This window comes from Streptomyces sp. NPDC090088 (assembly GCF_044747345.1).
Taxonomy (GTDB): Bacteria; Actinomycetota; Actinomycetes; order Streptomycetales; family Streptomycetaceae; genus Streptomyces.
This window is the reverse complement of record NZ_JBIVDZ010000011.1, coordinates 56345-112960: the sequence shown is the minus strand read 5'-3', so window position 1 is coordinate 112960 and position 56616 is coordinate 56345. Positions and strand designations below refer to the sequence as shown.

Here is a 56616-nt window from a genome sequence, read left to right as displayed (position 1 = left end):
ATGCAGGACGTCGCCAAGGAGGCCCGGGTCGCCCTCGGCACGCTGTACCGCTACTTCCCTTCCAAACCCTATTTGTTCAGCGCGGTCTTCGAGTGGCACATCGAGACGATCCTCCAGGGCCACGGCGAGGACGGCCCTCCCCAGGCGACCGCGGACCGGGCGGCCCAGGTGGGCGACACCCTGGTGGCACTGAGTCTCAAACTTCTGGACACCCCACTGCTGGCCTCGGCCGCCGCCCTGTCCGCCTTCGCCGAGTACTCGGGCACACTCCCGGGCCGCTTCGACGTCGTCGAGACCGGCCTAGGCCAGACGCTGCTACGGCTCCTGGCCGTGTCCGATCCCAGTGAACAGGACCGCAGCGTGGTGCGGCTGCTCATCTACAGCTGGTGGGGACTGTTCGTGGCCATGCTCACCGAGGAGATCACGGCCCGGCAGGCCGAGTCGGACCTGCGGCTGGCAGCACGGCTGATCGCCGCGCCGTGCAGCGCAGGCCGACACGGGTAACCGCACTGCCCGTCGAATCCCGGCAGTGAGCATGATGAGGCGTCACATCACTTACGCAAAGCGGAAGTCGGCGGATTCGTCTGTGCACACCTCTTGGTCGGCGACCGCGACAGCGGTACCTTGGCCTCGTTTCAAACTGGAATATATTCTAGTTTTAACAGAGAGGTGCCGACGATGACGTCCGCCCTTGACCTCGGCCCACGTCTCGACGTGGAACGGCCCGCACTGCCTCCGTCGATGATGGAACGCGTGACGTTGATCATGGATCTCTTCGAGCATCCGCGGACGTGCCTGATGCTGGAAACGGTCTCCCACCGGACGAGACTTCCGCGCTCGACCGCCCACCGGATACTGGATCAACTGGTCCGCCTGCACTGGCTCCAGCACATGGAGATCGGATACATGCTGGGCCCGCGGGCCCTGGGCCTCGGGGGACGGGAGATCGGACACGGTGCCCTGCGCACCGCCGCGGCCCCCCAGTTGCTGGAGCTGGCGGTGCGCAGCCGCATGGCCGTCCATCTGGCGGTACTTGACGGGCCCGAGATCTACTACCTCGACAAGATCGGGGGCCGCGCGGCGGTCGACGTCCCGTCGCAGGTCGGTGGCAGAGAGGTCGCCCACTGCACCAGCCTCGGCAAGGCGATGCTCGCCTGGCTGACCCCGGAGGAGGTCGACGCGCTGTACGGGCCCGAGATGAAGCGCCGCACCGCTCGCAGTATCGACCAGGTCGATGTCCTGCACCGGGAACTCGGAGTCGTACGCCGTCGCAACGGGCTCGCCCTCGACGAGGGGGAGTGCTTCGCGGGCATCGCCTGCCTCGGACTCGCCATCCGCGGGCCCGCCGGTCCGGTCGGCGCGATCTCCGTCGTCGGCGACGCACGCGCCACGGTGGAACGCGTCGCACCGCTGATGGTGAACGTGGTCCGCGCCGTGTCCGAGCGGTACTTCTCCGCTCAGCGCGCGTTTCACCCCACGTCCTGACGGCATCCGGCCGCCATGGAACATGCCGTTCTTCGCGGTCCTCGGCGTCGTCGTCGGCGACGATCCGACGCAGGCCGCCCGCGCACCCCGGAGCACAGCATGCCCTTGGCGCGCGTCGCCACCGCCGTGGACTGAAGCGGGCGACCCTCACTGGCACCCTGGTCGTCGTGTCCAACTCCTACGCGCAGCCCATCTTGAGAACGGCGGACCTTTCGGAGGGATTGCGCATCGTCCAGAGGCTGTCGAGGGTGCTGGCCCTGCTGCCGGATGCCGAGTGGTGGGCGCAAGGAGAGAGGGACGGCGCCTCGGGCACAGGGAATGACCCGAAGGCCTGCCGGCCCGTCTGGCTACGCCGCTGGGCCGGGACGCCCGAGACCGTGGAGCCGTTCCTCACGGCCGTGGGCGACGACCCGGCCACGGTGCGCTGGGACTTCAACGCCTGGCCCGAGGCTCCGGAGGTAGGCCTGGGGGTCGGAGGCACCCGCGGCGCGTTCGTCACCCTGTGCGCGCATGCCCGCGACCTCGATCTGGAAGAAACTGCGGCCGACCACACGGTGTTCGTCCACGTCGAGCAAGGTGAGGCCGAGCGAGCGCCATGGCTTGCGGCCCAAGTCGGGCTGCGAGTGATCGGCGACTTGGTGATGGCACCGTACTGAGGATCCGTGACACAGATACCTGCTCACGACTTCACGACCGTCACCGAAGGCCCCTGGGTCATGCAAACAACAGGTTGGAAAAGGGTCAGTGACCGAGAAGGGCGCCTGACGGGAGATCTCCCAGTTCAGGCGCCCCTTTCACGTGCCTCTAGAAGAAGCCCAGCTTCTTCGGGGAGTACGACACGAGCAGGTTCTTGGTCTGCTGGTAGTGCTCCAGCATCATCTTGTGGTTCTCGCGGCCGATCCCGGACTGCTTGTAGCCGCCGAAGGCCGCGTGCGCCGGGTAGGCGTGGTAGCAGTTGGTCCAGACGCGGCCCGCCTGGATGGCGCGGCCCGCGCGGTACGCGGTGTTGATGTCGCGGGTCCAGACGCCGGCGCCGAGGCCGTACAGCGTGTCGTTGGCGATTTTGATCGCGTCGTCGAAGTCGTCGAAGGACGTCACCGAGACGACGGGGCCGAAGATCTCCTCCTGGAAGATCCGCATGCGGTTGCCGCCCTCGAAGATGGTCGGCTGGACGTAGTAGCCGCCCTTCAACTCGCCGTCATGCTCGATACGTTCGCCGCCGATGAGGACCTTCGCGCCCTCCTGCCGGCCGATGTCCAGGTAGGAGAGGATCTTCTCCAGCTGGTCGTTGGAGGCCTGCGCGCCGATCATCGTCTCGGTGTCGAGGGGGTGGCCCGGCTTGATCTGGCGGGTGCGGTCGACCGCCGCCGCCATGAACTCGGCGTAGTTGCCGCGCTGGACGAGGGCCCGGGACGGGCAGGTGCAGACCTCGCCCTGGTTGAGCGCGAACATCGTGAAGCCTTCGAGGGCCTTGTCGCGGAAGTCGTCGTCGTGCGCCCAGACGTCGTCGAAGAAGATGTTCGGGGACTTGCCGCCCAGTTCGAGGGTGACCGGCTTGATGTTCTCCGAGGCGTACTGCATGATCAGCCGCCCGGTGGTGGTCTCGCCCGTGAAGGCGACCTTCGCCACGCGCGGACTGGACGCCAGCGGTTTGCCCGCCTCCACGCCGAAGCCGTTGACGATGTTCACCACGCCCGGGGGCAGGAGGTCGGCGATCAGGCTCATCCAGTAGTGGATGGAGGCCGGGGTCTGCTCGGCGGGCTTGATGACGACCGCGTTCCCGGCGGCGAGGGCCGGCGCGAGCTTCCAGGTGGCCATCAGGATGGGGAAGTTCCAGGGGATGATCTGGGCCACGACGCCGAGCGGCTCATGGAAGTGGTACGCCACCGTGTCGTCGTCGACCTCGCCCAGCGAACCCTCCTGCGCGCGGATCGCCCCCGCGAAGTAGCGGAAGTGGTCGATCGCCAGGGGGATGTCGGCGGCCAGCGTCTCGCGCACCGGCTTGCCGTTCTCCCAGCTCTCGGCGACCGCGAGCGGTTCGAGATAGGCCTCCATCCGGTCGGCGATCTTGAGGAGGATGTCGGAGCGCTCCGACACCGACGTACGGCCCCAGCCCGGCGCGGCCGCGTGCGCCGCGTCCAGCGCCCGCTCCACGTCCTCGGCGGTGCCCCGCGCGACCTCGGTGAACGGCTGCCCGTTCACCGGCGACGGGTTCTCGAAGTACTGCCCCCGGGCCGGCGGCACGTACTCGCCGCCGATGAAGTGGTCGTAGCGCGCCTGGTAGGAGACGATCGCGCCCTCGGTGCCGGGCGCCGCGTAACGAGTCATGCTGGCCTGCCTCCTTGCAGATGCGCTGCCCGCCGTTGGGCAGCTCCCGCAGCGGAGGCTACGGACGGGGACGTTGCGCGTACGTTGCGCCGCAGGTCAGCGCCCCGGTGCCGCCAACTCGGACTCCAACGCGGCCAACCGGCTGCGCACCACCGCCGTCGGCCGCAGCGCCGCGAGCGCCCGCCACACCTCGATGTCGTCCTCGCCCCAGGGCGCGTGCGCCCAGTCCGCCAGCAGGTCGGGGTCGTGGCCCGCGATCAGCGCGGCCCGCAGCCCGTCCGCCAGCCGCTGCCTGAGCCGTACGACTGCGGGCGCCTGCGAGCCGGGCAACAGCGGCCCGGTGTAGGCGCCGAGGGCCGCCGTCACCGCCCCGGTCTCCAGCCGCCGCTCCACCACGGCCGCGTCGGACTCCACCGGAGCGGTCAGCCGGTACGGCCGGGAGGCGAGCAGCCCCGGGCCCAGCAGCCGCCGCAGCCGGGCCAGTTCGGCGCGCAGCGTCACCGGCGTCACCGACTCGTCCTCGTACAGCGCGCACAGCAGCTCGTCGCCGGTCAGCCCCTCCGGGTGGCGGGACAGCAGCACCAGCAGCTCGCTGTGCCGGCGGCCGAGCCGGATCCGGCGCCCGTCCAGCCGGAGTTCGGCCTCGTCACGGCCGAGCGCCGTCAGCGCGGGCGCCTCGTCCGCGGGCGTCGGCGGATCCAGTAGCGCCAACTGCGATTCGGCGGCCCGTGCCACCGCCTGGACGAAGCCCAGGCTGTGCGGATGCGCCAGCCGGTCGCCGCCGGTGATGTCGACGGCACCCAGCACCCGCCCGGTGCGCGGATCGTGCACCGGCGCCGCCGCGCACGTCCACGGCTGCACCCGGCGGATGAAGTGCTCCGCCGCGAACACCTGCACCGGCCGGTCCACGGCCACCGCGGTCCCCGGCGCGTTGGTGCCGACCGCGGTCTCCGACCAGCGCGCGCCCGGTACGAAGTTCATCCGGTCCGCCCGCCGTCGGGTCGCCGGATGCCCCTCCACCCACAGCAGCCTGCCGTTCGCGTCGCACACCGCCAGCAGATGCTCGCCGTCCGCCGCGAACGTGCCCATCAGTTCCCGGAACAGCGGCATCACCCGGGCCAGCGGATGCTCCGCCCGGTAGGTCCCGAGGTCGTCGTCCGTAAGCTCCACGCGCGCCGTACCGTCCGGACCCACCCCGGCCCGCGCCGAACGCCGCCAGGAATCGGCCACCACCGACCGCACCGGTCGCGGCACGGTCCCCACCGTGGTGAACGTCTCGTACGCCCGGCGCAGCACCCGGACGCGCTCGGCAGGGTCGGCCCCCGGCTCCAGGGCCACCCACTGATCGGTCAACTCGGCCTCCCCGGACGGCGATGCGGCTGGGGACATCGTCACTCGGGGTGTTCGCGCCGACAACCGTTTCGACCACCCTCACTCCGACGTCCCCCTCCGACGTCCTCACTCCCAGGTCCCTACTTCGAGGAGGACAGGCCGACCAGGCTCATGTAGCGGACCCAGTCCCAGTGCTTTCCCGGATCGGTGTGATCGGTCCCCGGCACCTCGACATGGCCGATGATGTGGTCCCGGTCCTTGGGGATGCCGTATCTGTCGCAGATCGACGCCGTCAGCCGCGCCGACTCCTGGTACAGGGCGTCGGTGAAATACTCCGGCTTGTCCACCCAGCCCTCGTGCTCGATGCCGACGCTGCGCGTGTTGTAGTCCCAGTTTCCCGCGTGCCAGGCGATGTCCGACTCCCGCACGCACTGCGCGACATGACCGTCGGCCGAGCGCACGAGATAGTGCGCGGACACCCGCTTCTTGGGGTTCTGGAAGATGGACAGCGTGCCCGCGTACGACTGCTGGGTGACATGGATGATCACCCGGTCGATGGCGTACTCGTCGGGGCGCTGGGCCGGCGTGCGGTTGTCGGTGCTCGCCGCCTGCCACTCGGCCTGCGGATAGTCGACCACCCCGGTCTGCGCGCCGGCGCGGCTCTCCGGGAGCAGCGCGTACGGGACGGCGGCGAGGGCCGCGCCCTTCAGCAGCAGTCGCCTGGTGGGGAGCGGTCGTGCCCGGTCCATGGAGGGGATGCCTTTCGGAAGCGTGCTCGAAGCACAGGGGAGTCACGAGGAGTCGAGAGGGAGTGGCGAGGGGCGGTCAGCGGCGCAGGGCCGCCGCCGTCTCGCGCAGCCGCGCATGCGATCCGCGGTAGGTCTCGCGCGCGGGCAGCCACTCCTTGCGGAGCTTGGCCACACAGGTGTAGTTGGTGTCGCACACGTTGGCCAACGGCGATTCGACCGTCTGCGTCGCGTACTGGTACGCGTCCAGCTCGCCGAACCCGTAGTCGCGCACCAGCCACCGCACCAGGTCGAGCTGCGATATCCGGAAGGCGTCCTCCAGAGGGCGCGCCGACCCCGTCGAGATGATGTGCGTGTCCGACTCCAGCCGGGGCCACGGCGTGGCGATCCCCTTCAGCAGCTCGACGATCACCACGGTGTGCATCGCGCACTCGACGGCGACCCCGCAGGTCTCGCCCTCGCCCTGCCGGGCGTGCCCGTCGCCGAGGCTGAGCAGCGCTCCCTCGACGTTGACCCCGAGGTAGCAGGTGACACCGGCCCGCATCTCGGGCGTGTCCATGTTCCCGCCGTGCGCGTCGGGCACCAGGGCGGAGCGGACCTCCAGGTTGGCGGGGGCCACTCCGACCGTGCCGTGCATCGGGTCCATCGGCAGCTCCAGCTCGAGGTCGCCCTCGTGCGCCCGGAACAGGGCCGTGCGCCGGGTCCGGTCCAGCTGCCAGATCCAGACCGTCTCCGGCAGCGGCGGCTGGAGGGTGGCCGTGGTGTGCGTCGAGGTGAGTGCGCCGAACAGGGGGACCGTCGTCGACGCCGCCCAGTCGCGGGCCGGTTCGATCGACACGAAGTGCACGGCGACCGTGTCGCCCGGCTCCGCGCCCTCGATGTGGAACGGCCCGGTCTGCGGGTTGAGGAACGGGAACTCGCACACCTCGGAAACCAGGTCCTTCTCGGACCGCACCCGTCCGGCGAAGCAGTCCTCCGTGTACAGGTCGAGCACCGTGCCGGGTGCGATCCGCGCCACCGGCGGCGCACCGCCGAACGTCCACGCGTACTCGCCCGGTCCGGGCCGGACGGTGAGGACACGGGGGTCGGTCATCGTGGAAGGTCTCCGCTCTTCAGGTCGGGGACGGCAGGGCCGTCCTCGTCGAGGTGGACACGCGCGGTCTCGGCTATGCGCTCGGGGTGACGGCGTATCAGTACCAGGAGCACGACCGCTCCGGCCGCCATCCAGACGCCGACCACCGGTCCGGCGTACGACACCGGCGCGGTCAGCTTCGTCACGAAGTCGAAGACGGGCAGGCCGGCCGCGGTGAGCAGGGCGGGCACGAAGGCCACGATGCCCAGCAGCGGGAGGACCAGGTGGCGTACCGGACGCAGAGAAGCACGGCCGCGGCGCAGGAAGTAACCGACGCAGGCGAGGTTGACCACGATGTAGACGCCCACGACGACCGTGACGATCACCGTGGCCAGCAGCAGGAACCCGGTCACCGGGTCGTAGCCGAAGCCCAGCCCCAGCACGGCGCCGACGGCCACCACCGTCTGGACCGCGATCCCGGCGACGGGGGAGCGGTACCGGGGGTGGAGCGTGGCGAGGACCTCCGGCAGGACCCGGATCCGGGCCAGTGCGAACGCCGTCCGCGTGGACACGTTGGCGCAGGCGTTGGCGTTGGCGATCGTCGAGTTGACCACCGCGAGGAACACGAGGACCCAGAAGAGACCGAAGGAGGCCCGGGCGACCCCCTCCCAGGACGCGTCGCCCGCCGCTCCGAAGGAGGCGAACCGGTCCGGACCGAAGTACACGGCCATCGCGTAGGTCGTCACCACGTAGAACAGACCGATGCCCAGAGCCGCGCCGAGCACCGCGCGGTGCATCGTGCGGCGCGGGTCGCGGGTCTCCTCGGCGAGCGGCGCGGCCGCCTCGAAGCCGGCGAAGGCCAGCACGGTGTACACGGAGCCGGCGAAGATCCCGCTCACCCCGCCGTGCCCCGGTGCCGTATGCGAGGTACCGAACACGGAGAGGGTGTTGTGGTCACCGGCCTTCCCGATCAGCCACCCGGCGAAGACCAGGAAGACCGCGATCTCGAAGATCCCGAGGACGGTTCCGAAACGGGCCGAGGCGCGCACCCCCAGATACCCGGCGACGGCGATGACGGCGGCGCCGGCCAGCGACCAGGGCCACCACAGGTCCGCCGGGTAGGAGGCCCACTCGTCGTGCAGGGTTCCCGCCGTGGTGAACCCGAGTTGGAGCAGCAGCAAAGGGGGGACCAGTGCCTCCACGAACACATAGCCCCAGCCGACGAGGAACCCCACGGCCGGGTGCAGCCCCCGCGCCGCATACGTGGCCACGGAGCCCGCCGCGGGTAACTCCCGTGCCAGCTCGGCGACGCACGAAGCGGTGAACAGACAGGCCACCAGGGCGATCAGCACCGACAGCGGCAGACTGCCCCCGGCGAAGGCCGCCCCCGACGGAATGGACGCGGCGACGGCGGCGGCCGGCGCCATCGCGGTGATGCTCTGGAACAGCACCTCCCGCAGACCGACCGCGTCCCGCCGCAGCCCCGCGGCCATCTCTCCGGCCATACACACCCCCCGACGTGCGTGAATCCGACGATCCCACGGACCGCTTCGCGTGAATCACGGTACGGCGCCGACGGGTCGGGCAGAAGAGCGCCGAGTGGTTCCGTGGACGGGACGGGAGTTGTGGAAAACCACGCCACTCGGACGGGTGAAGTGCGGCCGAGTGCGTTTCACCCGGGGCCGCAGGACACCGTCGTGTCCGGACGTGCGGCCGGTCCGGCGTCAGACCCGTTCCGCCACCGTCGCCGGATCGTCCAGCACGGCGCGGACCACCGAGTGGGCCGCGCCCAGGAGCGGGCCCTCGGGGCCCAGCCGGGAGACGGCGACCGGGCAGGCCGGGCCCGTCGTGCGGTCGGCCAGTTCGGCTTCCAGGGACGGGAGCAGCCAGGGGGCGAGGCCGGCCAGGGCGCCGCCCAGGACCACGGACTCGGGGTCGAGGAGGTTGACGGCGCCGGTCAGGGCGATACCCAGCGCCGTACCGGCGTCGTGCAGGGCGCGTCGTACACCCTCGTGGTCCGCGCCCGCCCGCTGTGCGAGCAGGCCCACCGCGTCCTCGCGGGACTCGAGGCCGGCCGCACGCAGCACCGCCTCCTCACCGGCGTACTGCTCCAGGCACCCGCGTCCGCCGCAGGCGCAGCGCGGCCCGTCGGGACGGACCGGCACATGGCCGAGCTCGCCCGCGAAGCCGCGGTTCCCGCGCAGCAGCTGTCCGTCCACGACGACCGCGGCGCCGATGCCGATCTCCGCGGACACATGCAGGAAGTCGCGGGGGGTGGCGTCCCCGAGCCACAGCTCGGCCAGGGCACCGAAGTTCGCCTCGTTGTCCACCGTCAGCGGGAGGCCGGCCGGTAGCAGCGCGCCGAGGTCGGTGTCGTGCCAGTCGAGGTTCGGGGCGTGCACGACCGTGTGTCCGTCGCGGGCGACCAGGCCGGGGACGGCGACCGCGAGACCGGCCGGCCACAGGCCCTCGCCCTCGGCCTCCGTCACGACCCGGCGGACCAGCGCGGTCAGCGCCTCGATCACCGGCCGTGGATCACGGCCCCGGTTGGCGCCGTGCCGCACGGCACGCGCGCGTACCTCCCCGCGCAGGTCCACCGCGCACACGGCGAGATGGTCGACCCCGACCTCCGCCCCGATTCCGGCCGGGCCGCGCCCGCTCACCGCGAGCGCCGAGCCCGGCCGCCCGACCCGGCTCGGTCGCTCGGGGCCGAGTTCCTCCAGGAGCCCCCAGCGGATCAGCTCGTCGACCAGGGTCGACACCGCCGCCCTGGTCAGGCCGATGCGCGAGGCGACCGCGGCCCGCGACAGCGAGCCCTCGGCGCTGACCGCGTGCAGCACGCGCGCGAGGTTGCGCCGGCGCATGCCCTGCTGGGTGTCGGGCAGGGCACGGCCGTTCGCCGTCGGGCGGGCCTCGTGCAGCGGTGCGGTCATGCCTCCATCAATCCTCTGAACCTCCGGACGGTCTTCCGCCGGTCTTCCGCCGGTCAGTCGCCGGCGGCCGATGGTCAGCGGTCTTCGGGCGCCCGCTCCAGCAGCGGGGCCGCGTCGGAGAGTACCCCGGAGATCCTGGCCAGCGTCGCGTCGTCCCGCTCCACCGCGTCCAGCACCGGCCCGGCGGCCGTGTTCCAGCGCCGCGCCACCGAGGCCGGGTCCTCCCCGGTGAGCAGCCCGGCCGCCTGCGCCGCGGCCCCCAGCGCGACCAGCTCCTTCGCCTCGGGCACCTGCACCGGACGCCCGGAAAGCCGCCGCACCGTCTCCTGCCAGGCGCGGCCCCGGGCGCCGCCGCCGATCAGCAGCAGCGGGGTGGTCCGGTCCGCGTCCTGGTCCAGCACCAGGTTCAGGGCGCCCAGCAGGGCGTGCACGGCACCGTCGTAGGCGGCCTGGAGGAGCTGGCCGCCGGTGGTGTCGTGGCGCAGACCGTGCAGCAGCCCGGAGGCGTGCGGCAGGTTCGGGGTGCGCTCGCCGTCCAGGTACGGCAGCAGGGTGACCGAGGTGCCGGACTCGACGGCCTCGCGGTCCCGGCCGAGGAGGGCGGCGACCCTGTCGACCGCGAGGGTGCAGTTCAGCGTGCAGGCCAGCGGCAGCCAGTCGCCGTGCGCGTCGGCGAAGCCCGCGACGGTGCCGGTCGGGTCGGCCGGGCGGTGCTTCGAGACCGCGTACACCGTGCCCGAGGTGCCGAGGCTCAGCACCGGGGTGCCGGGGCGCAGCCCGAGGCCCAGCGCGGCGGCCGCGTTGTCGCCGGTTCCGGGGGCGACCAGGGTGCCCTTGGAGAAGGGCAGCTCGTGACTGTCCCGGACGGTGCCCGCGACCTCGCCGGGGCGGACCACCCGCGGCAGGAACGCCGGGTCCAGACCCACATGCGCCAGCGTCTCCTCGTCGTACGCCTCGGTCGCCGACGCCCACCAACCGGTGCCCGAGGCATCACCGCGGTCGGTGGTGCCCACTCCGGTCAGGCGCTCGGTGAGGTAGTCGTGGGGGAGTCGTACGGCCCTGGTCGCGCGTACCGCCTCCGGCTCGTGCTCCGCGAGCCAGGCCCACTTCGTCACCGTGAAGGACGCGCCCGGCACGCTGCCGGTGCGCTCCGCCCAGGCCTTCGGGCCGCCCAGCTCCTCGATCAGCCGCTGGGCCTGGGGCGCCGACCGGACGTCGTTCCACAGCAGCGCGGGCCGCACCGGCTCGCCCCGCTCGTCCAGCGTGACCAGACCGTGCTGCTGCCCGCCGATCGACACGGCGGCCGCCTCGTGCGCGGCGTCACCGCACTGGCGCAGCGCCTCGCACAGCGCGTCCCACCACTGGCGCGGATCGCTCTCCCGTCCCGCCCCGGAGGACACGGTGTGCGGCGCCTGGCCGCTCGCCACGACCTGTCCGGTGGACGCGTCGACCACCAGTGCCTTGGTGGACTGGGTGGACGTGTCCACGCCGACGACGAGCGGACCCTCGGCTGCTGACATCGGGCTCTCCCTTTTTCCGCGGCTCGCGGTTGATCTGACCTGCAGTTTTTCCGGTTCGTCGGGGTGTCGCGACCCGGTTTTCGTCCTTCGGGGACAGGGTGACCCTTCCCAGGGACGCGTCGGCATACTAATTTGTAAACCGCCATGACGAAATAGTCGGCACGACAGTCGTCCGGCACAGACTTCGAGCAGAACCCCCGAGCAAGGAGCCGCGGCATGAGCTTCCAGCCCACCCCCGAGGACAGGTTCACCTTCGGCCTGTGGACCGTCGGCTGGCAGGGAAGGGACCCGTTCGGCGACGCCACCCGGCGCGCCCTCGACCCGGTCGAGACGGTGCAGCGCCTGTCCGAACTGGGCGCCTACGGTGTGACGTTCCACGACGACGACCTGATCCCCTTCGGGTCCTCGGACACCGAGCGCGAATCGCACATCAAGCGCTTCCGCCAGGCCCTCGACGCGACCGGCATGACCGTCCCGATGGCCACCACCAACCTCTTCACCCACCCGGTCTTCAAGGACGGCGCGTTCACCGCGAACGACCGCGAGGTGCGCCGGTACGCGCTGCGCAAGACCATCCGCAACATCGACCTGGCCGCCGAGCTGGGCGCGAAGACATATGTCGCCTGGGGCGGCCGTGAGGGCGCCGAGTCCGGCGCCGCCAAGGACGTGCGGGTCGCCCTCGACCGCATGAAGGAGGCCTTCGACCTCCTCGGCGAGTACGTCACCGCCCAGGGCTACGACCTGCGCTTCGCCATCGAGCCCAAGCCGAACGAGCCGCGCGGCGACATCCTGCTCCCCACCGTCGGCCACGCGCTCGCGTTCATCGAGCGCCTGGAGCGCCCCGAGCTGTACGGCGTGAACCCCGAGGTGGGCCACGAGCAGATGGCCGGCCTGAACTTCCCGCACGGCATCGCCCAGGCGCTGTGGGCGGGCAAGCTCTTCCACATCGACCTCAACGGCCAGTCCGGCATCAAGTACGACCAGGACCTGCGCTTCGGCGCCGGCGACCTGCGTGCCGCCTTCTGGCTGGTCGACCTCCTGGAGAGCGCCGGCTACGAGGGCCCGAAGCACTTCGACTTCAAGCCGCCGCGGACCGAGGACTTCGACGGGGTGTGGGCGTCGGCCGCCGGCTGCATGCGCAACTACCTGATCCTCAAGGAGCGCGCCGCCGCCTTCCGCGCGGACCCGGAGGTCCAGGAGGCCCTGCGCGCCTCCCGCCTGGACCAGCTGGCCCAGCCGACCGCCGCCGACGGCCTCCAGTCGCTCCTCGCGGACCGCGCGGCCTTCGAGGAGTTCGACGCGGACGCGGTCGCCGCGCGCGGGATGGCCTTCGAGCAGCTCGACCAGCTGGCGATGGACCACCTGCTCGGCGCCCGGGGCTGACCACGCACGCGCGCGTGCGGGCCGCTCCCGGAGCGGACGCCCCCACGCGCGCGTGTCGCAATCCGCGCCCGCACGGCCGGTTCGTGCGGGAATTGCTCCGGAATCATGCGATCCATGGCATCAGTCCGTATCAACTCCCGCGCGGGGCTTACGCGATGACCGGTACGCGGTGACTCTTGGCGGTATGGCCATGCCGCCCGTACCGCCACGACCGCCCGGCCCGCCGAACGGCACCCCGCCCCCGGACGGGGGCTACGACCCGCCCGCGTACGGAGGTTTCGGACCACCGCCGGGCGGCGGCTTCGGGCCGCCCGCCGGGCCGCCCGCCGGGCCGCCTGCGAGGCCTCCCGTGGGGCCGCCTGCCGGGGGCGGTGACCCGCCCACCGCCGTGGGCTGGACGCCACCGCCTCCCGAGCGGCCCCGCCGGCGCAGGGGACCGCTGTTCGCCGTCCTGGTCGTGCTGGTGGCCGCCGTGGCCGTCGCCGCCGTCGTCCTGATGGCGTCCGGTGGCGACGGCTCACCCGGCAAGAAGCCCACCACGAGCGGCCCGAGCACCTCCGGCTCGCCCCGCCCCTCGATCAGCCTCCCGACCCAGCTGCCCAGCGGCCTGCCGTCGCGGCTGCCGAGCGAACTCCCCTCGGAGTGGCCCTCGGGGCTCCCCAGCGAGCTGCGGAGCGGACTGGAGTCGGTCCTGCCGTCCCTGCTGGGGTGACCTCCGCCTGGTTCGCTACAGGCCCTTGGGCAGCCGGACGTACACCAGGGTCGTCTCGATGCCGCTGTCGACCAGGCGGCCCTGCGCGTCGAACGCGCCCGTTCCGTCCGTCATCCCGAAGTCGTTGTCGTTGATCAGGGCGAGTGTGTCGTGGTCCACGCGCGCGATGCCCTCGATCTTCAGCGGCACCCCGGCCACGGTGTTCAGGTCGACGACGAGGCGCTTGTCGAGCACCGGGACACCGGCCGCCGCCGGGTCGTCCAGCTGCTCCAGCGACGGAGACGTGGTGTCGTCGTCGTACGCACCGCCGAGGATGTTCGACCTGCGGTCCAGCTTGACCAGTTCGAGGCGCGCCGCCTTGTCGGTGCGCTCCTCGACGAGCAGCCGGTCGCCGCCCACGGCCACAATCGACGAGATCTTCAGCTCGGAGGTGTCGTCCTCGCTCGGGTCCACGACGTTCACCGGGTCGAAGCGGTAGGCGTACTCGGCCGTGACCGCCTTCTTGCGGGGCGAGAACCGCAGCAGACGGGTGTTGAGCGAGGCATCCCCGGCGTCCCCGTCGGGCAGCGACAGCGGGCTCTGCAGCGCCATCACGAGGTCGCCGCCGGGCAGCAGGGCCAGGCCCTCGAAGCCGCGGTTGATCTTCCGGTGCAGCAGCACGGAGGGCAGCGCCTCCACCACCGGGTAATCGGCATCGGCGAGGTTCAGCCCCTTGGGCACGTACCGCGTGAGCACCTGCCCGCGCGCGGAGACGTGGACCAGCGACGGGCCGTACTCGTCGACCAGCCAGAAGGTGCCGTCCGCCGCGCGGACGATGCCCTCGGTGTCCAGACCGTTCGGGTTGTACGACAGCGGCGTCTTGGCGTCGTAGGAGTACGGCGCCTCGTCCCGGCCCGCCTGGTCGGACAGCCCGGTGACGGCCTTGCCGGAGGACGTGGTGATCGGCAGGGCGTCGATCACCTTGATGCTGTCGCCGGAGACGCGGATCTTCACGATCGCCGGGTCGAAACCGGGCACGGGGAAGGTCCGGCGCTTCTTGCCGTCCACCTTGATCTGGCCGTTGGGCCCCCGGTCGGTGACCGTCCAGTATTCGCCCTTGCGGCCGGCCGGGTAGATGTCGCTGCCGATGCCGCCGAGGTCGATACCCCGGTCGTTGTCCACGGTGCCCGGGAGCAGCGTGTTGCTGAACGTGCCGAGCGGGATGTCGCCGAGGACGGCGGTGCGGGTGACGTGCGCCGCGCCGGACGACGAGGCGTCGGCCGTGCCCGCCGCCACGAGGGCGGCGGCCAGGGCCAGGGGCAGACCCGTCGCGACGGAACGGTGGACGCGGCGGCTGCCGGTGGCGTGCGGGGACATCGGGCCTCCTGAAAACAAGTTCGTTGGCAGCGGCCAGAGTTGGGCCTCACAAGGAACGCCGTTCGACCACTCGGTGAACACCGGGCGACCGCCACTCGGCGATCACCGGTTTTTCGGCCCGCGAGCAGCGGATTCCCGGATTCCGCGGCTCGCCCGTGCTCGGCTACCCCAGAGACCTGAACCACCGCACCACGGCGGCGGTTCCCGCCTGCTGGGAGCCCAGGTGGCGGGAACCGCCGTAGTCCGGGCTGCCGAGGTCGACCAGCGGGGCGTCGACGCCGTGGGCGCGCAGCGCGGCCCGGCAGTGGGTCGTGTTCGCGTTGACGGCCTGCTCGTCCCCGTCGGCGTAGTAGAGCCGGATCGGAGCCTCGGGTGTCCAGTCGGAGCACACGCCGTCGGTGATCCGCAGGGCCGCCGCCAGCCGCCCGTCGGGGTGCGCCAGCATCGCCCGGCCGTGGGCGGTGAGCAGCCCGTCCAGGGAGTCCGGGGTGCCGGCCACGACCTCCTGGCCGGTGTGCGTGCCGTCCAGCAGGCCTTCGATCGTGCGGTCGTACGGCGCCCGGAACACCTCGGCCGGCGTGTCGTACAGGTGGTGCAGGCGGTTGAACGACACCAGGGCCAGCGCCGTGTAGATCACGCTCGCCTTCGGTTCCGTCCGCCCGGCGAGCAGCGCGGGCAGCTCCGCGGCCCGGAACGCGTAGGCACCGCTGACCGGTGCCACCGCGCGGAGCCGGAACCAGCCGTCGTCCCCCTCCCGCAGCGACCGGGCCAGTCCCAGCGCCGCCGAGGCACCCTGGGAGAAGCCGGTGGCGAGCACCCCGCGCCGCAGCTCCCGCCCCCTCTGGGCCGCGGCGGTGCGGGAGGCGCGCAGCATGTCCAGGGCGGCCGTCGTCTCCGAGGGCACGTCCATCCAGGGGTGCGGGCCGGGGCCCAGACCCAGACCGAGGTAGTCGGGGAGCACCGCGGCGAATCCGGCGGAGGCGTACGTCAGCGCGGGCGCCTGGCCCCAGACGTCGGCCGAGACCGAGGCGACATCGCCCTTGAACAGCTCGGTGCCGTGGGTGAACGACACGGTCCGCAGCCGTCGATCGCCGCCGCGCGGCAGGGCCAGCAGCCCGCTGGCCGTGGTGGGACGGCCGTACGGATCCACCGTGCGGTACACGATCCGGAAGGTGTCCAGTCCGTGGCGGACGGCGCCGGTGTCCCAGGCCCCGCCCTCGTCCCCCGTCAGCTCGGCCGCGACCTGCCGCGCGGTGAGCGTCCTCAGATGTTCGACGGACACGAGCGTGCCGCGTGACACGTCCGCCGCCTCCCGCGCGGCAGCGGCGGGCCGAGGCCCGGCCGCTTCCCGCGCGACCACGGCCGTCGCGGTGCTCGCCGTCAGCGCGACCGACACCGCCGAGATCACCAGTAACCTGCTCATTCGCTTCATACCGGGACCGTACGAATCCCCGGCATCACCGACCATCCGGCCAACGGGCGTGTGGAGGTGGGGTTTTCCGCAGGATCCTGGGGGGAGTGGGCGGGGGAGGGGCCAAGAAGCGGCCGGGTCGGCGCGTGGGAGGAATCGCTACGCTGGGAGCAGGACTGCTTCACAATCTGTTCGACTCGGCCCTCGGGGGCCAGTAGGGGTCGCTCGTCAGGGATGTCTCAGGGTCGCGGTCAGGAACCGCGGGAAGCGCGGGCCCGTTTTCAGATCAGAGAGCGGCAACGGCCGCGGAGGAGGCGACGCTGATGTCGAAGAACGCGAAGATCGCCGCAGGAGGTGTGGCGGTCGGGCTCATCCTGCTGATATGGCTGCCCTGGTGGGTGTCGTTCCTCATCGTGGTGGGCGTCCCGGTGGCCGCGTACCTCGCCCTCGACCCCTCGCAGCGGCGCAGGCTGCGCAGGGTCACGCGCAAGGAGATCGGCCGCTGAGCGACCCTCACCGGGCCGCGCCCCCCTTCCGGCGGGGTGCGGCCCAGGAGGGTTCACAGGGGCCGTACGGCCATCTTGTCGAGGGCTTCCAGAAGGCCGGGGAGCTCGGGGCCCCGGCCCACGGGCAGGACCTCGCCGGGCTCCTCGTCGAGGAGCACGAAGGCGATGTCGTCGGTGCGGGCCACCATCGACCAGCCGGGCCCGTCGGCGCGCAGCGTACGGGCGTCGCCGGGGGCGAACGACGAACGGACCCGGCCGAGCGGCGGCGGCGCGTCCAGGTAGGCCCATGCTTCGGCCAGGACCCGCCGGATCCCGGCGTGCCCCTTCGCGGCCGCGTTGGAGGCTTCCGGGGCCGCCTCGGCGTCCTCCGGGGCCTGTGCAGGGCCCTCCTCGGGGCCTTCCGAGGCGTCGGCCGGGGCCGGTGGCACCGAGAAGTGGTCGTCGCCGATCTGCTCCCGCCACACCGCCCACTGCAGGGCGATCTCGTCCGCGCCCAGCCGCCGCTGCGCCGGGCCCCAGGTGCTGGTGTCCGGCGGGGTCAGCGGGGCGCGGTCGGCCACCTCCGGTTCGGGGTCGTGCGGCGCGGGCACGTTCGGCGCCGCCACGGCGACCGCGAGCGGCCAGCCGGGCAGGGCGGCGACCACCGTCCGCTCGTCCGGCGACAGGTCGTACTCCATGCCGCAGTCCCAGGACGCGATCGCGACGGCGACCAGCGAGACGTCGTCGATCACGACCGTCCAGCGGGCCCCCTCGCCGTCCTGGCCGAGCACCAGGCCGTACCCGTCGGCGCGCGGCGCCAGCTCCAGCGCCGCACAGGCCTCCGGATAGTCGTCGCCCAGCACGCTCGGAAACTGCGCCGGCGTCAGCAGCACCGCCGTGAGCACGTACAGCGCCTCATCCGCGGCGACGGCCTCCTCGTCCGTCCCGGCCATCCCTGCCTCCCACTCGTTCGTCCAACGGCGCGCACCCTAGTGCGACGGGAAGCCCCTTGTCACGACCGGCCACCACACGCGGAGCTGCGGCGTTCCGCCAGGACGGGACGAAACGACCGAGACGGCGGCCGATCGGTCAGGCGACCGGCAGCCCGAGGAGGTCGCGCGCCACCGTCCGCGGCGACTCGTCGCGCTCCCGGGCCAGCGCGAGGACGGCCCGGCACGCCAGCTCGCTCACCCCGAACGACAACGCCTCCGGCGAGACCCAGCCCGCCGCCTCATCGATGCGGTCCTGGTCGTCCTCCGCATGGGCCGCGACATAGTCGGCCGCGGCCTCGAACAAGTTGTGCGCGCGCCTCTCGGGCCGCTTCGGCACCTCGGCGCCGCCGGCACCTCCGGCGCCACGGAATCTGCCTGTGTACTTACGGATCCGGTCGAACACGCGAGCCACCTTCTCCCTGCCGGTTGTTGCCTTCGAACAATCGTCATCCCCTACCGAACGTAGAGTTGAAGTTCCGGCAACAGAAGGGGGCGCCCCCCGGAATGCCTCCATCGGCACCGGCTCCGGGCTAGCCGCCGCGGACCGCCAGTGCGAGGAACCGGGCGTCCTCGTCGACGTACGACGTCATGCGCCAGCCCGAACCGGCCAGCAGGGGGCGGAGGTTGCCCTCCGCGCGCAGGTCGCCCGGCGTGATCTGCCGTCCCTGGCGCGCCGCCAGCGCGGCCCGGCCGATCGGGTGGAACAGCGCGAGCGTGCCGCCGGGGCGGACCGCGCGCGCCAACTCCCGCAGATTCTCGGCGGGTCGAGGCAGATGGGCGATCAGGCCCGCGGCGAACACGGCGTCGAGGGACTCAGAACGCACCGGGAGCGCCGCGACGTCGGCGAGCAGCAGCCGGCCCGCGCGGTCCCGCCCGGCCCGCACCGCGGCCTGGAGCATCGCCGGGGTCAGGTCCATTCCGAGCACCGCGCCCGAGGGGCCCACGGCCGCCCGCAGCGGCGGCAGGGCGCGCCCCGTGCCGCAGCCCGCGTCGAGCACCCGGTCACCCGCGCGCAGTCCCAGCTCGCCGACGGCGGCGGCGTACGCGGGACCGTCGTCGGGGAACCTCCCGTCCCAGCCGGCCGCCCGCGCGGTGAAGAACTCCCGGACGTGTGTGTGGTCTTCGCTCATGTCCCGCATGATCCCTCACCGTCACGGAGGACGCCCCTGTGCGCACGTTCGAACGGGATGCGATCGTTCCGGCACATCTCTGAGTCATATTGCGGCACCTTTCGAAATGCGCCCCCTTTGTGCTCCCATGCCCCCTAGCGTCCCTGGGCCATGGGACACCTGGACCACGCCACCTTCGGCTGGCTGACCCCCGTGCTGTCGTACGTGATGGCCTGCATAGGCGCCGCACTGGGGCTGCGCTGTACCGTCCGCGCGCTCGGCAGCACCGGCCGCGCGCGCCGCAACTGGCTCCTCACCGCCGCCTCCGCGATCGGCACCGGCATCTGGACCATGCACTTCGTGGCCATGCTCGGCTTCAGCGTGAGCGGCACCGACATCCGCTACGACGTACCGCTGACCATCCTCAGCCTGCTCGTCGCCGTGGTGGTGGTGAGCGCCGGTGTCTTCGCCGTCGGCTACAGCCGCGACCGCGGCCGGGCGCTCCTGCTGGGCGGGCTCACCACCGGACTGGGCGTCGCCAGCATGCACTACCTCGGCATGGCGGCGGTCCGGCTGCACGGCGATGTGCGCTACGACCCGATGCTCGTCGGACTCTCCGTCCTCATCGCCGTGGTCGCCGCGACCGCGGCCCTGTGGGCGGCCCTCAACATCAGGTCGCCCGTGGCCGTCACCGTCGCCTCCCTGGTCATGGGCGCGGCCGTCAGCAGCATGCACTACACCGGGATGTTCGCGGTCAGCGTGCGCGTCACCCCCTCCGGCACCCCGCTGCCCGGGGCCACGGCCATGCAGTTCATCTTCCCCCTGGCCGTCGGTCTCGGGTCCTATCTGTTCCTCACCTCGGCCTTCGTCGCGCTCTCGCCCACGGCCGGGGAGCGCGAGGCCTCCGCCTCCGCCCAGCGGCCCGTCACCGGCGTCGCGCGCTGACCCGGCCCGAACCAGTTCCCCAGACGAGCGAGGAGGCCATGCGTACGCCCCGTAGGACCCCCACCACAGGCCCGGAGACACCGTCCCCGCGACCTCCGCGCGGCCGTCGCGCGCACGCCGGACCACCCGCCGACGAACCGGTCGACGACCTCGTCGAGGCGGGTGACAGCGCGCCACCGCGCGGGAGCGGCTGGCGGATCCGGCCCCGGACCGTCCGGGCCAAGGTCGTCTGCCTGCTCATGGTTCCGGTCATGTCCCTGCTCGCCCTGTGGGCGTACGCCACGGTCACCACGGCCCAGGACGTCTCCCGGCTGCGCCAGTCCCAGCGCGTCGACACGGCGTTGCGGACCCCGGTGGCCACCGCCGTCGCCGCGCTCCAGGCCGAGCGCGCCGCGGTCGTCCGGTACGCGACCGATCCCGGCGCCGAACAGACCGGGGATCTCAGGAGACTCGGCGCCCGCACCGACCGGGCCGTGGCCGCCCTGCGGCTCGGCAAGGGCAGCACCGTCGCCGACAGCGAGGAGCTGCCCTCCGGTGTCGCCCGGCGCCTGGAGACCTTCGTCTCCGGCGCCGAGCAGCTGCGCACGCTGCGGTCGGCGGTGCAGAACCGCGGCACCGGCTGGGACGAGGCCTACGGGCGGTACACGCGCGCCATCTCCTCGGCCTTCGCCGTGGACGGCGCCCTCACCGGCATCCAGGCCGACGACATGGGCTCCGACGCGCGCGTGCTGCTCGAATTCTCCCGCGCGGGCGAGGCACTGGCCCAGGAGGACGCGGTCCTCGCCGGCGCACGGCTCGCCGGCGGCCTCGACGGCGAGCGACTGCGGCTGTTCACCGGAGCCGTCGACACCCGCCGTGCGCTCACCGACGCGGCCGTCGCCGACCTGCCCGGTGCCCAGCGCACCGCCTGGCGCCGGCTCACCGGCGGCGACGACTACACCGCGCTGGGCGCCGCCGAGGACCGGATCCTGGCGAGTCCCCCCGGCGCCAAGGCCCTCCACGCCGCTCCGGAATCCGCCTGGGACACCGCCCACGCGCGCGTGCAGGACGGCATGCGCACCATCCAGACCGACACGGCACGCGCGGTCGCGGGCCGGGCCGACCCGTTCGCGCGCGGACTGCTCACCCCGGCCGGTGCCGCCGTCCTCTTCGGACTGCTTGCCGTGGCCGCCTCGCTCGTCATCTCCGTCCGTATCGGACGCGGCCTCGTGGTGGAGCTGGTGAGCCTGCGCAACAGCGCCCTGGAGATCGCCCGCCGCAAACTCCCCGAGGCCATGCACAGACTGCGGGCCGGCGAGGAGATCGACATCCGCGCGGAGGCGCCCCCGGGACCGGCCGCGGAGGACGAGACGGGGCAGGTCGCCGAGGCCCTCGGCACCGTGCACCGCGCCGCCCTGCGCGCGGCCATGGAACGCGCCGAACTCGCCAGCGGCATCTCGGGCGTGTTCGTCAACCTCGCCCGGCGCAGCCAGATCCTCGTCCACCGCCAGCTGAGCCTGCTGGACAGCATGGAACGCCGCTCCGACGACCCCAACGAACTGAGCGACCTCTTCCGTCTCGATCACCTCACCACCCGGATGCGGCGCCACGCGGAGAGCCTGATCATCCTCTCCGGGGCAGCCCCCGGCCGGGCCTGGCGCATGCCGGTGTCCCTCACCGACGTCGTACGGGCCGCCGTCTCGGAGGTCGAGGACTACGCGCGCGTGGAGGTACGCCAGCTCCCCGACGCGGCCGTCGTCGGCGCGGCCGTCGCCGACCTCACCCATCTGCTCGCCGAGGTCGTGGAGAACGCCGCCCAGTTCTCACCGCCGCACACGCGCGTGCGCATCACCGGGGAACCCGTCGGCAACGGCTACGCCCTGGAGGTCGAGGACCGCGGCCTCGGCATGGGCCAGGAGACCCTCGCCGAGGCCAACCGGCGCATCGAACAGTCCGAGGCCCTCGACCTGTTCGACAGCGACCGGCTCGGCCTCTTCGTGGTCAGCAGGCTCGCGGCCCGCCACGGCATCAAGGTGCATCTGCGCACCTCCCCCTACGGCGGCACCACCGCGGTGGTACTGCTGCCGAAGGTCCTGCTGCACGGTGGTCCGGCGGAACGTTCCGGCCGTCCGGCGGCCGACACCGAACCGGCACCGGAGCGCGCGTACGCGCGCGTGCCCGACGCCGCCCTCCCGCAGGCCGTCCCCGCCGACCGGCCCGCCCTGGCCGTCACCGCCCGCCCGTCCCCGCGGCCGGCGGCGCCCGATCCGCCACCTCCCGGAGTCACCACCTTGAGGCCGCACCGCCCACCGCACGACTCCGAGCCCCAGGACGACGACCTGCCACGCCGGGTACGCCAGGCGAACCTCGCCCCCCAACTCCGCGATCCCCGCGCCGAGGAGCCCGCGCCCGCCCGCCGGGGCGGTGAGCGCACCCCCGAACTCGTCCGTGACCGCATGACGGCGTACCGCGACGGCTGGACGCGCGGCGGCGGCAGGAAACCCGGCCGCGGAGCCGCCCCGGAACCCGCCGGGAGCACCGACAGCACCGAAGGAGACCGCGCATGATCCAGGACCCGAGCACAAGGGCGGACCGGCGCTCCGGCGAACTCGACTGGCTGCTGGACGACCTGGTGCTGCGCGTCACGGAGGTACGGCATGCCGTCGTGCTGTCCAACGACGGCCTCGCCGTGGGCGCCTCGACCGGCCTCAAGCGCGAGGACGCCGAGCACCTCGCCGCCGTGGCCTCCGGCTTCAACAGCCTCGCCAAGGGCGCCGGACGGCACTTCGGGGCGGGCGGGGTGCGCCAGACGATGGTCGAGATGGACGACGCCTTCCTCTTCGTGGCCGCCGCCGGAGACGGCTCCTGCCTCGCCCTGCTCACCGACGTCACCGCCGACATCGGCCTGGTCGCCTACGAGATGGCCCGCCTGGTCAAGCGCGTCGGCGAGCACCTCTACACCGCGCCGCGCGTCGGCGCGCGGCCGCCCGCCGCCGGATGAACCGGAAGACCGCCCCCGATGACCGAGTACGCGAGCGGCACCCCGCACGAGCCGGGCAGCCAGTGGTACGACAACGAGGCAGGGCCGCTGGTCCGTCCCTACGCCATGACCGGCGGCCGCACCAAGCCGGGCCCCACCGGGGTGCGGTTCGACCTGATCGCCCTGGTCACCCTCGACCCAGGCGCACCCGGCGTGGACGACGACACCCCGCTCGGCCCCGAACACCGGGCACTGATCGACCTGTGCCGGGTGGAGACGCAGTCCGTCGCCGAACTCGCCGCCGGAGCCGACCTGCCCGTGGGGGTGGTCCGGGTGCTCCTGGGTGATCTGCTGGAACTGGGCTGCGTCACCGTGAGCCGCCCGGTGCCACCCGCGCAGCTCCCCGACGAACGGATTCTGCGCGAGGTCATCGAGGGATTGCGGGCACTGTAGATGACCATCCGGAACCATCGCGGAACCAACCGGGCGCGAGCCGGTCAGCACCGACGCGTTCCGGTCCAACCGTCCGTGGCCGAGCGGCAGTTGTCATGATGCTGGCTTCGCGTCCTGACCACCCGCAATGTGCCGAACCCCCAGACGTCGACCGAAGCCGGCCCTCCCGAGAGAAGTGATCATGGTCTCCGAGCACTCCGAGCCCGCCGCCGACGACGACACGGCGGCCATGGCGCTCAAGATATTGGTCGCCGGCGGCTTCGGCGTCGGCAAGACGACCCTGGTCGGTGCCGTCAGCGAGATCCGGCCGCTGCGCACCGAGGAAATGCTCAGCGAGGCGGGCCAGTCGGTGGACGACACCGACGGCGTGGACCAGAAGGTCACCACGACCGTCGCCATGGACTTCGGGCGCATCACCATCCGCTCCGGGCTCTCCCTGTACCTCTTCGGCACCCCGGGCCAGGACCGGTTCTGGTTTCTCTGGGACGAGCTGTCGCAAGGGGCCCTCGGTGCCGTCGTCCTCGCCGACACCCGCCGTCTGGAGGACTGCTTCCCCGCGGTCGACTACTTCGAGCACCGGCACATCCCGTTCGTCGTCGCCGTCAACTGCTTCACCGGCGCCCGGACCTACGGCGCCCACGACGTCTGCCGGGCCCTCGACCTGGACCAGGGCACACCGGTGGTCCTGTGCGACGCCCGCGACCGGGACTCCGGCAAGGAGGTGCTGATCCGGCTCGTCGAGTACGCCGGGCGGATGCACACCGCCCGGCTCCTCGACTCGGTGGGCTGAACCTCAGTCGGCGAGGTCCTTGAGCGCCACCACCTTCTCCACGGCGACCCTGACCACCAGCTCGCCCGGGACGCCGTTGCGGGCGCCGAACTCCTCGGCCCGCTCCTGTCCCATGTACCGAGCGGAGATCCGGGTGGCCCAATCACGTACCTCGTCCAGCTCCTCCGACAGCCGGGCGCGCCCGCTCAGCACCACGAAATGGAAGGGGGGCCGGTCGTCGTCCACGCACAGGGCGACCCGCCCGTCGCGGGTGAGATTGCGCCCCTTCACGGTCTCCTTGCCGGTGTTGAAGACCAGGTCGTCTCCCTCCAGCAGGAACCAGATGGGCGCCACATGCGGGCTGCCGTCGGCGTTGACGGTGGACAGCTTGCCGGTGCGGGTGCCGTGCGAGACGAACGCCCGCCATTCCTCGTCGGTCATCTTCTGTGCCATGTCCCCATCCTCCTTGCCCCGACGCCGGTGGTGGGGAAGGCTGGCGGGGAGATCCTCCAGCCAGGGGGAGAGAGGGCACACGGGGAGACGCGGGACATGGCGCAGAACCAGGGACTCGGCTGGCTGCTCGACGACCTGACCGAGCGTGTGGAGCACGTACGGCACGCGCTGGTCCTGTCGAACGACGGGCTGGTCACGGGCGCGAGCACGGGCCTTCGCCGGGAGGACGCGGAGCATCTGGCCGCCGTCGCCTCCGGGCTGCACAGCCTTGCCAAGGGCTCCGGACGCCACTTCGGCGCGGGGCAGGTCCGCCAGACGATGATCGAGTACGACGACGCGGTCCTGTTCGTCACCGCCGCCGGAACCGGCAGTTGTCTGTGCGTGCTCAGCGGCGCCGAGGCCGACATCGGCCTGATCGCCTACGAGATGACCCTGCTGGTGAACCGCGTCGGCGAACACCTCGGCGTGGACGCCCGGCATCCGGAGCGTTCCTCCGTGATGGACCTCTGACCTGCGGATTCACCGTGAATCGCAGGGTTTTCCACAGGCCTGCCACGAGATTCGCCGCAGCGGCTACGGTCTTTTCCACGGCGAGCGCACCCGGCGCGAGCCACCCGCTCCACGGGGGAGAACGACCATGCCCGGCACTGACGCCGTCACCCAGCCCCGCCCGCTCACCTGCGCGTCCAGCCGCGCGGCCCGGGAACTGGGCCTGAAGCGCGGCGAGTTCGACCTCGCGGTGCATCTTGGCCGGATCCGCACGCTGCCCGACGAGGGCGGGGGTGGCGGCCGCCGCGTCCCACGCACCGAGATCGACCGGCTCCTGGCCCGAACCGAACCCCTCCGCGAGAGCGTGCGGGTCGTGGGGACGGCCGAGGGCGCGGCCCTGATGAAGATCCCGGCAAGCAGGTTCACCCGCTTCGCCAGACTCGGCCTGACGACCCCCGTGAAGTGGTACCCGAACCGCTACCGGGCCGTGGTCTGGCTCTATCTGGCCGAGGAGCTACGGCGGTTCGCGGCCGACGAGAAGAACGCGCGGCTGCTCACCGGCCGTACCCCCGAAGACCTGCGCGACCGGCTGAACGCGGGCGCCGACCAGCGGGCCCGGAACTGGCGGGGCCGCCACTGCGGGTTCCTGCTGAGGCAGGCGGACGGGCCCTGGGAGCGGGCCGGAGCGGTGGCGGGCTTCCTGGATCCGGAAGAGATCGACGAGGTTCTGACGGACCCTCACGAGCGCCTGTACGTCAGGTCCCTCCGGTCGGCCCCGCCCGCCCATGGTGCGCCGGGCTCGCCGGCCGCACAGCTCGCCGAGGAACTCATGACGGCGGACGACCCGGACGAGATCGGCTGGTTCCGGAGCGACCTCGCACGGGAGGTGGCCCAAGCCCGCACGCTCCGGCCGGCGCCCCGCCCAGCCGCCCCGCCCCAACACCTCGCCGCACCGACTCAAGGCCCAGCCGCGCCGCCCCGACACCCGGCGCCGCCGCGGCCCGCGCGCGGCCTGCGCGCATGGCTGCGCCGCAGAAGCCCGCGCCTCGCCCACTGAACCGGGCACTCCGAGCCCGAACTACAGGGCCCGGAACAGACCTTCCTGGACGACCGACACCAGCAGCCGCCCCTCCAGGTCGTAGACCCGCCCGCGAGCCAGGCCCAGTCCGCCCGTGGCGATGGGGGACTCCTGCTCGTACAGGAACCACTCGTCCGCGCGGAACGGCCGGTGGAACCACATCGCGTGATCCAGCGAGGCGATGTCGAAGCTCCGCGGCCCCCACAGCGGTTCGACCGGGACGCGCACCGCGTCCAGCAGGGTCATGTCGCTGGCGTAGGTCAGCGCGCAGGTGTGCACCAGCGGGTCGTCGCCCAGCGGGCCGACCGCGCGCATCCACACCGCGCTGCGGGGCTCGGCGCCCGCTATCTCCTCGGGGTGCCAGCGCAGCCGGTCCACATAGCGGATGTCGAAGGGCTGCCGACGCGCCATCCGCTCCAACCGCTCCGGCAGCTCGCCCAGATGCTTGCTGATCTCCTCCGCGAGCGTGGGCAGCGACTCCGGGTGCGGCACCTCGCGGAACGGCGGCAACTGGTGCTCGAAGGCTCCCACCTCAGGCTTGTGGAAGGAGGCGGTCAGATTGAAGATCGTGCGTCCCTGCTGCACGGCGGTGACCCGGCGCGTCGTGAACGACCGCCCGTCCCTGACCCGTTCGACCTGGTACACGATCGGCACCCCCGGCCGGCCGGGGCGCAGGAAGTACGCGTGCAGCGAGTGCACCGGGCGGTCGTTCTCCACGGTGCGGCTGGCGGCGACCAGCGCCTGCCCGGCCACCTGCCCGCCGAAGACCCGCTGGAGGGACTCGTTGGGGCTGCGGCCGCGGAAGATGTTGACCTCGATCTGCTCCAGGTCGAGCAGGTCGACCAGTCTCTCGGCCGGGTTCGTCATGGGTGGGGTTCTCCTGGGGTCGGGGCAGGCCGGGGCAGGGCCGGTCGGATCAGAGCTGGCCGACATCGGTGACACGGACGATCGCGCGGCCCTCGGCGTCGGAGGCCGTCAGGTCGATCTCCGCGCTGATGCCCCAGTCGTGGTCGCTGTTCGGGTCGTCGAAGATCTGGCGGACCCGCCACAGCGCGTTCTGCGGCTCCTCGTGGATGACGAGCAGTTTGGGGCCGCGGGCGTCGGGGCCGGTGCCCAGGTCCTCGTACTCGTCCCAGTACTTGTCCATGGCCTCGCCCCAGGCGTCGGCGTCCCAGCCGGACTCCGCGTCCATCTCGCCCAGTTCCTCGACCTGGTCGAGGGCGGCGAGCTCCACACGCCGGAACATCGCGTTGCGGACCAGGACCCGGAAGGCGCGCGCGTTGGCGGTGACCGGCTTGACCTCGTCGGCCTTCTCCTGGGCCTCCTCGGCGGTCATCTCCTCCGGGTTGGCGAGCTGCTCCCACTCGTCCAGCAGGCTGGAGTCGACCTGGCGGACCATCTCGCCCAGCCACTCGATCAGGTCCTGCAGGTCCTCGGACTTGAGGTCGTCGGGGATGTTGTGGTCGAGGGCCTTGTAGGCGCTCGCCAGGTAGCGCAGCACGATGCCCTCGGTGCGGGCGAGCTCGTAGACCGACACCAACTCCGTGAAGGTCAGCGCCCGTTCGTACATGTCCCGGATGACGGACTTCGGCGACAGCGGGTGGTCGCCGACCCAGGGGTGGCTCTTGCGGTACGTGTTGTACGCGTGGAAGAGCAGCTCCTCCAGCGGCTTCGGGTAGGTGACGTCCTGGAGGCGCTCCATGCGCTCCTCGTACTCGACGCCGTCCGCCTTCATCGCGGCGACGGCCTCGCCCTTCGCCTTGTTCATCTGGGCGGCCAGGATCTGGCGCGGGTCGTCCAGGGTGGACTCGACGACGGACACCATGTCGAGGGCGTAGGACGGCGATTCGGGGTCGAGGAGTTCGAACGCGGCCAGGGCGAAGGTCGACAGCGGCTGGTTGAGCGCGAAGTCCTGCTGCAGGTCGACCGTGAGCCGGACGATGCGGCCGGTGGCGTCGGGCTCGTCGAGCTTCTCGACGATGCCGCCGTCGAGCAGCGAGCGGTAGATGGCGATCGCCCGGCGGATGTGCCGCAGCTGCTGCTTGCGCGGCTCGTGGTTGTCCTCCAGCAGATGGCGCATCGCGTCGAAGGCGTTGCCCGGGCGGGCGATCACCGACAGCAGCATCGTGTGCGTCACCCGGAAACGCGACGTCAGCGGCTCCGGCTCGGAGGCGATCAGCTTCTCGAAGGTGTTCTCCGTCCAGGCGACGAAGCCCTCCGGCGCCTTCTTGCGCACCACCTTGCGCCGCTTCTTCGGGTCGTCGCCCGCCTTCGCCAGCGCCTTCTCGTTCTCGATGACGTGCTCGGGGGCCTGCGCGACCACAAGGCCCGCCGTGTCGAACCCCGCGCGCCCCGCGCGGCCGGCGATCTGGTGGAACTCGCGGGCGCGCAGGGTGCGCACCCGGTTCCCGTCGTACTTGGTGAGGGCGGTGAACAGCACCGTGCGGATGGGCACGTTGACACCCACGCCCAGGGTGTCGGTACCGCAGATGACCTTCAGCAGACCGGCCTGGGCGAGCTTCTCCACCAGGCGCCGGTACTTGGGGAGCATCCCCGCGTGGTGCACACCGATGCCGTGCCGGACGTACCGGGAGAGGTTCTGGCCGAACTTGGTGGTGAACCGGAAATTGCCGATCAGCTCGGCGATCTGCTCCTTCTCCGCCTTCGAGGACATGTTGATGCTCATCAGCGCCTGTGCCCGCTCCACCGCCTGTGCCTGCGTGAAGTGCACGATGTACACCGGAGCCTGCCGGCTCTCCAGGAGCTCGGTGAGCGTCTCGGTCATCGGGGTGAACTGGTACTCGTAGGAGAGCGGCACCGGGCGGGTCGCCGAGCGGACCACCGCGGTGGTCCGGCCGGTGCGGCGGGTCAGGTCCTTCTCGAAGAAGGAGACGTCGCCGAGGGTGGCCGACATCAGGATGAACTGCGCCTGGGGCAGTTCGAGCAGCGGGATCTGCCAGGCCCAGCCGCGGTCGCCCTCCGCGTAGAAGTGGAACTCGTCCATGACGACCTGGCCGACGTCCGCCTGCCTGCCGTCGCGCAGGGCGATGGAGGCGAGCACCTCGGCGGTGCAGCAGATGACGGGCGCGTCGGAGTTCACGGAGGCGTCGCCGGTGAGCATGCCGACGTTCTCGGTGCCGAAGATCTTGCACAGCTCGAAGAACTTCTCCGACACCAGCGCCTTGATCGGAGCCGTGTAGAAGGTGACCTCGTCACGGGCGAGCGCGGCGAAGTGCGCGCCCGCGGCGATCATGCTCTTGCCGGAGCCGGTCGGCGTCGACACGATCACGTTCGCCCCGGAGACCGCCTCGATCAGCGCCTCCTCCTGGTGCGGGTAGAGCGTGAGGCCACGCTCCTCGGCCCAGGACTCGAAGGCTTCGTAGAGGGCGTCGGGGTCGGCGGTCGGCGGCAGTCGATCGATGAGGGTCACGGACCCATCTTGCCTGGCCTTGGTGGTGAGAGGGGAATCGGCTGCGAGCACGAAGATCACGGCCGCTACGCTGTGTCGCCGACGGAGCGTCATCGCACCCGGTCAACTGGACAGCGGTATACGAGGAATGGGGCGGGCAACGGCCATGATGGGACCAGCACACTCACTGTCGGGGGCCGCCGCCTGGCTCGGCGTAGGAGCCGCGGCGGCAGCGGCCGGGCACGCGATGCCCTGGCCGGTACTGCTGGTCGGGGCGCTGATCTGCGCCGGCGCCGCGCTCGCCCCGGATCTCGACCACAAGGCCGCCACCATCTCGCGCGCCTTCGGACCGCTCTCGCGCTGGCTCTGCGAGATCGTCGACAAGCTCTCCTACGCCGTCTACAAGGCGACCCGCAAGCCCGGCGACCCGCGCCGCAACGGCGGGCACCGCACCCTGACCCACACCTGGGTGTGGGCGGCGATGATCGGCGGGGGCTGCTCGGCCGCGGCGATCCTGGGCGGCCGGTGGGCGGTACTGGCGATCCTCTTCGCTCACATGGTGCTGGCGATCGAGGGGCTGCTGTGGCGGGCCGCCCGCGGCTCCAGCAGCGACGTGCTGGTGTGGCTGCTGGCGGCGACCAGCGCCTGGATCCTGGCGGAAGTCCTGGACAAGCCGGGCAACGGCGCGGACTGGCTGTTCACCCAGCCCGGCCAGGAGTACCTGTGGCTGGGGCTGCCGGTGGTGCTGGGAGCGCTGGTGCACGACATCGGGGACGCGCTGACGGTCTCCGGCTGCCCGATCCTGTGGCCCATCCCGATCGGCCGCAAGCGCTGGTACCCGCTGGGCCCGCCGAAGATGATGCGGTTCCGCGCGGGCAGCTGGGTCGAGCTGAAGGTGCTGATGCCCGTGTTCATGGTGCTGGGCGGCATAGGCTGCGCCGCCGCCCTCAACGTGATCTGACCCCGAGGAGGCCCCGAGGGCCAGGGTCAGCCGGCCTTCCCCGAGCCGTTCCCGTAGCGGCGCTCGAAGGCGGCGACGCGGCCCTCGGTGTCCACCGTGCGGGCCTTGCCCGTGTAGAAGGGGTGGCTCTCGGAGGAGATCTCCACGTCGACCACGGGGTAGGTCTGGCCGTCGTCCCACTCGATGGTCTGCTCGCTGGTCGCGGTCGACCGGGTCAGGAACGCGTAACCGGCGGCCCGGTCGCGGAAGACCACGGGGTGGTAGTCGGGCTGCTTGTCCTGCTGCATGGCGGCTCCTCGGACAGGGCGGTCGGGGCGGTCGGGCGCGGACGGCACGGCTCAGCCGTAGGCGGTGTCCTCGTCGACGATGTGCATCGCGGCCTCCTCGGCGGAGGCCCCGGCGCCGTCGATGCCGATGTCGGTGGCGACCAGGCCGTTCTCGTCGTCCTCGTGCGCCCCCTCGTTCGGGGCCACCAGGCGGCCGGAGCGCAGATCGCCGACCTCGTTGTCCAGGAGCTCGCCGTCGCTGCCCTGGCAGTCGCCGATGCCGTCGTCGTCCGGGACACCCGGCTCGGGCAGCTCCTCGGCGAGCCGCTGGTCCAGGGTCTCGCCCCGGTGGCGTTCCGCCGCGGTCACCCCGGTGTGCTCCACGGCCCACGGCCGCTCGGGCGGGGACCAGCCGCGGTCCAGGGGATCGCTGACGCCGTCGGACTCCAGCGTGTCCTCCACGTCGAGCAGTCCCGTGTCCTCCCGGATCTCGGATCCGTCGGGCTGGTAGACGTCGTCCCCCCATCCGTCGGCGGTGGTCACGGCTACCTCCAGGGAGTGAGGACGCGGTCCGCGGGGCGGGCCGCCGGCACGCTCGGCACGGGTCTCACACGGCGCGAACCCTGCGGTTCCCGGTCGATTCCCGCACCGGTGCCGCTCTCCAGCCTTCCACCCCTGCTCGCACCCGCGCAACGGCACGGGGCGCGACCTGCGGCGCGCACCCCGTGCCACGGCCCGTCACCCGTGCCACGACCGCCACAGCGCCGCGTAGGGCCCGTCGGCGGTCACCAGCTCGTCATGGCTGCCGAGCTCGCTGATCCGGCCGTTCTCGACCACGGCGATGACATCCGCGTCATGGGCGGTGTGCAGCCGGTGCGCGATGGCGACCACGGTGCGGCCGTCCAGGACCCGGGCCAGGGACCGCTCCAGATGGCGGGCCGCCCGCGGGTCCAGGAGCGAGGTCGCCTCGTCCAGGACCAGGGTGTGCGGGTCGGCCAGCACCAGCCGGGCCAGCGCGATCTGCTGGGCCTGCGCCGGGGTCAGCGCGAGGCCGCCCGAGCCGACCTCGGTGTCCAGGCCCTCCTCCAGGGCCCGCGCCCAGCCGTCCGCGTCGACCGCCCCCAGGGCCGCCCACAGCTCGGCGTCCTCGGCGTCGGTCCGGGCGAGCAGCAGGTTGTCGCGCAGGGAGCCCACGAAGACGTGGTGCTCCTGGTTGACGAGGGCCACGTGCGAGCGGACCCGTTCGGCGGTCATCCGGGACAGCTCCGCGCCGCCCAGCGTGATCCGGCCGTCCCGGGGCGCGTAGATCCCGGCGAGCAGCCGGCCCAGGGTGGACTTGCCCGCGCCCGAGGGGCCGACCAGGGCCAGCCGGGTGCCGGGCGCGACCTCCAGGGATACCTGGCGCAGCACGTCGACGCCCTGCAGGTAGCCGAAGCGGACCCGGTCCGCGTGGACCTCCCGGCCGGAGGGGGCCAGCGCGGCGTCCCCGGCGTCGGGCTCGATGTCCCGCACGCCGACCAGCCGGGCCAGCGACACCTGGGCGACCTGGACCTCGTCGTACCAGCGCAGGATCAGGTTGATCGGCTCGACGAGCATCTGGGCGATGAGCGCGCCCGTGGTCAGCTGGCCGACGTCGATCCAGCCGTGCAGGACGAACACCCCGCCGATCACGAGCACCGAGCCGAGCACCACGGTGTGCGTGGTGTTCAGCGCCGGGAAGAGCACCGAGCGCAGCCACAGCGTGTAGCGTTCCCAGGCCGTCCACTCCTTGATCCGGCGGTCGGACAGGGCGATGCGCCGGGCGCCGAGGCGGTGTGCCTCGATGGTGTGACCGGCGTCCACGGACTCCGCGAGGGCGGCGGCCACGGCCGCGTACCCGGCGGCCTCGGAGCGGTAGGCGGCGGGCGCCCGCCTGAAGTACCAGCGGCAGACGGCGATCAGGATCGGCAGGGCGAGCAGCACGGTGGCGGCCAGCGGCGGTGCCGTGACGACGAGCCCGCCGAGCAGCAGCGCCACCCACACCACGCCGATCGACAGCTGCGGCACGGCCTCGCGCATCGCGTTGCCGAGCCGGTCGATGTCGGTGGTGATCCGGGACAGCAGATCGCCGGTGCCGGCCCGCTCCAGCACGCCCGGCGGCAGCCCGACCGAGCGGATGAGGAAGTCCTCGCGCAGGTCGGCCAGCATCCGTTCGCCGAGCACCGCGCCGCGCTGCCGCACCTCGCGCACGAAGACGGCCTGGACGGCGAGGGCGAGCGCGAACAGGCCGATGGTCAGGCCCAGATGGAGCTCACGGGTACCGTCCGAGACCCGTTCCACGAGCCCGCCGAGCAGGTACGGGCCGACCATGGAGGCGACCACGGCCACCGCGTTGACGGCGATCAGGAGGAAGAAGGCCCGGCGGTGCCGGTGGAACAGTTCGGCCACGTAGGCGCGGACGGTCGCGGTGGCGCCGACGGGCAGGGTGGTGGCCGTGGTCGGGGCCGCCGGGTCGTAGTCCGGTGGCGCGACGCCGATCATGCGCTCTCCTCGATCTCTTCCAGTGCGCCGCCGCGCAGCGCGGCCTCGTCGTCCGCGGGGTTCCGGCGGGCGGTTTCCTCCGCGGTCTCCCGGGTCACCACCGCCCGGTACCGGGGCTCGGTGCGCACCATCTCGCGGTGCACGCCGACCGTCACGACCTCGCCCTCGTGGACGAGGACGACCCGTTCGGCCCGGTCGAGCAGCAGTGGCGAGGAGGTGAACACCACGGTCGTACGCCCGGACCGCAGCTCCCGGAGGCCCTCCGCGATCCGTGCCTCCGTGTGGGAGTCGACGGCGGAGGTGGGTTCGTCCAGGACGAGCACCTCCGGGTCGGTGATCAGCGAGCGGGCCAGGGCGAGCCGCTGGCGCTGCCCGCCGGACAGCGAGCGGCCCCGCTCGGTGATCCGGGCGTCCATCGGGTCGGTGACGTCCAACGAGCCCTGGACCAGGGCCTCCAGGACGTCCGCGCACTGGGCGGCGGCCAGCGCGTCCGCCGCGCGTACCGCCCCTGAGGCCGGCACGTCGAGCAGCTCGCGGAGCGAACCGGAGAGCAGCACCGGGTCCTTGTCCTGGACGAGGACGGCGGTCCGGGCGGCCTCCAGGGGCAGTTCGTCCAGCGGTACGCCGCCGAGCAGCACGGAGGTGCCGGCCTCGGCGGGGTGGCCGCCCAGCCGTGCGGCGAGGAGACCGGCCGCGTCGGGGTCGCCGCAGACCACCGCGGTCAGCCGGCCCGCGGGCGCCAGCAGGCCGGTGGCCGGGTCGTACAGGTCGCCGTCCGGCACCGTGTCCGCGCGTGAGCCGCCGGTGTCCGTGGCCCGCTCCAGGGAGAGCACCCGCGCGGCCCGCTTCGCCGAGGGACGGGAGAAGGAGTAGGCCATGGCGATCTCGGTGAAGTGCTGCAGCGGGTAGTTGAGCATCATGACCGCGCTGTAGACGGTGACCAGCTCGCCGACGGTGACACGGCCCTCGCGGGCGAGCTGGACACCGCGCCAGACGACCGCGATCAGCAGCAGCCCGGGCACCAGCACCTGGATCGCGGAGATCAGCGACCACATCCGGGCGCTGCGCACCGCCGCACGCCGCACCTCCTGGGAGGCGCGCCGGTAGCGGTCGAGGAAGAGGTCCTCGCCGCCGATGCCGCGCAGCACCCGCAGCCCCGCCACGGTGTCCGAGGCCAGCTCGGTGGCCCGGCCGGCCTTGGTGCGCTGGAAGTCGGCGCGCCGGGTCGCCCGGGGCAGCAGCGGCAGCACCGCCAGCGCCACCAGGGGCAGACCGGCGGCGACCATCCAGCCGAGCGCGGGCTGGTAGAGGAGCAGGGCGACGGCGACCACGACCACGGTCACCGCGGCCGCGGTGAAGCGGGAGACCGCCTCGACGAACCAGCCGATCTTCTCGACGTCGCCGGTGGAGACCGCGACCACCTCGCCGGCCGCGACCCGGCGGGTCAGCGCCGAGCCCAGCAGGGCGGCCTTGCGGGCGAGCAGCTGCTGGACGCGGGCGGCGGCGGTGATCCAGTTGGTGACGGCGGTGCGGTGCAGGAAGGTGTCGCCGACGGCGATCGCCGTGCCGCACACCACCAGCAGAACGCCCGTCAGGGCCAGCCGGGTGCCGGACCGGTCGACGACGGCCTGGACGGCGAGGCCCACACAGAACGGGAGCGCGCAGACGGACACGAAGTGCAACAGGCCCCAGGCCAGCGACTTGAACTGGCCGCCCAGCTGGTTCCGCCCGAGCCACCACAGGAATCGGGGACCCGAACGTGCGTCGGGCACGCCCGGATCGGAGTACGGAAGATCTTGAATCTGCATGACGTCCCAGCGGCTTGTGTCGGGGGCGGGGGAGGTGGCGACAAGCCGTGAAAGGTTCGCGTCGTGGCGTGGTCGAAATCAAACGGTTTTCCCGGGCGGCCGTCGAAATCCGCTGCCTTCCGGACAGGGCCCGCCGCCCACCGTGCGAGGAACGGTCGGTGGTTCACGGCCTGGTCGAGCCGTTCTGCTGCCCGGGTCCACCGGCCGCGCCGGCGGGGGCGGTCACCAGGTCCACGTCGTCCGCGCGGACGTAGGCGAGCCGGTGACCCAGCTGGATCTCGTAGTACTTCTCGTGGCCCAGCACCACGGGCTGCGGTGTGGCGGAGAAGAACGACCTGTCGACGTAGGAACTGCCGACGGCGGCCTGGGTCACATACCGCTGACCCGCCCGGATGGTGTAGGGGAGCGGCGACTCCGACTCCTCCTCCACGCCCTCCGGGTAGGCCTCCTCCTCCGGGAGGGCCCGGCCGAACGCCGGGATCTCGTCCAGTCCCGCCTTCGGCGTGATCATGCGGCCGCTCGCGCCGACGGCCGTCGGGTGGTCCTTGGGGTTCCTGAACCAGGCCTTGTTGCCCTGGAACCAGATCGCCGTCCACTCGCCGCTGCGGTCGGCGACGGCGAAGACCTGGCCGGTGGAGACGCGCGAACCGAGGTCGCTGACGTCCTCGGTGGAGTCGTCGCCGTCCGGCCTGCGGCCCGGGTCCTGGATCAGCGGGGCGTTCTCGTCCGGTTCGGTGTGCAGGCGGACGGCGCTGGAGCCGTGCGGCTTGCACTTCTTGCCGTCACCGTCGCACCCCGTGTACCGCGGCTGGTAGGTGGCGTAGTCGGGCAGGATCATCACCATGTCGCTGTCCGGTCCCGCCGTGGCCTTCAGCGGTGCGCCGAGCAGCTCGAAGTAGTGCCGCCAGTCCCAGTACGGGCCGGGGTCCTCGTGCATCTCGGGGATGCTGTCGGCGGTCGGGGAGGGCACGTTGTCATGGCCGAAGATGTGCTGCCGGTCCATCGGGACGTCGTACTTCTTCGCCAGGTAGCGCACCAGGCGCGCCGAGGACCGGTACATCTGCTCCGTGTACCAGGTCCCGGGGTGGGCGAGGAAGCCCTCGTGCTCGATGCCGATCGAGCGGGCGTTGACGAACTTGCTGCCGGAGTGCCAGGCCTCGTCCTTGGTCCTGACGTGCTGGGTGACATGGCCGTCGGTGGAACGGATCGAGTAGTGCCAGGACGCCTCCGTCGGATCCTGCACGGTCTTGAACATGTTCGGCAGGTTCGACTCGGTGTCGTGGATGACGATGTACTCGATCCGCTGGTCCCTGGGCCGGTCGGCCAGGTCGTGGTTGCCGTAGTCGCCGTCGTCGTCGATCTCCTCGTACGGCGCGGCGAGCCAGTCGCAGGTCAGGTCGGCGGGGCACTCGACGTTCTTCGGCCGGCGCGCGGACTGCGGGCCGGGGTGCGGGCGGACGCCGGGGGAGGCCGGCAGCGTGACGTCCTGTCCCTCGGCGGTGGTCCGGTGCGCTCCCCGGCGGATCAGGCCGAAGACGTCGTCGGCGTAGGTGGCGGCCGAGGTGACGTCGGGGGTGCCGGGGAAACGTTCCACCGCCTGCCACCAGTCCTCCGGGCGGGCACTGAGCGGCTTGCCGAGATGCCGCTGGGTGGCGGCCAGCAGCGCCGCGCCGCCGCGCACGTTGGCGACGGCGTCCGTCCGCAGCTGCCCGGCCGGGGTCCTGATCAGCCGTGCGGCGCGTTGCAGGTCCGCCGGCTGCACGGTGTGCCCGCCCGGAGCGCCCGAGGCGCCCGAACCTCCCGTACCGCCCGAACCCGCTGGACCGCCCGAGCCGCTCGGTCCGCCCGCCGTCAGTTCGCGCGGCATGGTGGTCCGCCCGTCCGCCTCGACCGGGCCCGCCGCCGGTGCCGCGGCCTGTACCTGGCCGGTGTCCACCAGGTGCATCGGCCCGTAGCCGCCCGCGACGCTGGGCGCGCCGGGATGGGCGTCCCAGCGCGACTGCATGTAGGACACGCTCATGAGCACACTGCGCGGTACGTGGAACTCGCGTGCGGCGTCCGTGAAGGCGTTCTGCAGTCGTTGGCCCTCCGCCACGTCGTCGCCGGACGACGGGAGGATGAGCAGCGGTGGCAGCATCGCCGCCGTCGCGAGCAGGCAGGCCGTCCGGCGGCAGATCCGGGCGGTGTCGGGCACACGTGGAGCGACAGTTCTTCTCATACCAGAGGGTCTCCAACCGCTTGCAGAGGGTCTCCCACCACGCTTGTCGCAACCAAGGCCGAGGAGTTGCCCTTCACGTCACCCCCTGTACGTTTCCGTGCCCGGCGCGATGCGGCGCGCCGAGCTTCACCGGGGTGGCCCAGCGGTCCGGCAGAGGCCACCCGGTCGGCGGGCAACGGCCCGTCATCCGTGGGTGGCCACACATCGCACGGGCTCAGTCCTCGACCGGGTCCACCCGCCAGTCGGGGTGACCCGGCATCGGCGGGGTGTCCGGCCCGTACAGCCACGGGGTCAGAAACGGCGTCAGATCCTCACCCGCCACCTCGGAGGCGAGGGCGACGAAGTCCCGGGTGCCGGCCGCGCGGCCCCGGTACCTGGTCACCCAGGTCCGCTCGATCCGGTCGAACGTCTCGTCACCGACCTTCTCCCGCAGGGCATACAGCACCAGCGCCGAGCCGTCGTACCGCATCACCTTGAAGAGCGTCGGCTCCGTGGGCTCGGCGGGCGCGCCGTCGTCGTGCCGCCACTGGTCGTGCTGCTCGTACGCGGCCCGCATGGCGTCCTCCATGCCGACGCCGCCGTGCTCGGCGGAGTAGAGCCGCTCGTAGAAACGGGCGTGACCCTCACTCAGCCACAGGTCGGACCAGCGCCGGATGGCGACGCTGTCACCCGTCCAATGGTGTGTCAGCTCGTGGACGAGGTTGCGCTCGGCGTCCACCCGGTCGCCCAGCAGGTCGTCCTTGGGTACGACGGACAGCGACTGGGTCTCAAGGGCCACCGGCAGATCGGTGTCCCCGACCAGCACGCCGTAGCGCCGGAACGGGTACGGGCCGAGCCGCTTCTCCAGCCAGGCGAGGTGCTCCGGGGTCAGCGAGCGCTGCTCCTCGGTGTCCGCGACCAGGCCGTCCGGCACGACGTCGCGGACGGGCAGCCCGCGCGGGCCGGTGCTGTCGAGGACCGTGAACCTCCCGATCGCCACCTGGACCAGCTGGGCCGCGATGGGCTCCTCGGAGTCGTACGTCCACCGGACCCGTCCGCCGGGGCGCCCGGCGCGGTCGACGAGCCGGCCGTTGGCGACCGCGCGGATTCCCGGCGGGGTGGTGATGCGGAAGGTGACGGGCGCCCGCAGGCTGGGATGGTCGTCCACCGGGAAGACCAGCTTGGCGCCGTCGGGCTGAGCACAGATCAGGGTGCCGTCGGGGGTGGGCACCCAGCCGTACTCCCGGATCGCGTCGCTCCGCTGCCGGCGCTGGGTCGGGTCGGCGGTGTAGGTGACGCGGACGGTGAACGTGCCGCCGCGCGGGATCGCCCGCGCGGGGGTGACGACGAGTTCGTCGCCGTCGCGGACGAAGGCGGCCGGCGCCCCGTCGACGGTGACCTTGTGCAGGGTGTTGCCCGCGAAGTCGAGGTCGAACCGGGACAGGGCCTGGGTGGCGGTGGCGCTGATGGTGGTCCCGGCCTCGAAGGGCGTTGCGGGTGCCCGCCAGTCGAAGTCGAGGGTGTAACGGCGGACGGTGTAGCCGCCGTTGCCGTCCAGCGGCATGAGCGGGTCGCCGATGCCCGGCGCGCCGGGGGCGGGGGCCGGTCCGGACGGGGCGGCCGAGGGGCCCGGAGCGGGGGAGCCGGGGCCCTCGTGCGGGAGGCCCGCGAGAACGGCGTCGCAGGTGAGGGCGACGGCACCGCCGAGGGCCAGGGCGAGGGCCGCGCGGCGGACACGAGCGGTGGTGATCTCCATGGGCAGCACTGTGGCAGGAGTGTCAGGTTATAGCACCATATGCACCCATCGGGCGTACCGGTATGAATCGAGTGGCCGCCGGTCCGTCGTCGGCCGGTCTCCCCATTGCGGCCGATGGTCAACTCCCCGTAGAACACCGGCCATGAGAAGACGGATCGTCATGTCCATGCTCGCAGGGGCGACCCTCCTCGCGAGCGCCCTCCTCGGTACCGGCGCCCCCGCCGCCCGGGCCGCCGACGTCCCGGTCGAGTTCGGCACCGACTGGCACGACCCGGTGACCGCCGCCCCGCCGGTGTCCGTGCCCAAGGGGGCCAGATCGTGCCAAGTCACCCTGGCCGAGGCCCAGTTCCGCGACTTCACGCCGTACCGGGGGACATACACGCCACCCCGGGGTTGCGGTGACCGGTGGAGCAAGGTGGTGCTGCGGCTCGACGGCAAGGTGAAGGGCCGTCAGTACGACCGCCTGGGCTATCTGCACGTCGGCGGCGTCGAAGTGCTGCGCACCTCCACGCCCGAGCCCTCCCCGGACGGCATCGAGTGGCATGTGGAGAAGGACGTCACGCGCTACAGCGACACCTTCCGCACCGCCCAGGACGTCGAGATGCTCATCGGCAACGTCGTCGACGACACCTACACCGGGGTCATCGACGTCAAGGCCACGCTCACCTTCTACGAGGGGCGTGCGCAGCCCGCCGCCGTCCCCGACAAGGTGCTGACCCTGACCGACGGCACCACCCTCACCACCCCGCGCAACAGCGAACGCATCGTCGCCGAGGTGTACGCCACCGGATCCGGCGGCGGCTGCGAGGAGTTCTGGTACCTGACCGTGGCCGATCCGGCGTCGTACTCCTGCAAGGCGGACAAGGGGCCGTACCGGGAGGTGCAGATCAAGGTCGACGGCCAACTGGCCGGAATCGCCGCGCCGTTCCCGAACGTGTGGACCGGCGGCTGGTCCAACCCCTTCCTCTGGTACGTCATTCCGGGCCCCCGCGCCTTCGACGTCAAGCCGATCGAATACGACCTGACGCCGTTCGCCGGACTGCTGAACGACGGTCGCCCGCACCAGGTAGAGGTCTCCGTCGCCGGGGTGCCCGAGGGGCAGGCCGGGTGGAGCGCGCCGGTGAACGTGCTGGTCTGGCAGGACGCGCACCGCGCCCACGTCACCGGGAGGCTCACCGGGGCCACGGCCTCCGACCCCGCCAACTCCTCGGTGTACACGCCGGGTTCGGGGGAGTACCGGGTCGACACCGACGCCGGGCACCGGTTCACCGCCTCCGGATACCTCGACACCTCGCACGGCCGGGTGACCACCACCGTCAGCCGGACACTGGCCAACACCTCCGTCCACCGCTGGAACGACGGCGAGACCACCGACGCGCTCGACGCCACCTGGACCGACGACCAGAGGATCACGGTGACAGCGGCGGGCGGGGCGCCCCGGACGACTGCCACCCACCGGACGTACACCATGGACGGCGCCATCACCGTCGGCGCCGACGACCGGCTGCGCACCGAACTCACCCTCGGCGACCGGGCGACGGTCGTGGGAGCCGGAGGCGGCCGGTCACGCCTCGACGACACCTACCGCGGTGACGCGACGTACACCCTGGGCGTACCGCGCGACCAGCGGCACGCGGTCGGCACGTCGAGCGAGCGGTACCGGCTGTACGGCCCCGGTGGGTGCTACGACCGTTCGCTGGCCACCGAACAGGGGGTGCTGACGGAGGATCACAGCGGCTGCTGAGCCGAGTTGTGTGCGATGGGTCACTCGGAACGTGATTTACACGGCTGATACACGGTGGTCTCGGACGGGATCAAGAAGACCTCCAGAGTGATCGACGCGGAAGCCGCTTTCCGTATCGCAGAAGTCCCGCTCGGCTTCCGCGAGTCGATCCCCCCCCCCACCAGGAGTGCCCGTGCCGCAGTCCCTACCGTCCCTGCCGCGACGCGTCGCACGCATACTGCGTACCTCTCTCTTCGCGCAGGTCGCCTGCGCGCTCGTGCTCGGCATCGTCGTCGGGCGGCTGTGGCCCGGGTTCGCCTCGGACCTCCAGCCGCTCGGCGACGGCTTCACCCGGCTGATCAAGACGATCATCTCGCCGCTCGTCTTCTGCGTGGTCGTCGTCGGCATCGCCAAGGCCGGTGACCTGAAGGCCTTCGGGCGGATCGGGCTCAAGGCCCTGATCTGGTTCGAGGTGGCCAGTACGCTCGCGCTGGTCATCGGCCTCGTCGCCGCCAACCTCGTCCAGCCCGGCTCCGGGATGCACGTCGACCCGGCCACGCTGAGCGCCAAGGCGGTCGACGCCAAGACGGGCGGCGGCTCGCTGCCCTCGACCACCGAGTTCGTGCTCAACGCCCTGCCCACCAGTTTCGTCGGTGCCTTCGCCGAGAACTCCCTGCTCCAGGTGCTCGTCCTGGCCTGTCTGGTGGGCGCGGCACTGCTCCACCTCGGCCACACCAAGGTGCCGCAGGTGCTGCCGGCCGTCGAGCAGGCCCAGGAGATCATCTTCGCGATCGTCGGCTTCGTGATGCGCCTCGCCCCGATCGCCGTCTTCGGCGCGATGGCCGTCCTGATCGGCCAGTACGGGCTGGGCGTCATCGAGACGTACGCCAAGCTCATCGTCCTCTGCTACGCGGCCGCCGCCCTCTTCGTCGCCCTGCTCGCCGTCGCGCTGAAGGCCCTCACCGGGCTCAGCCTCTGGAAGTTCGTCCGCTACATCCGCGAGGAGCTGCTGCTCGCGCTGGGCACCGCCTCCACGGAGTCCGTGCTGCCGCGCGTGATGCAGAAGCTGCGCAGGGCGGGTGCCCGTGACGACGCCGTCGGGCTTGTGCTGCCCACCGGGTACTCCTTCAACCTCGACGGCGCCTCGCTCTACCTCTCCATCGGCACCCTGTTCATCGCGCAGGCCGTGGGCGTCGACCTGAGCCTCGGTCAGCAGATCACCGTGGTCCTGGTGCTGATGCTCACCAGCAAGGGCATGGCCGGCATCCCCGGCTCGGCCTTCCTCGCGCTGTCCGCGACCGCCTCCTCGCTCGGGGCGATCCCGGCCGGTGCCGTCGCCCTGCTGCTCGGCGTCGACCGCATCATGGACTCGATGCGCGTCGTCACCAACCTGCTCGGCAACTGCGTCGCCGTGTTCGCGGTGTCACGCTGGGAGGGTGCGCTGGACATCGAGCGGGCGAAGAAGGTGCTGGGCGGTGAGACCGGGACGGCCGAGGAAGAGGCCGAGGTGCCGGCCGAGGAGCCGGTGTCCCGAAGCTGACCGTACGGCGGAAAGCGGCTCCCCTCTCGGAGAGGCAGGGGAGCCGCTTCGTCTGTCTCAACAGCGCTTCGCCGGCACCGGCCCGTCGACCAGCGTGTCCAGCAGCCCGCCCAGCACCTTGCGCTGCTCCTCGGAGAGCGGGGCCAGGATCTCCTCGGCGGCGGACCGGCGCGCCGCCCGCAGCTCGCGCAGGGTCTCGCGCCCCTCGTCCGTGATCTCGATCCGGGTCACCCGGCGGTTCGTCGGATCCGCCACCCGGCGCACCTTGCCGCTCGCCTCCAGGCCGTCGACCAGGGTCGTCACCGCGCGCGGCACCACCTCCAGGCGTTCGGCGAGGTCGGCCATGCGCGGCGGTGCGTCGTAGTGCGCGAGGGTGCGCAGCAGACGGGACTGCGCCGGGGTGACGCCGAGATCGCGCGCCTCCAGATGGCGCTTCTGGATACGCCACACCCGGCGCGTCAGGCGCAGCAGCTGCTCGGCGAGCGGGCCGTCGGGATCGGGGGTGCTCATGCGGGAATAATATCAGGACCTAGTTCATTGTGAGCATAGGTAACAGTGAGCTATGCTCCGTCAGTCCGCACACACCGCACCCATCCGTAGGAGCCATGCCCCGAGACGAGATCAACTGGACCCCCGACGGCACCTCGGCCGGACAGCCCCGCCAGGTACGCCGCATCCTCACGCTCTTCCGCCCCTATCGCGGCCGGCTCGCGATCGTCGGCCTGCTGGTCGGCGCCTCCTCGCTGGTCTCGGTCGCCACGCCGTTCCTGCTGAAGGCGACCCTCGACACCGCGATCCCGCAGGGCCGCACCGGACTGCTCAGCCTGCTCGCGCTGGGCATGATCCTCAGTGCCGTCCTCTCCAGCGTCTTCGGCGTCCTGCAGACGCTGATATCCACCACCGTCGGCCAGCGCGTCATGCACGACCTGCGCACCGCCGTCTACGGCCGGCTGCAGCGCATGTCGCTCGCCTTCTTCACCCGCACCCGCACCGGCGAGGTGCAGTCCCGCATCGCCAACGACATCGGCGGCATGCAGGCCACCGTCACCTCCACCGCCACCTCCCTGGTCTCCAACCTGACCAGCGTGGTCGCCACGATCGTCGCGATGCTCGCCCTCGACTGGCGGCTCACCGTGGTCTCGCTGGTCCTGCTCCCCGTCTTCGTGTGGATCAGCCGCCGGGTCGGCAACGAACGCAAGAAGATCACCACCCAGCGCCAGAAGCAGATGGCCGCGATGGCCGCCACGGTCACCGAGTCGCTCTCCGTCAGCGGCATCCTGCTCGGCCGCACCATGGGCCGCGCCGACTCCCTCACCGCCTCCTTCGCCGAGGAGTCCGAGCAGCTGGTCGACCTGGAAGTGCGCTCGAACATGGCCGGCCGCTGGCGGATGGCCGTGATCACGATCGTGATGGCCGCGATGCCCGCCGTCATCTACTGGACCGCCGGCATGGCCCTCCGGACGGGCGGCCCGCAGATCTCGCTCGGCACCATCGTCGCCTTCGTCTCGCTCCAGCAGGGCCTGTTCCGCCCGGCCGTGAGCCTGCTGGCGACCGGCGTCCAGATCCAGACCTCCCTCGCGCTCTTCCAGCGCATCTTCGAGTACCTCGACCTGCCCATCGACATCACCGAGCGGGACGAGCCGGTGCACCTGGACCGGGTCAAGGGCGAGGTGCGCTTCGAGAAGGTCGAGTTCAGGTACGACGACAAGGGCGGCCCCGTCCTCGACGGCATCGACCTCACCGTCCCGGCGGGCGGCAGCCTGGCCGTCGTAGGCCCGACCGGCGCCGGCAAGTCCACGCTCGGCTACCTGGTTCCCCGGCTCTACGACGTCACCGGCGGCCGGGTCACCGTGGACGGCGTCGACGTCCGTGACCTCGACTTCGACACCCTCGCCCGCGCGGTCGGCGTCGTCTCCCAGGAGACGTACCTCTTCCACGCCTCGGTCGCCGACAACCTGCGCTTCGCCAAGCCGGACGCCACCGACGAGGAACTCCACGCGGCCGCCCGCGCGGCCCAGATACACGACCACATCGCCTCGCTGCCCGACGGCTACGACACGGTCGTCGGCGAGCGCGGTCACCGCTTCTCCGGCGGCGAGAAGCAGCGGCTGGCCATCGCCCGCACCATCCTGCGCGACCCGCCGGTCCTGATCCTCGACGAGGCGACCAGCGCCCTGGACACCCGTACCGAACGCGCCGTCCAGGAAGCCATCGACGCGCTGTCGGCCAACCGGACGACGCTCACCATCGCCCACCGGCTGTCCACGATCCGCGGCGCCGACCAGATCGTCGTCCTCGACTCCGGGCAGGTGGCCGAACGCGGCACGCACGAGGAACTCCTTGAACTCGACGGGCGGTACGCCGAACTGGTGCGGCGGGACGCCCGGCTGGAGACGACGGGGGAGACGGCGGGGGACCCGGCGGGCGAGCCGGACGTCCCGGTCGAGCCGGTCGGGACCGACGGGACGAGCCAGTGGGAGGCGGCGCGACGGCCGGGGCGCCGACGGGGCGACCGGGGGCGCCGACACGCGACTCCGCCGACAAACTGAGGTCGACAAGCTGAAGATATGTCGGGTTTGTGGCAATTTGCGGGCTAACGTTCCCGCATGCAGACGAACACTCCGCCACGGAACACGATCCGTCGGAACGACGGCCGACCGCACCCGACTCGGCGCAGGACGGTCCGGCTCACGCGCCGGGGCAGGCTGCTGCTCGGTGTGACCGGCGCCGTCGTCGCGGGCGCCGCCGTGGCGGTGCCGCTGCTCTACCTGGCCCACAGCGGGACTTCCCGGCCCGCCACCCTGGTCATCCCGGAGGGCTGGCGCGCGTCCCAGGTCTACGACGCCGTCGACAAGGCCCTCGCGCTTCCCGCCGGCAGCACCAAGAAGTCCGTCGGCACCGCGGGCCTGAAACTGCCCGGCGACGCCGGAGGCAACCCGGAGGGCTATCTCTTCCCGGCCAGCTACCCCCTGGACAAGGACGCGACCCCGCAGTCGGTGCTGCGGTACATGGTCGACACCGCCAATCAGAAGTTCGAGGGGGCGCCAGTCGCGGCGGGCGCGCAGCGCAACGCCATGAACGTCTACCAGGCGGTGATCATCGCCAGCATCGCCCAGGCCGAGGCCGGGAACAAGGCCGACATGGGGAAGGTAGCCCGGGTCATCTTCAACCGGTTGCAGAACGGCATGCCGCTACAGATGGACTCCACCCTCAACTACGGCCTCAACCGCAGCACCCTCAAGACCACGCTGGACGACACCCGCAGCGAGAGCCCGTACAACTCCTACCAGCGCATGGGCCTGCCGCCCAGCCCGATCGACAACCCGGGCGAGGACGCGATGCGCGCCGCGCTCAACCCGCCGCCGGGCAACTGGCTGTACTTCGTCACGGTCAAGCCGGGCGACACGCGGTTCACCGCCGACTACGCCGAACAGCAGCGCAACGTCGCCGAGTTCAACGCCGTGCAGAGCAGCAAGGCCCAGCAGCCGTCCCGGTCGCCCCAGTCGGCCCAGTCGCCGCAGGCCTCGCAGCCGTCGCAGTCGTCGCAGTCGTGGCGCTGAGCCGCCGCCCGTCGGTCAGGCGGCGGCGACCGGCTCCCCGGCGAGCAGCCTCCTGATGTCCCGGACGGCTTCCCGGCCCGCGCGGTTGGCGCCGATGGTGCTCGCCGAGGGGCCGTACCCGACGAGGTGGACGCGCGGATCGGCGACCGCGCGGCTCCCGTCGACCCGGATCCCGCCGCCCGGCTCGCGCAGCCGCAGCGGTGTCAGATGCTCCAGGGAGGCGCGGAAACCGGTGGCCCAGAGGATGACATCGGCCTCGACATGCCGCCCGTCGTCCCACTCCACCCCGTCCGCGGTGATGCGGTCGAACATCGGCTGCCGGTCCAGGACGCCGTCCTTGAGGCCCTGCCGGATCGCGTCGTTGAGGGGCAGCCCGGTGACCGAGACCACGCTCCGCGGCGGCAGCCCCTGCCGTACCCGCTCCTCCACCAGCGCCACCGCGGCCCGGCCCGCGCCCTCGTCGAAGGGGCCCTCGCGGAAGACCGGCGGCCGCCGGGTGACCCAGGTGGTGGACTTCGCGAACGGGGCCAGCTCCAGCAGGTGCTGGGTGCCGGAGGCGCCACCGCCGACGACCACGACCCGCTTCCCGGCGAACTCCTCCGGCCCGGCGTACCGCGCGGTGTGCAACTGCCGCCCGCGGAAGGTCTCCTGACCCGGATAGCGCGGCCAGAACGGCCGGTCCCAGGTGCCGGTGGCGTTGATCAGCGCCCGCGTCGACCAGTCGCCGTGGTCGGTCTCGACCAGCAGCCGCCCGCTCTCGCCCTCGCGTACCGCGCGGACGTCCACGGGTCGCCGTACCCGCAGGCCGAAGGTGTGCTCGTACTCCGTGAAGTAGGCGCCGATCACCTCGGCGGACGGCCGCGCCGGATCGGCCCCGGTCAGCTCCATGCCCGGCAGTGCGTGCATCCCGTGCACCTTGCCGTACGTCAGCGACGGCCACCGGTACTGCCAGGCGCCGCCCGGGGCGGGGGAGTGGTCCAGGACCACGAAGTCGCGGTCCGGCTCGAAACCGGTGCGCCGCAGGTGATAGGCGCTGGACAGACCCGCCTGACCGGCGCCTGTGACGACCACCTCGACCTCACGCGCATTGTTCACGCTTCTACCAACAGAGGGGTGGCCATGGATCTTCCCCACAGGGTCGCGCCGCAGTCGGCCCGGCGCATGGGCCAGGATGGGGGCATGTCGGATGCCTTCACCACACGCGAGATCCATGTCGCCACCGGAAGCCGGGAGCGGGTCGTCGACCTCACCGGAGACTGCGAGACCTTCCTCCGCGAGGCCGCGGCCGGCCGCGACGGACTGCTGAACATCTTCGTCCCGCACGCGACGGCCGGCATCGCCGTCATCGAGACCGGCGCCGGCAGCGACGACGACCTGCTCGCCGCCCTGCACACCCTGCTCCCCGCCGACGACCGCTGGCAGCACCGCCACGGCACCCCCGGCCACGGCCGCGACCACGTCCTCCCGGCCCTCGTCCCCCCACACGCCACCCTGCCGGTGATCAACGGCCGTCTGGAACTGGGCACTTGGCAGTCGGTGTGCCTGGTCGACACCAACAAGGACAATCCTTCGCGCAAGGTCCGCTTCACCTTCCTCGCCGGCTCCTGACTCATTGACGGAAATCGTGTACGCCAGGGCGAGTTGGCTATACGAATGGTGCTGTGCACTCACTGCGTCGGCGTGACAACCGGTGGTCACTGACGGTTCGGATGCTGATCCACCTGCTGCCCGGTGTGGCGATCGGGGCCGGGGCGCTGCTCGGGCTGGCCTCCGCCGACCGGGTCACACCCACCTCCGTCGTTCTCACCGTGCTGCTGGTGGTGAGTGGCACAGGGGTTCCGCCGATCGTCGACCGGCTCCGGGAACGAGCCGCACTCCAGACCGAGCACGCGGAGCAGTTGCGCGGTCACTTTCGCCCGAGAGGGCGGGGTGTTCTGCCGTCCAGCCTCAGGGAAGGCTCTTACTTCGCGGGGCGGACCCAGGCGCTGGGCGAGTTGACGGAGTGGATCAACGGCCAGGGTCCGGACGTCGCGCGCTCCCGCGTGGTGACCGGGGCACCGGGGTCGGGCAAGTCGGCGGTTCTCGGACGGCTGGTGAGCACGGCCGACGCCCGGACGCGCAGCGAGACGCCCACGGCGCCGGACCAGGCGCTGCCGCGGCTCGGCGCCCTGGGCGCCGCATTGCATGTGCGGGGCCGCACGGTCGACGAGGTCGCCACAGAGATCTCGCGGGCGCTGTCCGTCGACGAGACCACAGCAGGTGGTCTGCTTGCCCGGCTCCGAGATGCCCGGGCACGCCGGGACACTGTGGTGGTCGTGGACGGCGTCGACGAGGCGGCCGACGCCCACCGGCTCATCGTCGACCTGCTGGAACCCCTTGCCGCGGCGGCCGGCCGGACGGGCATACGCCTCCTCGTCGGCACCCGCCCGGGAGGCGAGGACGACCTGTTGCGCCTGTTCGCGGGTTCGGCCCGAGTCGTCGACCTGGACGAGGCCCGCTATCTGGACCGGCGTGACATCGCCGAGTACGTCCGGCTGACGTTGGTCGCCGAGAGCGATCCGCAGATCACCACTCCCTACCGGTCCCGCCCCGGGCTCGCCGCGTCCGTCGGCGCCGCCGTGGCGGTTCGCTCCGGTCGCAGTTTCCTGGTGGCGCAGCTCACCGCGCTGTCCCTCATGGCGGCGGGCGAACCCGTCGACACGAGCAGCGCGGGTTGGCAGGAGGCGTTTCCCACCACGGTCGGTGCGGCGATGGAACGCTACCTGCAGGACGTACGGCCCGGCGGACCGTGGCTGCGCGACCTGCTGATGGCGCTGGCCTGGTCACAGGGGGACGGCTTCGACGACCCGCGCACCTGGGCGGCCGCGGCCACGGCACTGGGGACCGACGTCTACTCGGAGCGCGATGTCACCCGGTTGCTCCTGGACACCGCGGCGACCGACCTGTTGCACCGCACCGAACGCGGATCGGGAGTCCGGTTCCGGCTCTTCCACGAAGCGCTCGGCGAACACCTGCGCCAACTCAGCGTCCGGCAACGTCCGGCAGCCGAGATCCACCGGCGTCTCGCAGAAGTACTTCTCGAGCGCCTGTCGGCGGCAGCCGCGGGCGGGCCGGTCTGGGCGGACGCCGACGCCTACACGCGCACGTACCTGCCCTTCCACGCGGGAGAGGGCCACGTGCTCGACACTCTGCTGCGTGATGCGGGGTTCCTGGCCGCGATGGACCCGGCCCGCCTGCTGGCGGCCCTGTCGGCGGTGCGTACCCCGTCGGGCCGGAGAGCGGCCCGCACGGTCCAGCGGGTCGGACAGCAACTCCTCGTGGCGTCCGAGGACGAGCGTGTCTGCTACCTGGAGATGGCGGCGCGGATGGCCGGCGACGAGGAACTGGCCGCCGGGCTGGCCACCGCGTTTCCCGACCGGCCCTGGACGGTGCGCTGGGCGCGTTGGGACGACCTCGTCGCGACGCGCATGCTCGGGCACCACGACGACTACGTCGTCGCCCTCGCCACCGTCGAGCACCCGAGGGGCCCTGTGGTGCTCTCGGCGAGTGCGTGGGCCGTGCAGGCGTGGTTCCTCAGGGACGGCGCGCCGTTGGCGTCAGGGGTGCACGAACCCGAGTCGGCCATCATCCATATGACAGCCTTCATGGAGAGCGACGGCATCGCCGTCCTCACCCTGCACGACGACGGCCGTCTGCTGCGTACGGTGCCGGGCGCGGCCGACCGCCGGAGTGTGATCGCGGACCGGCGGGCCCCGCACGGTGTGTGGCCCGCCGTGCTGGGCGGCGAGGCCGCGATCGTGACGGTCAGCGAGGAAGGCGTCATCGAGGTGCTGTCCGCCGAGGACGGCGGGCTGCTGGAGCTTCCCCGCATTGTTCTCGGCGATCAGGAACTGGTCCTGACCGTGGGCGATGCGGGTGGACGCTGTCTGGCCGTGGTCGCCACGGAGAGCGGTGAGGTCAGCACGTTCGACGTCGGGACCGCCCGGCCGATCGGCGAGCCGTTCAGGGCCGTTGTGGAGATACCGACCTGGCGTGCCGACGTACACATCTGGACCGCTTCCGTAGGGGAACACGAGGGCGCACCGGTGGTCCTTCTCGGCGCACAGACCGGTCACGCGATCGCCTGGGATCCGGTGCGGGCGACGAGGATCGGCGCATCGGATCGCGGAGGAGCCGGCGTGTTCTCCAGTCTCGCCGTCGGCGGCCCCGGCGATCAGTGGTGCTGGGGCGACTGGAACGGAGACCTGATCGTTCGTCCGTCGGGCCAGGGGGAGACAAGGCGATTTGCCGTTCACGACGGCGGCGTGCAGTCCCTGGCGCAGTGCGAACTGGACGGCACCAGCTGGGTCGTCACGGGCGGCCGTGACGGCGCCGTCCGGGTCTGGGACAGCCGCACTCCTTCTCCGGAAGCACCGGCGGACGAGTACTACGAGGTGGTCGCCGGAGTCGGTGAGACGGGCGCCCACTGCGTCGCGGCGCTCGGCGTGGACGGAGACCTCGTCGTCTTCGACACGGAGACGGGCGACGTCCTCGCGAGGCTCGAGGCATCGGCCGAGAGGCGTTACCGCGGTGCGACGGCCCTGCCCGGTGACCCGACGGCTTTCGTCACCCTGGACGCGGAGGGGCGCGTCGCTCTGCGGCGGTTCCCGAACGGTCAGGTGGTGTACGAGAGCCGACTCCCGGGGCAGGAGGAGTGGGCCCGTATCGCGGTCCTGGAGCGTGAGCAGCCGCTCCTGCTCGTCACCTCCCTCAGCGGTCGGTTGGGGTTCTTCGACCTGGCCTCGGGCGAGGAGGTGCGGCCACCACTGCGATGCCACCGGGGCAGATTCTCCGTGGCCCCGCTTCCCGACCGGTCGGACGTCGCCCTGCGATTCGTCACCTGGGACTGGGCGAGACAGGAAACACGCCTGTGGACCCTGGCCGGCGACGAAGCCGGGTGTGTGGATCTGACGTTCCCGGGCGATGGGGAGGGCCCGTCCAGGACCGCGGCCGTCTCCATCGGCCGCTGGGGCCGGGACTCGGTGGTCGTGGGTGTCGGGTCCTACTCACGTGTGGTCGTGTGGAGTGCCGAGGACGGGTCACCGATCACCCAGGCCCAACTGGAAAGCGGGCATTACATGGAGCTGACGGACGTCGACCTGGCTCGGTACGGGGAGCGTGAGATCGCTGTCACCGGCGGCCACACGTGCTCCGTCGGACTCTGGTCCTTGGAGAACCGACAGGAGCACCACGTGCGGGTCGGGTCCCCTCTCTGGCGAACCAGGGTCCTGCCCCCGCGTGGAGTGGTCATGACCGGACCGCGCGGCATCATGGCGGTGGAGCTCGGTCCTCGCACATTCGACCGACTCGTCGAGCCGCGTGCCTCTGGAAACTGACGCCGAAGTGCTCCTCGACCACATCCGTGCGCGTGGCGTTGCCGAACGGTCAGTACGCCGCGTTCAGCAGATCGAGCGTGCTCTGCTGGCGTGCCGCGTCCGTCTGGTCGAGGGGCCCGTACCAGTGCAGTCCGTACTGGTCGAGGGCGTTGCGGTCGTTCGCATATGCGGTGTCCGCCGGGCGCTTGAGGTAAGCGGTGTACGGGTGGTCCGGCAGCACCGAGTTCAGCCTGCCGAGGCCGCGCACGTCCGCACCCTTGAAGGACGGTCCGTCGGCTCCGCAGTCGCCGGTCTCGCAGGGGTCGCGCAGGATGCCGTCGGCGGTGTGGAGCTGGGAGGTAGTGGTGGCGGCGTCGGCGATCCGCCGGGCGTCGGTGAGCAGGGCGGTGTCGCCGGTGGCCCGGTGGAGCTCGGCGAGGGCGCCGAGGAGGACGCCCTGGTTGTAGGACCAGACGGCCTGTCCGTTGTTGCCGCAGGTGGACAGGTCGATGCCGTCGTTGACCAGGTGGGAGCCGTTGACCATGCCGGTGCCCTGGAACCAGGTCCAGCCGGCGCGGGCGCGGCCGAGGTAGGCCGTGTCGCCCTGGACGCGGTTGTGGAGGGCGGCGTTGAGCTGGATGTAGAGGGAGTTGGCGATCGCGTTCTTGTACGTCTTCGCGGTGCTCCACCACACCCCGCCGCCGCAGGTGGTGTCCCAGTAGGCCGCCATGTGGTCGGCGTCCGCGCGGGCCGTGTCGAGATAGCGGGTGTCGCCGGTGAGGTCGTAGGCGGCGACCCAGGCGAGGCCCCACCAGCCGGTGTCGTCGATGTAGTCGTTGCGGAACTGGCCGCCCTGGGCGTTGATGTTGAGGTCGTAGGTGCGGGCGATCGCGTAGCGGTAACTGCCCATGCCCGTCACGCGGATGTTGTCGATGACCGCGGTCAGGGCGTTCGCGGAGTTCCACCAGCCGGTGGTGTCGAAGAGGCCGGTTCCGTAGTCGTAGAAGGTCATCAGGCCGGTGGCGGCGGCGGTGCGGGGCTCGCCCGCGTTCCAGGTGGTGCGAGCCCAGGGGGTGCAGGCGATCTCGGCGCGGTCGCCGGCCTTTCCGCAGGCGCGCAGGGCGCCGACGCCGAGGTTGTTCCAGTCGTCGACGTTGTACATGAGGGTGCGCCAGCCGCGCTGCCCCGTGGGCACGGTGGTGTCGCCGAGCCTGCTGCCCCAGCTCCAGGTGCGGCCGCCGTCGAAGGAGCGGTCGAGCCACACCTCGTCGCCGGGGTCGCCGTTGTCGAGGGAGGCCCAGCCCATGGCGTCGGTGTCGTCGAAGTGCAGGACGATCGAGCGCCCGTAGACGCCCGCCGTGACCGGGGTGCGGTCGCCGGGGGAGAGCGCGGGGTCGCGGGTGTCGCAGTACTTGTTGCAGACGGTGGCCGTCGCGGAGGTGCCGGCGGCCACCGCCGGGGGTGCGAGGGGGAGGAGGGCGGCGAACAGCGCCGGGGCGAGCGCTGACGCCAGCCGGCGCAGGGGGCGGAGTCTCGGTCGGCGGACGGGGGACATCGGGCCTCCCTGCGTCGGGGGACGGGTGTGAGAGCGCTCTCGGACCGTAGGGAAGGGACGGGGAGGCGTCAATGTCGCTCACGGGTACGGAAGTTGCACCCAGGTCTGCACTAAAGGGCACCAGCCAGCACCTCGGCGGCGGCGACCCCGGAGGCGGCCGTGGCGCCGTGCGTGAAGATCTGGGCGGCCGAGGGGACGACGGTGCCCGGCAGGCCCATCTCCACGACGATCGCGTCGGGGCGGGCGGCGAGAAGATCCGCGAGGGCCCGGGCCATCCACTTGTGCCGGGCGGCGTCGCGGACCACCACGACCAGGGGCCGTCCCGCGGCGGGTGCCAGCGCCTGTGTCTGGAGGGTGGTCGCGTGCGCTTGGAGGTCCTCGCGGCGCACCCGGACGGAGGTCGTCCCGGGCAGCCGCTCGCCCAGCGGGGCGGCCACGCCCCAGGGGGTCTCCTTGCCGATGGCGAGGTTGGTGGCGGGCGCCAGCTCCACCACGTGCGGTGCGGTGACCAGGGGGAGGGCGTGCCGTACGGCGCCGGTCAGCCGGATGGCGCGGCGGGCGGCGGCGAATCCGATGCCGCCGTCGCCCCAGGGGGCGAGGCCGACCGGGGTGAGCCCCGCCGACCAGGCCGCGAACTCCCGGACGCGACGGCTCGCCGTCACGAGTCGTTCCTCCGGCAGGTCCCCCGACCGGACGGCGTCCGCGAGGGTGTCCACGAGCAGGCCCACGGTGGCCTCCTCGGCGTTCTCGCCGCCGACGCAGACGGCGTCGGCACCGGCGGCGACGGCCCTGACCGTGGCCCCGCCGATCCCGTAGCGGCCGGTCACCGCACCCATCTCGATGGCGTCGGTGACGATCACTCCGTCGAACCCGAGCTCCTGGCGCAGCAGTTCCTCCAGGATGCGCCGGCTCAGGGTGGCGGGCAGGTCGGGGTCGTAGGCGGGCACCAGCAGGTGACCGCTCATCACCGCGCGGACGCCCGCCTCGATCGCCGCGCGGAACGGCGGCAGGGCCTGCTCGGCGATCCGGGCGCGGTCGGCGCCGTACACGGGCAGGCCGTGGTGGGAGTCGACGGCCACGTCGCCGTGGCCGGGGAAGTGCTTGGCGCAGGCGGCGACCCCGGCCGACTGGAGCCCCCGGATCCAGGCCCCGGTGTGCCGCGCCACCACCTTGGTGTCGACGCCGAAGGATCTGACCCCGATGATCGGGTTGTCGGGGTTGGAGTTCACGTCCGCACTCGGTGCGTAGTCGAGGCTCACCCCGGCCGTGCGCAGCTGGCGTCCCAGGTCGGCGGCGACGGCCTCGGTCAGGTCGGTGTCGTCCACGGTTCCGAGTGCGAAGCTGCCCGGCCGGGTGGAGCCGGTCGCCGACTCGATCCGGGTGACGTCACCGGCCTCCTCGTCGATCGCGATGATCAACTCGGGGTTCTCCGCGCGTAGTTGCCCGGTCAGCCGGGCGACCTGTTCGAGCGTGACGATGTTGCGGGAGAAGAGCACGACCGACGCGAGCCCGTCCCCGATCTCGCGCAGCACCCAGTCGGGGGCCTCGGTGCCCACGAACCCCGGCTGCAGGACGGAGCGCGCCAGCTGACGCAACCCCTCGCTGTGCGTACGGGAGACCATAGCGTGCACCCTCCTGTTGGTACAGACCAATGCGTTGCCGCTCAGGCTAGCCGTGCTGTCAAGTGGGCCCGGATCGCGCCCTGTTGGCGGATAAGCGCCCTCAACTGCGGTGTTTGACACATCGAGTTGGTCTAGTCCAAGTTGGTTGCAACGCGAGTTCGAAGAGGGGCTGGTGCGGCCCGTGGTGCAGTGATGCCGCCGCGCGTCCCCGCCCCGCACTCCGCGCAGTTGGCGACCCGGCTGGGTCGCCGGTACCCGAGAACGAGGTGTGGAGCACCGTTATGCCCACGACTGACCGTTATCTCCATCGAGCCCCCTCGGACACCCCCTACTTCAGCTCGGACGGCGAGACCTATCTCGCCCCGACACCCCTGCGGGACCTGAAGAAGACCCGCCCCCTGCGAGTCCTGTCCGAAGAGGACCTCGCCTTCTGGCAGACCTATGGCTACGTGGTGGTCAAGCAGGCCATCCCCGCCGCGTCGGCCCGTCGACTGCTCGACTTCGCCTGGGAGTTCCAGGGCCTCGACCCCGAGCGGCCCGAGACCTGGTACGAGGAGCGCGAGTACCGCTCCGACCTCGACCGCGAACTGCACATCTACGGCTTCGTCGAGGCCTACCACCACCAGCTCATCTGGGACAGCCGCCAGACACGGCGGGTCTACGACGCGTTCGTCGACGTCTGGGACTGCGAAGAGCTGTGGGTGACGCTCGACCGGCTCAACCTGAACCCGCCCAACATCAGGAACCGTGACCGCGCCCTGATCCCGCGCACGGACGAGGGCTTCGACATCGAGCTCCACTGGGATGTCGACACCACACTCGGCGTCCTGCCGCAGCGGGTCCAGGGAATCATCGCCCTGACCGACACCAGGCCGGAACTCGGCGGCTTCCAGTGCTGCCCGGAGCTGTTCAAGCGGTTCGACCAGTGGAAGGTCTTCCAGCCCGAGGACCGCGACCCGATCCGGCCCCGGATCGACCGCGCGGAGTTCCCCGTGGTCCGACCGGAACTCGAAGCCGGCGACCTGCTGATCTTCAACGGTCTGCTGGCGCACGGCGTGGCACCGAACACCGCCCACGAGCAGGTACGCGCGGTCCAGTACCTGTCGATGATGCCGGCCCTGGAGTCCCACGAGACGCTCCGGAGGTCGCGGGTCGAATCCTGGCGCACCCTCGCCACACCCGACTGGAACGGAACGCTGCTGGGCGACGCCACCCGCCACGAGTCCCTGCGCTACGGGCGGCCCGAACTCGACGAACTCGGCGCCAAGCTGCTCGGCCTCAGGTCCTGGACCGGAGCGGACCTCGACGGGGCGACACCGCCGGCCGGAGAAGAGACATGCGCCGAATCTGCCTGACCCTGCCGACCAACAGGCCCTGCGCGGCGACGATCACGGCCGTGGCCGAGGAAGCGGCCTACGCCGTACGGCACTTCGACGTCGAGGTGCACCTCCTGATCCTGGACTCCTGCCCCGCACCGGCCCACGCGGAGCACGCCGATACCGTGCGCCGGATCCCGGAGGACCCGCGGATCGTCGTACACCACCTCGACGAGGCCCAGCAGCGGGACTTCCTCCGGCGCGCGATCGACCGGTCCGCGGCGACGAAACCCGACCTCCTGCTGGAGCTGATGCTCCCGGCCGGTGTCTCCTACGGCGCCTGCACCAACCGGGCCTTCCTCCTCGCCGCAGCGCTCGGCTGCGAGTCGGTCCACCGCAGGGACTCCGACAGCCGGTACCAGGCCATGGACGGCGCGCCTGTCTTCCCCGTCCACCACGAACTGCTGTCACTCGGCAGGCGCGCGGCCGACGCGGCCCCGCACGTCACCGAGACCGCACTGGCCGCCGGCCACCTGGACCGCCGCGTCGCGATGGTCGGCAGCTCCTTCGTCGGCGAACTCTCCGTCGACATCGGCGACATACTCCGCATCGACCCCGACGTCTACCACGACATGGTCGGCCTCTGGGCACCCGCCGACTGGTCCGGGGAGCAGAAGAGGGAACTCGTCGAGGAGTCCTTCCGAGGCGCGGGCACCGACGCCTTCACCACGGACCGCTCCACCCTCACCCTGGTCGACCCCATGCGCGTGGACATGTGCAACATCGCCTTCCACGGCGTCCACGAACGGGTGCCCCTGCCGCCCGCGACCGACACCATCGGCAGCGACTACTTCCTGATCCACCTGGTCCACGACGCCGCGCTGCCGGGCGTCCTGCACAACCGGAACATCGTCAACTACTACACCGGCGAACGCCGCACCGACTCCGGATTCACGGCGTACCAGCTGCGCTTCGTCAAGTTCCTGCTGTCGATGCTCTACTTCAACTTCGTCTACGAC

At 71.9% G+C, this 56616-nt stretch carries 47 protein-coding genes (2 of these 47 only partly in view); 22 read left to right on the top strand and 25 right to left on the bottom strand.

Going from position 1 to position 56616, the window contains the following annotated elements; translation table 11 throughout:
• The 3 genes from ACIPSJ_RS42795 to ACIPSJ_RS42785 form a co-directional block, all read left to right on the top strand.
• A protein-coding gene (locus ACIPSJ_RS42795; protein ID WP_359219652.1) for a TetR/AcrR family transcriptional regulator crosses the window boundary here: on the top strand, positions 1–504 show its 3' portion. It extends 126 nt beyond the left edge of the window; only the last 504 of its 630 coding nucleotides appear in the window; its start codon lies off the left edge, out of view; its stop codon occupies positions 502–504.
• A gap of 174 nt (positions 505–678) precedes the next feature.
• Positions 679–1485, top strand: a complete 807-nt coding sequence (locus ACIPSJ_RS42790) for an IclR family transcriptional regulator (RefSeq protein WP_359219654.1) — start codon at positions 679–681, stop codon at positions 1483–1485.
• A gap of 167 nt (positions 1486–1652) precedes the next feature.
• On the top strand, positions 1653–2141 hold the full coding sequence (locus ACIPSJ_RS42785; protein ID WP_401354227.1) for a hypothetical protein: 489 nt from the start codon (positions 1653–1655) through the stop codon (positions 2139–2141).
• 148 nt (positions 2142–2289) lie between these two features.
• Here the strand turns inward: ACIPSJ_RS42785 and ACIPSJ_RS42780 are convergent, their stop codons facing one another.
• The 7 genes from ACIPSJ_RS42780 to xylB form a co-directional block, all read right to left on the bottom strand.
• Entirely contained in the window at positions 2290–3813 is a 1524-nt protein-coding gene (locus ACIPSJ_RS42780) for an aldehyde dehydrogenase family protein (RefSeq protein ID WP_401354225.1), read from the bottom strand.
• A gap of 96 nt (positions 3814–3909) precedes the next feature.
• Positions 3910–5202 carry a GAF domain-containing protein gene (locus ACIPSJ_RS42775; RefSeq protein WP_401354222.1) on the bottom strand — a complete coding sequence of 431 codons (1293 nt, stop codon included), beginning with the start codon at positions 5200–5202 and terminating at the stop codon, positions 3910–3912.
• Positions 5203–5285: 83 nt separating this feature from the next.
• Positions 5286–5894, bottom strand: coding sequence for an N-acetylmuramoyl-L-alanine amidase (locus ACIPSJ_RS42770; RefSeq protein WP_359219662.1), 609 nt, complete (start codon positions 5892–5894; stop codon positions 5286–5288).
• A gap of 76 nt (positions 5895–5970) precedes the next feature.
• Entirely contained in the window at positions 5971–6984 is a 1014-nt protein-coding gene (locus ACIPSJ_RS42765; protein WP_359219664.1) for an acetamidase/formamidase family protein, read from the bottom strand.
• The gene (locus ACIPSJ_RS42760) at positions 6981–8468 is read right to left on the bottom strand and encodes an APC family permease (RefSeq protein ID WP_401354218.1); all 1488 of its coding nucleotides are present in this window, start codon (positions 8466–8468) and stop codon (positions 6981–6983) included. Before ACIPSJ_RS42760 ends, ACIPSJ_RS42765 begins: the two co-directional genes overlap by 4 nt.
• 219 nt (positions 8469–8687) lie before the next feature.
• Positions 8688–9896: an ROK family transcriptional regulator gene (locus ACIPSJ_RS42755; protein ID WP_359219668.1), complete on the bottom strand. Its 1209-nt coding sequence runs from the start codon at positions 9894–9896 to the stop codon at positions 8688–8690.
• A 74-nt stretch (positions 9897–9970) separates the two neighbouring features.
• Complete coding sequence (gene xylB / locus ACIPSJ_RS42750) at positions 9971–11416, bottom strand: xylulokinase (protein ID WP_401354215.1); 1446 nt, start codon at positions 11414–11416, stop codon at positions 9971–9973.
• 216 nt (positions 11417–11632) lie between these two features.
• On the opposite strand from xylB, the gene xylA reads away from it, so the two are divergent.
• Together xylA and ACIPSJ_RS42740 are read left to right on the top strand one after the other, a co-directional pair.
• Positions 11633–12799, top strand: a complete 1167-nt coding sequence (gene xylA, locus ACIPSJ_RS42745) for a xylose isomerase (protein WP_355711928.1) — start codon at positions 11633–11635, stop codon at positions 12797–12799.
• A gap of 184 nt (positions 12800–12983) precedes the next feature.
• A complete protein-coding gene (locus ACIPSJ_RS42740) occupies positions 12984–13511 on the top strand; it encodes a hypothetical protein (RefSeq protein ID WP_401354212.1) in 528 nt (175 codons plus the stop codon).
• Between the two features lie 15 nt (positions 13512–13526).
• On the opposite strand, the gene ACIPSJ_RS42735 is transcribed toward ACIPSJ_RS42740, so the two are convergent.
• Together ACIPSJ_RS42735 and ACIPSJ_RS42730 are read right to left on the bottom strand one after the other, a co-directional pair.
• Positions 13527–14867 (bottom strand): esterase-like activity of phytase family protein, encoded by a 1341-nt coding sequence (locus ACIPSJ_RS42735; RefSeq protein ID WP_401354210.1) that lies wholly within the window; start codon positions 14865–14867, stop codon positions 13527–13529.
• Positions 14868–15030: 163 nt separating this feature from the next.
• Positions 15031–16299, bottom strand: coding sequence for an alpha/beta hydrolase family protein (locus ACIPSJ_RS42730; protein WP_401354208.1), 1269 nt, complete (start codon positions 16297–16299; stop codon positions 15031–15033).
• Between the two features lie 302 nt (positions 16300–16601).
• Between ACIPSJ_RS42730 and ACIPSJ_RS42725 the strand changes: the two genes are divergently transcribed.
• Entirely contained in the window at positions 16602–16784 is a 183-nt protein-coding gene (locus tag ACIPSJ_RS42725; RefSeq protein ID WP_359219823.1) for a hypothetical protein, read from the top strand.
• A 53-nt stretch (positions 16785–16837) separates the two neighbouring features.
• On the opposite strand, the gene ACIPSJ_RS42720 is transcribed toward ACIPSJ_RS42725, so the two are convergent.
• From ACIPSJ_RS42720 to ACIPSJ_RS42710, 3 genes are all read right to left on the bottom strand, one after another.
• Positions 16838–17716, bottom strand: coding sequence for a hypothetical protein (locus ACIPSJ_RS42720; protein ID WP_401354206.1), 879 nt, complete (start codon positions 17714–17716; stop codon positions 16838–16840).
• 136 nt (positions 17717–17852) lie between these two features.
• Complete coding sequence (locus ACIPSJ_RS42715; protein WP_401354203.1) at positions 17853–18158, bottom strand: hypothetical protein; 306 nt, start codon at positions 18156–18158, stop codon at positions 17853–17855.
• Positions 18159–18285: 127 nt separating this feature from the next.
• The gene (locus ACIPSJ_RS42710) at positions 18286–18885 is read right to left on the bottom strand and encodes a class I SAM-dependent methyltransferase (protein ID WP_401354201.1); all 600 of its coding nucleotides are present in this window, start codon (positions 18883–18885) and stop codon (positions 18286–18288) included.
• Positions 18886–19035: 150 nt separating this feature from the next.
• On the opposite strand from ACIPSJ_RS42710, the gene ACIPSJ_RS42705 reads away from it, so the two are divergent.
• From ACIPSJ_RS42705 to ACIPSJ_RS42685, 5 genes are all read left to right on the top strand, one after another.
• Positions 19036–19809, top strand: coding sequence for an MHYT domain-containing protein (locus ACIPSJ_RS42705; protein WP_401354199.1), 774 nt, complete (start codon positions 19036–19038; stop codon positions 19807–19809).
• 38 nt (positions 19810–19847) lie between these two features.
• A complete protein-coding gene (locus ACIPSJ_RS42700; protein WP_401354196.1) occupies positions 19848–22355 on the top strand; it encodes a nitrate- and nitrite sensing domain-containing protein in 2508 nt (835 codons plus the stop codon).
• Positions 22352–22789: a roadblock/LC7 domain-containing protein gene (locus tag ACIPSJ_RS42695; RefSeq protein ID WP_355711946.1), complete on the top strand. Its 438-nt coding sequence runs from the start codon at positions 22352–22354 to the stop codon at positions 22787–22789. Before ACIPSJ_RS42700 ends, ACIPSJ_RS42695 begins: the two co-directional genes overlap by 4 nt.
• 18 nt (positions 22790–22807) lie before the next feature.
• On the top strand, positions 22808–23221 hold the full coding sequence (locus ACIPSJ_RS42690) for a DUF742 domain-containing protein (RefSeq protein ID WP_355711948.1): 414 nt from the start codon (positions 22808–22810) through the stop codon (positions 23219–23221).
• A gap of 181 nt (positions 23222–23402) precedes the next feature.
• A complete protein-coding gene (locus ACIPSJ_RS42685; protein ID WP_355711950.1) occupies positions 23403–24011 on the top strand; it encodes an ATP/GTP-binding protein in 609 nt (202 codons plus the stop codon).
• 3 nt (positions 24012–24014) lie between these two features.
• Here the strand turns inward: ACIPSJ_RS42685 and ACIPSJ_RS42680 are convergent, their stop codons facing one another.
• Positions 24015–24443 carry a PPOX class F420-dependent oxidoreductase gene (locus ACIPSJ_RS42680; RefSeq protein WP_355711952.1) on the bottom strand — a complete coding sequence of 143 codons (429 nt, stop codon included), beginning with the start codon at positions 24441–24443 and terminating at the stop codon, positions 24015–24017.
• A gap of 96 nt (positions 24444–24539) precedes the next feature.
• Between ACIPSJ_RS42680 and ACIPSJ_RS42675 the strand changes: the two genes are divergently transcribed.
• The gene (locus ACIPSJ_RS42675; protein ID WP_359219691.1) at positions 24540–24953 is read left to right on the top strand and encodes a roadblock/LC7 domain-containing protein; all 414 of its coding nucleotides are present in this window, start codon (positions 24540–24542) and stop codon (positions 24951–24953) included.
• Positions 24954–25080: 127 nt separating this feature from the next.
• On the top strand, positions 25081–25989 hold the full coding sequence (locus ACIPSJ_RS42670; RefSeq protein WP_401354192.1) for a DUF6397 family protein: 909 nt from the start codon (positions 25081–25083) through the stop codon (positions 25987–25989).
• 21 nt (positions 25990–26010) lie between these two features.
• On the opposite strand, the gene ACIPSJ_RS42665 is transcribed toward ACIPSJ_RS42670, so the two are convergent.
• Both ACIPSJ_RS42665 and ACIPSJ_RS42660 read right to left on the bottom strand, forming a co-directional pair.
• A complete protein-coding gene (locus ACIPSJ_RS42665) occupies positions 26011–26877 on the bottom strand; it encodes an acyl-CoA thioesterase (RefSeq protein ID WP_401354190.1) in 867 nt (288 codons plus the stop codon).
• Between the two features lie 49 nt (positions 26878–26926).
• Complete coding sequence (locus ACIPSJ_RS42660; RefSeq protein WP_359219697.1) at positions 26927–29440, bottom strand: DUF3516 domain-containing protein; 2514 nt, start codon at positions 29438–29440, stop codon at positions 26927–26929.
• A 145-nt stretch (positions 29441–29585) separates the two neighbouring features.
• On the opposite strand from ACIPSJ_RS42660, the gene ACIPSJ_RS42655 reads away from it, so the two are divergent.
• Positions 29586–30380, top strand: a complete 795-nt coding sequence (locus tag ACIPSJ_RS42655) for a metal-dependent hydrolase (protein WP_355711962.1) — start codon at positions 29586–29588, stop codon at positions 30378–30380.
• A 26-nt stretch (positions 30381–30406) separates the two neighbouring features.
• On the opposite strand, the gene ACIPSJ_RS42650 is transcribed toward ACIPSJ_RS42655, so the two are convergent.
• The 6 genes from ACIPSJ_RS42650 to ACIPSJ_RS42625 all read right to left on the bottom strand — a co-directional run bounded on the left by ACIPSJ_RS42650 (position 30407) and on the right by ACIPSJ_RS42625 (position 38927).
• Positions 30407–30667, bottom strand: a complete 261-nt coding sequence (locus tag ACIPSJ_RS42650; RefSeq protein WP_359219700.1) for a type B 50S ribosomal protein L31 — start codon at positions 30665–30667, stop codon at positions 30407–30409.
• Positions 30668–30718: 51 nt separating this feature from the next.
• Entirely contained in the window at positions 30719–31189 is a 471-nt protein-coding gene (locus tag ACIPSJ_RS42645; protein WP_359219701.1) for a DUF5709 domain-containing protein, read from the bottom strand.
• Positions 31190–31384: 195 nt separating this feature from the next.
• The gene (locus tag ACIPSJ_RS42640) at positions 31385–33166 is read right to left on the bottom strand and encodes an ABC transporter ATP-binding protein (protein ID WP_401354187.1); all 1782 of its coding nucleotides are present in this window, start codon (positions 33164–33166) and stop codon (positions 31385–31387) included.
• On the bottom strand, positions 33163–34974 hold the full coding sequence (locus tag ACIPSJ_RS42635; RefSeq protein ID WP_401354184.1) for an ABC transporter transmembrane domain-containing protein: 1812 nt from the start codon (positions 34972–34974) through the stop codon (positions 33163–33165). Before ACIPSJ_RS42635 ends, ACIPSJ_RS42640 begins: the two co-directional genes overlap by 4 nt.
• Before the next feature lie 163 nt (positions 34975–35137).
• Positions 35138–37192, bottom strand: coding sequence for an N-acetylmuramoyl-L-alanine amidase (locus tag ACIPSJ_RS42630; RefSeq protein ID WP_401354182.1), 2055 nt, complete (start codon positions 37190–37192; stop codon positions 35138–35140).
• A 214-nt stretch (positions 37193–37406) separates the two neighbouring features.
• On the bottom strand, positions 37407–38927 hold the full coding sequence (locus ACIPSJ_RS42625) for a M1 family metallopeptidase (protein ID WP_401354179.1): 1521 nt from the start codon (positions 38925–38927) through the stop codon (positions 37407–37409).
• A 142-nt stretch (positions 38928–39069) separates the two neighbouring features.
• On the opposite strand from ACIPSJ_RS42625, the gene ACIPSJ_RS42620 reads away from it, so the two are divergent.
• Entirely contained in the window at positions 39070–40671 is a 1602-nt protein-coding gene (locus tag ACIPSJ_RS42620; protein WP_401354176.1) for a peptide-N4-asparagine amidase, read from the top strand.
• 172 nt (positions 40672–40843) lie between these two features.
• The gene (locus tag ACIPSJ_RS42615; RefSeq protein ID WP_401354173.1) at positions 40844–42190 is read left to right on the top strand and encodes a cation:dicarboxylate symporter family transporter; all 1347 of its coding nucleotides are present in this window, start codon (positions 40844–40846) and stop codon (positions 42188–42190) included.
• Between the two features lie 57 nt (positions 42191–42247).
• Here the strand turns inward: ACIPSJ_RS42615 and ACIPSJ_RS42610 are convergent, their stop codons facing one another.
• Complete coding sequence (locus ACIPSJ_RS42610; protein ID WP_365694506.1) at positions 42248–42700, bottom strand: MarR family transcriptional regulator; 453 nt, start codon at positions 42698–42700, stop codon at positions 42248–42250.
• A 95-nt stretch (positions 42701–42795) separates the two neighbouring features.
• Between ACIPSJ_RS42610 and ACIPSJ_RS42605 the strand changes: the two genes are divergently transcribed.
• The gene (locus tag ACIPSJ_RS42605; protein WP_401354171.1) at positions 42796–44739 is read left to right on the top strand and encodes an ABC transporter ATP-binding protein; all 1944 of its coding nucleotides are present in this window, start codon (positions 42796–42798) and stop codon (positions 44737–44739) included.
• 57 nt (positions 44740–44796) lie between these two features.
• Positions 44797–45750, top strand: a complete 954-nt coding sequence (mltG, locus tag ACIPSJ_RS42600) for an endolytic transglycosylase MltG (protein WP_401354168.1) — start codon at positions 44797–44799, stop codon at positions 45748–45750.
• Between the two features lie 15 nt (positions 45751–45765).
• On the opposite strand, the gene ACIPSJ_RS42595 is transcribed toward mltG, so the two are convergent.
• Positions 45766–46845 carry an NAD(P)-binding domain-containing protein gene (locus ACIPSJ_RS42595; protein ID WP_401354165.1) on the bottom strand — a complete coding sequence of 360 codons (1080 nt, stop codon included), beginning with the start codon at positions 46843–46845 and terminating at the stop codon, positions 45766–45768.
• An 84-nt stretch (positions 46846–46929) separates the two neighbouring features.
• Between ACIPSJ_RS42595 and ACIPSJ_RS42590 the strand changes: the two genes are divergently transcribed.
• Both ACIPSJ_RS42590 and ACIPSJ_RS42585 read left to right on the top strand, forming a co-directional pair.
• Positions 46930–47358, top strand: coding sequence for a secondary thiamine-phosphate synthase enzyme YjbQ (locus ACIPSJ_RS42590; protein WP_355711988.1), 429 nt, complete (start codon positions 46930–46932; stop codon positions 47356–47358).
• A 101-nt stretch (positions 47359–47459) separates the two neighbouring features.
• Entirely contained in the window at positions 47460–51125 is a 3666-nt protein-coding gene (locus tag ACIPSJ_RS42585; protein ID WP_401354163.1) for an AAA family ATPase, read from the top strand.
• Between the two features lie 49 nt (positions 51126–51174).
• Here ACIPSJ_RS42585 and ACIPSJ_RS42580 read toward each other — a convergent pair whose 3' ends face one another.
• Both ACIPSJ_RS42580 and ACIPSJ_RS42575 read right to left on the bottom strand, forming a co-directional pair.
• A complete protein-coding gene (locus ACIPSJ_RS42580; protein ID WP_401354161.1) occupies positions 51175–52659 on the bottom strand; it encodes a glycoside hydrolase family 76 protein in 1485 nt (494 codons plus the stop codon).
• Positions 52660–52769: 110 nt separating this feature from the next.
• Positions 52770–54281 (bottom strand): glycoside hydrolase family 3 protein, encoded by a 1512-nt coding sequence (locus ACIPSJ_RS42575; protein WP_401354158.1) that lies wholly within the window; start codon positions 54279–54281, stop codon positions 52770–52772.
• A 281-nt stretch (positions 54282–54562) separates the two neighbouring features.
• On the opposite strand from ACIPSJ_RS42575, the gene ACIPSJ_RS42570 reads away from it, so the two are divergent.
• Together ACIPSJ_RS42570 and ACIPSJ_RS42565 are read left to right on the top strand one after the other, a co-directional pair.
• Positions 54563–55636: a phytanoyl-CoA dioxygenase family protein gene (locus ACIPSJ_RS42570; protein WP_359219729.1), complete on the top strand. Its 1074-nt coding sequence runs from the start codon at positions 54563–54565 to the stop codon at positions 55634–55636.
• On the top strand, positions 55618–56616 hold the 5' portion of the coding sequence (locus tag ACIPSJ_RS42565; RefSeq protein ID WP_401354156.1) for a DUF6271 family protein. The gene runs 309 nt beyond the window's last position; 999 of the gene's 1308 nt are visible here — the first part of the coding sequence; the start codon lies at positions 55618–55620; its stop codon lies off the right edge, out of view. The genes ACIPSJ_RS42570 and ACIPSJ_RS42565 overlap by 19 nt, the downstream gene beginning before the upstream one ends.

Excerpts from the sequence above, each read along its gene's own strand:
- ACIPSJ_RS42790 (WP_359219654.1), top strand. The coding sequence starts at position 679 with ATGACGTCCGCCCTTGACCTCGGCCCACGTCTCGACGTGGAACGGCCC.
- ACIPSJ_RS42780 (WP_401354225.1), bottom strand. The coding sequence starts at position 3,813 with ATGACTCGTTACGCGGCGCCCGGCACCGAGGGCGCGATCGTCTCCTAC.
- ACIPSJ_RS42775 (WP_401354222.1), bottom strand. The coding sequence starts at position 5,202 with ATGTCCCCAGCCGCATCGCCGTCCGGGGAGGCCGAGTTGACCGATCAG.
- ACIPSJ_RS42770 (WP_359219662.1), bottom strand. The coding sequence starts at position 5,894 with ATGGACCGGGCACGACCGCTCCCCACCAGGCGACTGCTGCTGAAGGGC.
- ACIPSJ_RS42765 (WP_359219664.1), bottom strand. The coding sequence starts at position 6,984 with ATGACCGACCCCCGTGTCCTCACCGTCCGGCCCGGACCGGGCGAGTAC.
- ACIPSJ_RS42760 (WP_401354218.1), bottom strand. The coding sequence starts at position 8,468 with ATGGCCGGAGAGATGGCCGCGGGGCTGCGGCGGGACGCGGTCGGTCTG.
- ACIPSJ_RS42755 (WP_359219668.1), bottom strand. The coding sequence starts at position 9,896 with ATGACCGCACCGCTGCACGAGGCCCGCCCGACGGCGAACGGCCGTGCC.
- xylB (WP_401354215.1), bottom strand. The coding sequence starts at position 11,416 with ATGTCAGCAGCCGAGGGTCCGCTCGTCGTCGGCGTGGACACGTCCACC.
- xylA (WP_355711928.1), top strand. The coding sequence starts at position 11,633 with ATGAGCTTCCAGCCCACCCCCGAGGACAGGTTCACCTTCGGCCTGTGG.
- ACIPSJ_RS42740 (WP_401354212.1), top strand. The coding sequence starts at position 12,984 with ATGGCCATGCCGCCCGTACCGCCACGACCGCCCGGCCCGCCGAACGGC.
- ACIPSJ_RS42735 (WP_401354210.1), bottom strand. The coding sequence starts at position 14,867 with ATGTCCCCGCACGCCACCGGCAGCCGCCGCGTCCACCGTTCCGTCGCG.
- ACIPSJ_RS42730 (WP_401354208.1), bottom strand. The coding sequence starts at position 16,299 with ATGAAGCGAATGAGCAGGTTACTGGTGATCTCGGCGGTGTCGGTCGCG.
- ACIPSJ_RS42725 (WP_359219823.1), top strand. The coding sequence starts at position 16,602 with ATGTCGAAGAACGCGAAGATCGCCGCAGGAGGTGTGGCGGTCGGGCTC.
- ACIPSJ_RS42720 (WP_401354206.1), bottom strand. The coding sequence starts at position 17,716 with ATGGCCGGGACGGACGAGGAGGCCGTCGCCGCGGATGAGGCGCTGTAC.
- ACIPSJ_RS42710 (WP_401354201.1), bottom strand. The coding sequence starts at position 18,885 with ATGAGCGAAGACCACACACACGTCCGGGAGTTCTTCACCGCGCGGGCG.
- ACIPSJ_RS42705 (WP_401354199.1), top strand. The coding sequence starts at position 19,036 with ATGGGACACCTGGACCACGCCACCTTCGGCTGGCTGACCCCCGTGCTG.
- ACIPSJ_RS42700 (WP_401354196.1), top strand. The coding sequence starts at position 19,848 with ATGCGTACGCCCCGTAGGACCCCCACCACAGGCCCGGAGACACCGTCC.
- ACIPSJ_RS42695 (WP_355711946.1), top strand. The coding sequence starts at position 22,352 with ATGATCCAGGACCCGAGCACAAGGGCGGACCGGCGCTCCGGCGAACTC.
- ACIPSJ_RS42690 (WP_355711948.1), top strand. The coding sequence starts at position 22,808 with ATGACCGAGTACGCGAGCGGCACCCCGCACGAGCCGGGCAGCCAGTGG.
- ACIPSJ_RS42685 (WP_355711950.1), top strand. The coding sequence starts at position 23,403 with ATGGTCTCCGAGCACTCCGAGCCCGCCGCCGACGACGACACGGCGGCC.
- ACIPSJ_RS42680 (WP_355711952.1), bottom strand. The coding sequence starts at position 24,443 with ATGGCACAGAAGATGACCGACGAGGAATGGCGGGCGTTCGTCTCGCAC.
- ACIPSJ_RS42675 (WP_359219691.1), top strand. The coding sequence starts at position 24,540 with ATGGCGCAGAACCAGGGACTCGGCTGGCTGCTCGACGACCTGACCGAG.
- ACIPSJ_RS42670 (WP_401354192.1), top strand. The coding sequence starts at position 25,081 with ATGCCCGGCACTGACGCCGTCACCCAGCCCCGCCCGCTCACCTGCGCG.
- ACIPSJ_RS42665 (WP_401354190.1), bottom strand. The coding sequence starts at position 26,877 with ATGACGAACCCGGCCGAGAGACTGGTCGACCTGCTCGACCTGGAGCAG.
- ACIPSJ_RS42655 (WP_355711962.1), top strand. The coding sequence starts at position 29,586 with ATGATGGGACCAGCACACTCACTGTCGGGGGCCGCCGCCTGGCTCGGC.
- ACIPSJ_RS42650 (WP_359219700.1), bottom strand. The coding sequence starts at position 30,667 with ATGCAGCAGGACAAGCAGCCCGACTACCACCCCGTGGTCTTCCGCGAC.
- ACIPSJ_RS42640 (WP_401354187.1), bottom strand. The coding sequence starts at position 33,166 with ATGATCGGCGTCGCGCCACCGGACTACGACCCGGCGGCCCCGACCACG.
- ACIPSJ_RS42635 (WP_401354184.1), bottom strand. The coding sequence starts at position 34,974 with ATGCAGATTCAAGATCTTCCGTACTCCGATCCGGGCGTGCCCGACGCA.
- ACIPSJ_RS42630 (WP_401354182.1), bottom strand. The coding sequence starts at position 37,192 with ATGAGAAGAACTGTCGCTCCACGTGTGCCCGACACCGCCCGGATCTGC.
- ACIPSJ_RS42625 (WP_401354179.1), bottom strand. The coding sequence starts at position 38,927 with ATGGAGATCACCACCGCTCGTGTCCGCCGCGCGGCCCTCGCCCTGGCC.
- ACIPSJ_RS42620 (WP_401354176.1), top strand. The coding sequence starts at position 39,070 with ATGAGAAGACGGATCGTCATGTCCATGCTCGCAGGGGCGACCCTCCTC.
- ACIPSJ_RS42610 (WP_365694506.1), bottom strand. The coding sequence starts at position 42,700 with ATGAGCACCCCCGATCCCGACGGCCCGCTCGCCGAGCAGCTGCTGCGC.
- ACIPSJ_RS42605 (WP_401354171.1), top strand. The coding sequence starts at position 42,796 with ATGCCCCGAGACGAGATCAACTGGACCCCCGACGGCACCTCGGCCGGA.
- mltG (WP_401354168.1), top strand. The coding sequence starts at position 44,797 with ATGCAGACGAACACTCCGCCACGGAACACGATCCGTCGGAACGACGGC.
- ACIPSJ_RS42590 (WP_355711988.1), top strand. The coding sequence starts at position 46,930 with ATGTCGGATGCCTTCACCACACGCGAGATCCATGTCGCCACCGGAAGC.
- ACIPSJ_RS42585 (WP_401354163.1), top strand. The coding sequence starts at position 47,460 with ATGCTGATCCACCTGCTGCCCGGTGTGGCGATCGGGGCCGGGGCGCTG.
- ACIPSJ_RS42580 (WP_401354161.1), bottom strand. The coding sequence starts at position 52,659 with ATGTCCCCCGTCCGCCGACCGAGACTCCGCCCCCTGCGCCGGCTGGCG.
- ACIPSJ_RS42575 (WP_401354158.1), bottom strand. The coding sequence starts at position 54,281 with ATGGTCTCCCGTACGCACAGCGAGGGGTTGCGTCAGCTGGCGCGCTCC.
- ACIPSJ_RS42570 (WP_359219729.1), top strand. The coding sequence starts at position 54,563 with ATGCCCACGACTGACCGTTATCTCCATCGAGCCCCCTCGGACACCCCC.